Below are 57,671 nucleotides of genomic sequence, written 5' to 3'. Positions count from 1 at the left end.
ATGAGCTAGTTCCAGCATGTCCCCTCGTTTGTAGAGGACGCCCTGCTCTGCTGCCAGTCCTGTGCCTACCATGATAGCGGTCGGGGTGGCCAATCCCAGAGCACAAGGACAGGCGATGACCAGAACCGCAAGGGCGGTTGTTAGGGCAAAAGCAAAAGATTGCCCCATCACAACCCACCAAAAGAAACCAGTCAGCACGGCAAGGAGCATCACCACTGGAACAAAGAGACGTGACACTTGGTCAGCCAGTTTAGCAATGGGAGGCTTGCTGCTTTGCGCTTCCTCCACTAAGGTAATAATCTGTGAGAGGAGGGTCCCAGAACCGATTTTTTCTGCTCGGTAGCGTAGACTGCCTTGTCCATTGACACTACCTGCATAAACAGGAGAACCGATTGTCTTTTCAACAGGCAAGGATTCGCCGGTCAGCAGGCTTTCATCAATACTTGATTGTCCCCAGATGACTTGACCGTCGACGGCTACTTTTTCCCCAGCGGTTAATTCAAGCTCGTCCCCGATAACAATCTCTTCAATAGGAAGCCGATAAGCCTTACCGTTGCGAGTGACTGTTGCTTCCTTAGCAGATAACCGAAGAAGCTTTTTCAAGGCTTGGGAGGTTCGTCCTTTGGACAAGGTTTCAAGGTATTTGCCAAAGGTCATCAGTGTCAAAATAACCGCAACTGACTCAAAATAGAGGTGGTGCACATGGTGCACATGCCCCAGCAAGACATGATAAGCGTTGTAAAAACTGTAAATGAGCGCGGATAAGGTCGCCACCGCTACCAAGCTATCCATGTTAGGATGACCTGTCCTCAATGCCCTAAATCCTCGTTTAAAAAACAAGCGTGACACCCAGACAACAGGCAAGGTCAGGATGACATTGACCGCTAGATAAGCCAGAGGTGCCCGATTAGGTGCTAAAGCAGTTGGAACAGGCAAACCAATCATGCTACCCATGGTCAGATAAAACAGTGGCAGAGTGAAGAGGCTAGACCAAAACAGACGCTTTTTTAATTCGCTTAACTCGAGGTCTTCTCGCGCATCCTGAGAAAGACTGAGCTTGTCATCGTAAACCTGCCCTTGATAGCCAGCTTCAGCAATGGTCGCTAAAATCTTTTCTTCAGTTAAGCTGGTGTCTCGCGTGACCGTCAATTTTTCTGTTGCTAGATTGACCGTCGCTTCACTCACTCCTGCTAGCTTAGAGACCGCCTCTTCGATGGTTCCAGCACAGGATGTGCAGGTCATGCCAGAAATTAAAAATGTTTGTTTAACCATGTTGTACCTCCTTTTCGCAAGTGCATTGACTAGGCAGGCAGTTACATGGGACGATGTCAACCACCTGCTCTTTTTTGGAGCATAGCAGAGCCTCAACCGCTGCTATATCGCTTGCTGTCATGGGCAAATCTGTTAAGATCGATAGGAACAGAGGCAAATGCTTACGTTGGCAGATTTTGTCAAATGCTTGACGCACCTCCTCCTGATAGCTCGCCTCCTCTGCCAAAATGGGAGAATAGATATACTGGCGTCCGTGACGCTCCGTCTGTAGAGCTCCCTTATCCACCAAACGTCCCAATAACGTCTTGATGGTTGAAGGGGACCAGTTGAATTTATCTTGCAGGCTAGTGATGATGGCTGAGCTAGGTAAAGCCCCCTGAGCCCAGACCACACGCATGACCTGCCATTCAGATGCTGAAAGTGACATAAGGAACTCCTTTTTGTTTACGTTTGTAGATATATTTTAGCATAAGCGAAAGACGCTGTCAAATAAAAATTTACAAATGTAGATATATCTATCGGTAAAAAAAATAAAAATAGACGACCCTGAGTTGGTCATCAGAATCGTCTGTTTTTATTTTTCAGTGAATTAGAAGTCTGCGACGTTGTGATAAACCTTTTGCACATCGTCATCGTTTTCCAGAGCATCAATCAATTTCTCAAAAGTCGCTAAATCCTCATCGGATAGAGTTACTTCGCTTTGAGGAATCATCTCAAGCTCAGTCACTTGAAATTCGCTAATACCTGCTGTACGAAGGGCCTCCAGACCCTTATGAAGGTCAGTTGGAGCAGTGTAGACAGTAATCATACCATCCTCAGCTTCGACATCATCAACTTCCACATCAGCCTCTAACAGCGTTTCGAAGATGCTGTCTGCATCATCACCGTTAAAGACGATGACCCCCTTCTTATCAAACATGAACGACACAGAGCCTGCTGCTCCCATGTTCCCGCCATTTTTACCGAAGGCTGTCCGGACATTAGCAGCCGTCCGATTCACATTGCTGGTCAAGGTATCCACGATAATCATTGATCCATTTGGACCAAAGCCTTCATAACGCCCTTCAACGAAAGTCTCATCAGTCTTACCTTTGGCCTTGTCAATCGCACGGTCGATGATGTGTTTAGGTACTTGGGCCTGCTTAGCTCGCTCGAGCACAAACCGAAGCGCTGCATTACTCTCCGGGTCTGGCTCTCCCTTTTTCGCGGCAACATAGATTTCAACACCAAACTTGGCATAAACTTTTGAGTTAGCGCCGTCTTTGGCTGTCTTTTTAGCGACAATGTTCATCCACTTACGTCCCATGGTAAGTCTCCTTTTATCTTTTTTGGAAAATAGCAGAGCTGTCCATCAGCTGACTACTTTAATTGCTCTACCATTATAGCACACGATGTCCTCTTGGTAAAATGCTTTTGTAAACTCTTGACTAAAAAATGATCATCTAAGCAAATACAAAAACCTACCCTCAGAGTAAGTTTTTGTGTTTATTTTACTGACCACTAGCACTGGAGCTGGCTTCTGGTTGTGTTTGGCTCACAGTTGGAAGAGTGTCTGTTGTTGTCTCGGTGGTCGTTTGGGTCGATGTTGATGAGACGTCTGTCGATGAACTAGATGAGGAACTACTTGAGCTGTAGTTAAACCATTGTTGCTGTGGGTAGTAACCATCTTTGTAGAGGAAACCACCGCTACGGTAGATGCCGCTAGGCATTTCCCAATCAGCTCCCGAATAATCATCTAGGTAGGTCATCATGGCACGGTACACTCGTTGGGCAATTCGCAAATCATTGCCGTAAAGAGGCGTTAATCTGTTTTTGTAACCTGTCCAGACAGCCATTGAGTAACGTGGGGTATAGCCGACAAACATCTCATCGGGAGCCATCAAGCCAACGCTGTCAGGTGTGACACCATACTCACCTTCAATAATCGCATACTCTTCGTCAGTGTAGTTTGATGTCCCAGACTTACCTGCCTGAACGAGCCCTGGGATGTAAGCCGTTGTCCCTGTTCCGCCTGTGTAGAGTACTGTTTTTAGCATGTCTGTCATCATGTAAGCCGTCACTTCTGACATTGCTCTCGTTTCTTCTGGGGTGTAGTCGATAACGCGACCATCACTAAATTCGATTTTATTGACATACTGGGGTTTGATGTAGGTGCCTCCGTTGGCAAAGGCAGCATAAGCTGCAGCCATGTTTTCGCTACTTGCGCCGTATTGCTCGTCAACGACAGAAGTATTACTTGAAATGGCATTTGAATAATACAGCTCAGGGTAGTTGATGCCGATTTGACTGAGGAAGGTTTTGGCACGCTCAAGTCCGACAGCTTCTAAGGTTCGAACAGCAGGCACATTTCGTGACATCTGAATAGCACGTTGAACAGGCATCCAGCCATAGTGCAATTTGTCCCAGTTGTTGAGCTCGGTTGTGGTACCTGGCCAATTATAAACAGAGTCGTTTAGCTGATGAGCAGTTGTATGGTAAATATCGTACTCAAAAGCTGGTGCGTAGTCCGTAATTGGTTTCATGGTTGACCCCCAGTCGCGGTCAGTCATGACCGCTTGGTTAGTACCAAACGATGTGTTCGGGTCTTGGAGGCGGCTACCTAACTGGGCGATGACCTTACCATTTGTAACATCCATAAGGGTTGAGGCAACTTGGAAGTCGTTGTCTGGGAAATAGACGTATTCGTCAGTATTGTAGATATCCCACAAGTGTTGTTGAATCGCCTGATCGACATTAGTATGAACTTTTAATCCTGAAGTAAAAATATCACTGCCAGTTTTTTCTTGCACCTCCTCAATAACTTGCTTTAGGTAGTTATCGAGATATGGCGCATAGCTTGGTCGATCAGACAAGGGGAGTAGCCCATCTGCTATAGGGGTTGCAACTGCTTGGTCGTATTCCTCCTGGGTGATGTGCTCGTAGCGAAGCATTTGTCCCAAAACGATGTTGCGACGTTCTTGTGCAGCTTCAGGGTTGACATAAGGGTTGTATTGGCTCGGTGCTTGGGGAATACCAGCCAATAAGGCAACCTGCGCGGTGGTCAAGTCTTTTAAGTCTTTGCCAAAATAAGCTTTGGAAGCCGTCAGCATTCCATAGTTACCGTTACCCATGAAAACCTTATTGACATAAAAGGTCAAAATCTCTTGTTTGGTGTACTGTTTTTCCATCTGAAGAGATAGCCAGACTTCCTGGATTTTACGCTTTATGGTCTGGTCAGAGCTTTCGGTTGAGAAATAAGCTAACTTAATCAACTGCTGATCGAGCGTTGACCCCCCTTGCAAACTATCGTTGTTAAGGTTATGCCAGATAGAGCCTAAAATACGGTAAACATCGACACCGCGATGCTTGAAGAAACGATGATCTTCGATGGCAGTCACCGCATTGACCAAGTTTAAGGGGATATTATCCGCAGTAACACTTTCACGCTTTTCAGCACCCAAGTCAGCAATCAACTGCCCTTGGTTATCAAACACCAGACTGGAAGAAGTAACTTGTAAGTGTTCCTCGTCTAGTTTAGGTGCGGTACTGGCATAGTAAGCAAAGACTAGACTGCCCAGTATAGTACCTAGAATTGTCAATATCAGACCGATACCCGCGAGATATTTTAAAGATTTTATAAGTGTCGGTTTAATAGTCATCACCGCCTAACAAATTTTTTTTCTATAATGTCCAAATAGGGAATTTGAGGAAAGGCACCTTGCTCTATGGGATAGCCATGTTTTTTGATATAATCAAGGGGCATTGACTTTTGTCCCTTAACCTCTGTATAAAAGGCAATCAAACTCTTGGCAGGTAAGAGGAAGGTTTGCTGGCTTATTGAAAAATGAAGAAGGACAAAGCAGATGCCCTGCTGCTCAAGAACATGAGCCATGTGGTCAATCTGGTGTTGATGAAAGTTTTTGAGAGGAAAACTGTTCTTTTGCCTTGTTTCCTTGGCCTCAAAATCAATGTAGTACCCTCGATAGACACCGGAGTAGTCGGTTGTTGATGCATGCCTAAAATAAGCCTCCACAATCTTAGCTCGGCTACGGCGTGGGTAATCAACCTTGACAATCTGAACAGGCGTCGGTTTTTTATGAATAACAGCAAGACCTCTTGACAAATAATAGTCATTTGTGGCGTTGATTGCTGTTTCAAAGGACATGCCTCGATTGGCAAAATCAGTAACCTGGGTCTCCGTTTTGTTACTAATGAGGCGCCGGTTGAGTTTATTTGGGTAATTAACCATGAGCCTCCTCTTTCCTAAATTAGCTTTTGGACAATATAAAGCACTCTTATTATACCATAAAAATAAAAAGGAGAAAAATATATGACTGCATTTCTTGTTGTGGGCTACAAAACCATGGACCTAAACATTTTTTCGGACAAGGATCCTAAGGTCAACATCATCAAAAAAGCGATAAAAAAAGACCTGATTCAGCTCTTTGAAGATGGTGTGAATTGGCTGATTTTTCAAGGGAATTTAGGGTTTGAAAGCTGGTGTTTAGAGGTGGCTTTAGAGCTGAAACAAGAGTACGATGTGCAGTTGGCTTGCATTTTTTCTTTTGCCGATCACGGGCAATCTTGGTCAGAGAGCAATCAGATGATTTTAGCTAAATTTCGGCAGCTAGATTATGTTAACCATAGCTTTGCTAGCTATAGTCAGCCGAGCCAGCTTAGTCAACACCAAGATTTCCTCCTTAACAACAGCCAAGGGGTCTATCTGTTTTACGATTCAGAACATGAGACCAAGCTCCGCTATTTTGTTAAAGTAGTAAAAGAACGAGCAGGCTATGACATCAAACAGCTCGATTTTGAGCGCTTAAATGAACTTGCCCAAGAGGAGTCCTAAAAAATCCAGTGTTTTCCCTTGCTTTTTATGGGTAAATCCTGTAACATATAAACTGAGCTTTTAGCGATAAACAATAGTGTGGAGAGAGTAAATGGCAAGAATTATTTATAGTCCTAAGGATATTTTTGAGCAAGAGTTCAAAGTCACCATGCGGGGGTTTGATAAGGCCGAAGTTGATGAATTTTTAGACAATGTTATTAATGATTACGAGCTATTTTTAGCTGAAATTGACAGTTTGAAGAAAGAAAATACCCGCCTCAAGGCAAAATTAAAAGAGGTAATGGATCAACAAGAGGCTAATACTGCGCCTTACACACCACCATTAGTAACACCTGACCACCCTATGTACAGTGAACCTGAGACATTTACGCCAACTTCTGCCAGCAACTTTGATATTTTAAAACGCATTAGCCGTCTGGAAAGAGAAGTTTTTGGAAAACAAATCCAAGAATAGGCTCATGCTGTGCAATTTTTGGATAATCGCGTAGCAGAGATTGCTATGAGGAAAGTCCATGCTAGCACTGGCTGTGATGCCAGTAGTGTTTGTGCTAGACGAACCAATAAGTCTAGGGACGCAGCTTGCTGCGTTACGGCGGTTAAACAGGCTAAGTCCTCTAGGATATGCCTCAGTAGACCTGAAAAGTGCCACAGTGACGCAGTTTTCATGGAAACGTGAAAAATGGAACGCGGTAAACCCCTCAAGCTAGCAACCCAAATTTTGGTCGGGGCATGGGATGGCTGGAAACGAACGGACCATCTCAACTGTTGCTCAGCAACAGGAGACAGATGATTATACAGAGGAAGAATAACCTAGTTCTCCCTTGGACAAAACATGGCTTATAGAAAATTGCATAATAGGTAGGCTAGCGTTTGCTAGCTTTTGTTTTAGAAAGATGATGCTAATAATAGCAGGTAAATAAGTGTCTCACAGTTTTTTCTGTTTAATCGTCATTCAGAAAGGAAAATCATGAAACAGAACTTTAATTTAGTGGCAACAGCAGCTGCTGGACTAGAGGCCGTAGTAGGGAAAGAAATCAGGGCTCTAGGACTAGATTGTCAAGTGGAAAATGGTAAGGTAAAATTTCAAGGAAGCGTTCGCGACATCGCTCTAACCAACCTGTGGTTGCGAGCTGCTGACCGCATCAAGATTATCGTCGGAGAATTTCCCGCCAAAACCTTTGAAGAGCTCTTTCAGGGCGTCTTTGCCTTAGACTGGGAAAATTACCTGCCTCTGGGCTGTGCCTTTCCTGTCAGCAAGGCTAAATGCGTTAAGAGCCAGCTACATAACGAACCCAGTGTTCAGGCCATCACTAAAAAAGCCATTGTCAAAAAACTGCAGAAACACTACCATCGCCCTGAGGGTGTTCCGCTGATGGAGAATGGTCCAGAATTCAAGATTGAAATTTCCCTCTTGAAAGACCGCGCAACAGTGATGATTGATACCACAGGTTCTAGCCTCTTCAAACGTGGCTATCGGACTGAAAAAGGAGGAGCTCCAATCAAGGAAAACATGGCAGCAGCTATCATGATGCTGACAAACTGGTTTCCTGACAAACCGCTCGTTGACATCACCTGTGGATCGGGCACCTTTTGTATAGAGGCGGCAATGATTGGTTGCAATATTGCCCCAGGCTTTAACCGTGATTTTGCCTTCGAAGCCTGGCCTTGGGTTGATAAAACTATAGTGGCTGAGGTTCGGGCTGACGCCGATAGCAGAGCAAACTATGAGGCGCCGCTGGATATCTCAGGTTTCGATATTGACCAGCGTATGGTGGAGATTGCCAAGAAAAATGCCGCAGAAGCTGGGTTAGGTCATGTGATTACCTTCAAGCAGATGCGGTTGCAGGACTTCCGCACGGATAAAATCAATGGCGTAATCGTGTCAAACCCGCCTTATGGGGAGCGGTTGTTAGATGACAAAGCCATTCAGATTTTGTATAATGAAATGGGGCAAACCCTAGCACCACTCAAAACATGGAGTAAATTCATCCTAACCAGTGATGAACATTTTGAAAAGAGCTATGGCCAAACGGCTGACAAAAAGCGTAAACTCTACAACGGCACTCTCCGAGTAGATCTCTATCAGTTTTATGGTGAGCGTGTCAAAAGAGCAGATAACATCAGGAGGTCAAAAAACGATGTCTAAAGAAAATACCCCAAACCAACCTCTAAATGAACAAAATCTTGATTTTGAACAGGCAAGAGAGATGACTGTTGAAGAAGCCGTCCAAAAAGAAGCCGATTTGGCTGCTGGTGTGACAGCCGAGGACAGTGTCCTAGATAAGTACATCAAAAAAAATCGCGACAAAATTGGTGAGCAAAAATTTGCGAACAAGGATAACATGAAGAACTTGTCTGACATGGATACCTCGTCTCTTGATAATTTTATCGAAAAACAGCGTCAGGAACTGGAAACACAGGTGGGCTCTGAGGAAGTAGCCGCTTCAAAACAACCAGAAGGCTTTGATCAGATTATTGCGCCTGTGGCACCTGTGACTGACGATCTTAGTAAGGTTGCTGAGATTGAAACCTTTTACGGAGATGATTTTACAGCAACGCCTCATCGACCAAAACGTAAAGGATGGATTATCGGCAGCTTAGCTGCGCTTTTCCTGGGAATTATCGGTTTGGCTTATGGGCTTAACCAGTTCAATAAGCAGGCGACCACAAACATGTCGTCTAGCCAAACATCAACCAGCAAAAGTAGTTCTACAGCAACATCTTCTGCTAAGCCAGCAGACGTTAAGGCTTTTGACGACCTTTACAAAACATTTTTTGCCGATGACGCTCTTACAAAACCTAAAAACAGCGAGTTTGACAATATCACTGCTTTAGAGGATGCCTTGAAAACCTTGGAGGGAACGAGTGACTACGAGGCGGCCAAGGCAAAAGTTGACAGCTTGAAAAAAGCTATTACAGCGATTACCCCTGTGAACGAGCAGTTTGAAACGCCAGCTATTGTGAATGGTGAGAAAGTTGAAGCTAAAGTAAAAGAAGGAGCAAGCTTTGACCACTTGACCGCATCCGTTTTAAATACAGGAAAAGCTAATCTTGATACGCTCTTGCAAGGCGTTATCACTGAAGCAAAAGGCTTGGCGAACTCTGGCACAGCTCCGAGCACCACTGCCCAACAAGACAAGTCAACAACTCCTGACACAGCAATTCCAGATGTTAGTGATGCAAAAGCAAGCAAGTCGAGCGAACCAACTGTACCGCTTCAGCGAGAGCTCAGCCGTGTACCATACAACCAAGCAGTGATTGCTGATTCATCAAATCCTGCATGGGCATTTAACGATGGTGTGCTAGAAGAGATTCTCCGCGTCTCTCGTGAACGTGGCTACTTTACAGGGGATAATTATATCCTTGAACCTGTAAATATTATCAATGGCAATGGTTACTACAACCTCTTCAAATCAGACGGGACCTACCTCTTCTCTATCAATGCTAAGACAGGGTACTTCGTCGGAAATGGTGCAGGACATGCAGATGCTCTGGATTATTAGGGATTAAATAGTTTGAAAATAAAAACTCCCACCTGTATCAATTTTTTCAGATACAGGTGGGAATTTTATTTAGCTGATGTTCTTATTCATAAAAGATTAGATGCTTTAGAGATGGTTTTGGCAGTTAGCTATTCAGCAATGGACGGTGAGCGAGTCTTTATCAGTAATACTCCTGAATGGAAGACTTGGGTTCTGGACGTTGTCAGATCATGTGTCTTCTAAACTCTCTTTCAAAAAGTCATGTTGATGCTGTTTTTCTGCTGGGCGTCACGCCACACAGTAAGACAATAATTTACAGATACTTACTGGTTTCTTTAATGCTCAGTTTTGCCAATTGTTCTTGCTGGTCATTGATAAACTGTCTAACCCAATCGGGATTGGGTTTTGAGAAATCGCGTAATGCCCAACCAATGGTTTTATTGATAAAAAATTCTTCACTGCCTAAGTTATTCTGAATAATTGTTGCCAATTAATGTTGTATTGGTTTTTTCTTTACGCAAGAGTTGATGATCAATCGCTAGCCTACGTAACCACATATTGTCTGAAAGACTCCAATCAAGCAATGTTTTTTCGACTTCGGGATAGCGCAAAGCAATTGCACCTACAATGATATCCAAGCCATCAATCGTATCCCACCACGATTTATCGATAGCAAGATGCTTGATGTTCTCGACATCTGTGGGAGTGAGTTGGTGCTTCATCGTTGTCAGATAATCCATTGCGACATATTGCAATTCACGATAGGGAGACTGCCAGCAAGCCTTTATAAAATTCCAATCAACAGTCTGGTTTTTAGCGGTTTTGAAAAAGGATTGCTGTATCTTTTTTCGCTCAGGTGCAGGAACTCCCAGATACAAAAACTGATCACGCATATAGGCGCTCATTTTTTCAGCTTTCTTGGTGTCAGCAAGTTGTTTTAGTTCAGAATAGAGTTGGTTGAACACTGAGGAATTCTCCTTTTGGCAGTAAAAGTCAGGCTAACCAAGTGACGTCCAACGAATGACAGCATTTAAGCTTATCGTCCTGCTCTAGTTTGTGACAGGTTGTCGTTCAAAGGCATCGCTTGAAATGCCTTGCTCCAAAATCAATTTTGCCCATTCTTTAGCAGAATGAAGGCTATGGTCTTTGTAGTTGCCACAGGACTCGATCGTGGTGCCTGGGACGTCTTCCCAAGTTATCTGCTCTGCTATTTCTCTCAAACTATCGGTAATCACACGAGCAATCTCTTCAGCAGTCGGTTGCCCCCACATGATCATGTGGAAACCGGTTCGACAACCAAAAGGCGAGCAGTCAATCATACCATCAACTCGCTGGCGGATGAGTTTAGCCAGCAGGTGTTCAATCGTATGCAAACCTGCCGTGTCCATGGCATTGTGGTTGGGTTGAATGAGGCGGATATCAAAGTTGGTGATGACATCACCTTTTGGACCATATTCTTCCGAAATTAGGCGGACATAAGGCGCTTTTACGATGGTGTGGTCAAGTTCAAAGCTTTCTACAGTAACGTTTTTGGTCATGGTATTCTCCTTAGTTTTAGTGTTCTTCTATGATACCATATTTTGTCAGCGGTTTACATATAGGTGTCCTAAGTTTCCGAAACGTAAAAAATAGTTAAATATCAAGATTTAGAGAGTAGAGATTCTGCTCTCTTTTTCGTTGGTTAAAATTTTACAAGGAGGTCGCAGATGATACCGAAGAAGAGGTTATATGTACATTGTAATCGGAAATATTTGGGAGAATCCAGAGTTGGTGGAAGGCGTATGAAATCATTATTACGCTACCCAGGGAGTAAGTGGAATTTAGCTAGCAAGATTGTATCGCTATTACCAGAACACAAAAGCTATCTTGAGCCTTATTTTGGCTCTGGGGCGGTGCTATTTAACAAAAACGCATCAGCTATTGAAACAGTCAACGATCTCAACGATGATGTTGTCAATCTATTTGAGATTGTCCGTGACAGACCACAGGAGCTGATTGATCGGCTGTTTTGGACACCATATAGCAGAAAGGTCTATGACGAGGCCTTTGAGCGGTCGCCTGTTGATGAGGTGGACAAGGCTCTGCTGTTTATCATCAAGTCGGTGATGAGTCACGGTTTCAGAACGACAGAAAAAAGCGGTTGGAAAAACGATATTAACGGTAGGGAGAGAGCTTATGCGGTTAAGCATTGGAACGATTTGCCAGACGTTGTGCTGGCGATGACCTCTCGCCTGAAGCAGGTACAGATTGAGCGTCGGCCAGCTCTTGAGTTGATCAAGCGATTTGACAAGCCAGATGTTTGCATGTATGTTGATCCGCCTTATGTTCTTTCAACGAGGACACGGGAGCAGTACAGCTATGAGATGAGCGATAGCGACCACATAGAGTTGTTGGAGGTTCTCAATAAAATACAAGCGAAGGTGCTGCTGAGTGGCTACGATAGTCCGCTGTATAATGATAGGCTCAAGCACTGGCACCGCATGGAGTTCTCGGCTACTGCAGAGAAGGGTTTGCCTCGGACGGAGGTGCTCTGGTTGAATTTTCAACCTAGCGGGCAGATGGAGCTATTATGAAATTTCTAGATTTATTCGCTGGTATCGGAGGTTTTCGTCTTGGCATGGAAGTAGCAGGGCATGAATGTATTGGCTTCTGTGAGATAGATCCGTTTGCCAGAAAAAACTACAAAGCTATACACGACACGAGAGGGGAGGTGGAGTGGCATGACATTACAAGAGTATCAGATGACGCTGTTCGAGGAATCGGACATGTGGACATTATCTGTGGAGGATTTCCGTGCCAGACTTTCAGCATTGCTGGAAAGCGGCGAGGATTTGAAGATACTAGAGGGACTTTGTTCTTTGAGATTGCTCGGGTCGCCTCTATTCTCAGACCTAAATATCTATTCCTTGAAAACGTGCCAGGACTGCTCAGTCACAACAACGGTGATACCTTCGAAACCATCCTCGAAACGCTGGCAGAACTGGGGTATGATGCGGAGTGGCAATGTTTCAACAGCAAGAATTTTGGAGTCCCCCAAAACCGTGAACGGGTGTTCATTATTGGACATCTTAGAGGAGCAGGTGGACGAGCGATATTTCCTTTCGGAGGAAGTGACCAAAAAACTAATGAACAACCAGCGCAAGTGATTGGTCTTGGTAATATCAATCCGTCAGGAAAAGGAATGAACGGAGAAGTTTATCTATCTGACGGTCTAGCTCCTACGCTGACGACAAATAAAGGCGAGGGCATTAAGATTTTACAACGTTCTCATGGCTACAACAAAGGTGGAGAACATGATATAGCTCCTACGTTAACAAGCAACAGCTATCAGCACAACAATCATGTGATTGTGTATGATTTTTACAATAAATCGAAAAAGGATATTGTCGGCACTCTGACGGCAAGCGGTTATCAAAGCAATACTAGAGCGGGCACTTTTGGTATAGGTGTTGGTTCTCGTATTCGCAAGTTGACCCCTCGTGAATGTTGGAGGCTACAAGGCTTCCCCGATTGGGCTTTTGACAAAGCGCAAGCAGTTAATAGTAACAGTCAGCTCTATAAACAGGCTGGAAATTCGGTCACGGTCAACGTGATTGAGGTCATCGCAAAGAAATTGATTTGAAAAATAAACAGAGGAGTAGTCAGTATGACAGTTATTCAAATAGAACAGCGACGAACTAAAAATTTGGTCATTGATGAATTGATGGTCTTAACAGGTTGGTCACGAGAGCGAGTATCAAAAGCTCTTGGTTTGATGGAGCAAGAGAAAACAGTTTCGTTTACTCCTGAAGGTTTTTAAAGATTAGCGAGGTAGTTAAAGTGAGTATCGATCAATTTAATGCCATTACGATTGAGCAGATGGAGACATCAGAGATTTTTTATAGTATCCCAAAGGTACTGCTTGAAGATGAGCAATACAAGGAACTGAGATTGGATTCTAAGATGCTTTATGCCATTCTCAAGGATCGTCTTAAATTGTCTGCCAAAAACAGGTGGATTGATGAACAAGGTCGTGTTTATTTGGAGTATTCCAATAAAGAGCTTCAAGAGATATTTAACTGCTCTAAGAATACCATCATTAAAATTCGGTCTGACCTCACTAAGCATGGACTGATTTATGAGGAATCACAGTTCACCAAAGCTGATGGTCAGGTCTCTAATCGTATCTATGTCGGTAATGTGATTGACTACAATTCTGAGAAGTACCATTTAGAACGTCAGAAACGTCAAGAAGAAGCCTTCCAAAAGCGGCAGGCTGAAAAGTTGAACCACCCCGGTTCAAAAAATGAACGGGGGGCGTTCACATCTTGCACGGGGGCGGTTCAGGATTTGAACCCGAATAATATCGAATCTAGTGAGATTGATTCTAGTAAGAGTAACGATACTAGTCGATACAAGGGTGAGTTATCTTCAAAACCTTTATCAATCTCTGAGGCTTTCAAATTGAGGGAACATTCTTTCCTCACAGAACAAATTGTGATAGAGCTGGCAAGCTTTGGAGAACTAGCTCCGATTTTACAGGATAAAATCTTTCAAGCCAAAAGAGCTGTCGAAAAGCAATTTGATTATCAGCTCAAAGATAGATTTCCGCTTTTCTCAGACACGGAAAAACCTCGTTTATACGGCGAGTTCTTTGTCGATGAGCTTTATCGAGAAGTTACAAAACTACGATCTAAGGTGAGTATTGGTCAAGTCAATGGCAGACCTGTCCGGGATATTACAGGGTATTTTTACCGCATGTTGACCCTGTTTTGGAAGAAATGCTTGTGGCTTGTACTGCATTATGACTTTATCGCCTTAGAACAGAGAAAAAATGCAGGAGAAATACTCCTTGAGCTGGTAGATACATCTGTTAAGGATATTGATGACGAGCTCTACCTGTGGGTAGGTAAGGAGGTGATTTAATGTCTTATCCTAAGCGAGAGTATAAGGGGAGCTTATTGTGTCAAGAGATACTGTCAAAAGAACAAGAAGTTTTGCCTGTTATTGGCTGTTTGGGTCTATTATTCTGCTTGCTTGTCACCGCTTTCCTAGGATTTATTTTTGTCAATCCGAGATTACTATTTTAGAAAAAGGAGGTCATTTTATGGCGGTTATTATTTTGGCTGTAAACTTTGCTATGGTTTATTTTAGTTATGCGTTCTTATCGGGCTTACCCTTGGAAATTCGGGCGATTTTATCGGTTATTTTTACAGGTGTTTTACTAATTGTTAGCATATTGATTAAAGCAAGTAGAGAGATTATAGTTGAATTGAGGAGGATGAAATAAATGCTAAATAAAGTAATTCTTACAGGTCGTTTGACCAAGTCCTTGGAGCTTAAAAAGACACCCACTGGCAAGTCAGTGGCTAGTTTTACACTTGCTGTTGAGCGGCGACAAAAATCGAGTTCAGGTGAAAAAATCACTGATTTTTATGACTGTGTTATTTGGAACACCCCAGCTGAAAACTTAGCTGCTTGGACAGCTAAGGGGAGTTTGATTGGGGTAACAGGTCGCCTAGAAAAAAGAAGCTATCAGAACCAGCAAGGGCAACGTGTTGTTGTCACTGAGGTGATTGTTGAGGAGCTTACCCTCCTGGAGTACAAACGTCAAGCCAACACTCAGGAAGTAACTATTTCAGAAGCTCCAGCATCAGTACCTGCGGAACAAACTAGCTTTTTCCAAGGGCAGACAACTAATTTTGTAGATGATTAACTAAGATAAAACACAGATGAGAGGTGAGATGATGATACATGTGTTTTTAGGGAAAAATGTTGAGCACAATGTGAGGCTGATTAAGGAGCTGGAACGATTTGAGGTAGATTATACTCTTTTTGCCTATTCGGACATTGATCAACCAGTTCTGGATTTTTTGATGCTCCACTCAAAGGACTGTTTTGAGTTTTTGGCAGATAGGCTAAAGCCCTATCAGGTTAGAACTGATGTGAGCTATTCCGAACTCTGCCAAGAGGTACTAGCCGATACTGGGAGAAATATCAAGTTTCCACTGGTAGTTAAGGACGACCAGGTCTATGCTGGGTTAAGTACGTTGGAGATGATCAGTTTGATTTTCCCAAAACGGGTCAGGCTGCTACTGAGACGTCACTATTTGATCAAGTCTACTAGCATGTACAGGAGGGTCAGCTGATGAAAGACTTAACAGAATTATTGACCCCACCATACCCTAAGGGGATAATTGGAAGATTTGTCATAGGCTACTTGCTGATGCAAGGCAATAGCCTGCTAGCAGTTCTTGCGGTAGTCCTAGACTGGAGAGAATGGGCAATTCTTCCACTGCTAGGTTACCTGCTTGTTGTTCTTTATTTGATTTCAAGGGCTGGATTAAATCTCTCCTTCAAGTTCTCAGGACGATTATTGAGATTGCTCCTATTATCTCTTATGGGTATGCTGTTGGTCACGGTTTTTGTCCAGTGGATATCACAAGAACTATTGGGGCATGAGGTTATGACTAATCAAGCCAATGTTCTAAATCTGTTCAATAACCTTTCCCCAATAACTTTTGTTTGTTATTTATTGACAGCTTCGATACTAGAAGAAGTAGTCTATCGTGGCTTTCTCTTTGGCTTATCTGGTATTCCTTGGTTTGATGTGCTCTTGACAAGTGCCGCTTTTGCAGTATTGCATCAGCCAAGCTCACCGATTCTTTTTTTGCTTTACTTTAGTCTCGGCTTATTCTTGGGTAATTCTCGTCATAAGCAAGGACTAATTGCCGGTATTATACTACATGTTCTTTGGAACAATTTGGCAATAACCTTAGCTATGTTTCCATAACGAAAACGAGCTTTTTGAGCTCGTTTTTACTTATCTAAGGTTAGAAGTGGTTTGTCCTATGCCATTTTAGTATATTCTCCTGTAGGATCTGATATTGCCACTGAACCTGTTTCCAATAACAATAATCTGTACCTATCATAATCATAAGATTTTCCTTTATAAGGGTTAGGCTCAATGATGAAATGTTCTTGTTCTTTTTCAACTCGTTCTATCACTATTCTCTTTCCTCCTGTCGTAGATATATAATTACTTAAACGTCCTCGTACATCCGTTCCAGTAAAGCATTGAGAAATTTACTGCGGTTGGGGTAACCCGCCTCTTTAGTAGCTTTGTCGAGGTTTCTGAGGGCTTTCTGGCTAAAATAGATGGACTTTGATACATTCTTCTCTACAATAGGAGTTTCAATACCTAACAGCTTCATCAGTTGCTGGCTCTTGTTTTCTTCTAAATCCTCATCGACAAGTGCTGAAAAGGCATGAGTTGATGCTCGCTGTGTCTTTTCTGCTTTCTGTTTGGTCTTCATCATTTGGGCAAATTCATTCATATTTCAATTCTCCTTAATTTTTATCAATGGTTTGTTTGATGGTGTCAAATAGAGCAATCGTTCGCTCTATAAATTGCCTGTGGGAGCTGGTCTGGTATTTCTTTTCCCGACTAAGGTCGAAAATGGTAGTTCTTAAATTATTGGCCTCATTGAAAATTTCACGTTTTTCCAGATGACCTAGATAGTTCTCAAAGCCACTGATAGCCTCAATAAACTTCTTACTAGAAGCAGTGTTATGCTCGATTTTATTACCGATGAAATAAAGCTGAGCTGTCACCAAACTGTGACCCGTGTCAAAGTTGATAAAATCGTCTCTGAGATCGGAGATATAACTGTCTAAGGCTAGGAGACCAGAGACGCTGTCAAAGGATGGTGAGGCGATACCTATGATGGTATCTGCTGCTAGAAACATATTAGTTGTGACGTTACCTGTATCGTTATGGGTATCAATGACTACATAATCATAGTGGTTAGCAAGTTGATTTTTCTTTACCCAGGTTGAGAAAATCTGCTCTTTGTTGTTCTTTGTGTAAAGCTCCGCATTGACCTCTTTGAGGTCAGTAGACCCTGCAATCAGATCTATATTAGGGGCAACAGGGAGTGGAACAAGAGCTTGCTTTCGGAATATATTAGTTAGTTGATGTTTGGTTTCAACCTCTTCCACAAAACAATTGGTCGAATTTGCTTGCTCGTCGCTGTCAATCAAGAGTGTTTGACCAAACTGAGCTAGGTATTTAACAAAATTTTTGGAAAAGGTTGATTTTCCATCTCCCCCTTTTTTGTTATTGATGACAATGATTTTCATCGTGACTTACCTCTCTATCTATTTATACCCCTATTATAGTCGATGACTATAAAACTGTCAATGATTTTCGTTGAAAAACTGTCGGTTTTTATCAGTATAAATCAAGTATAAGAACTAATAAAGATTATGAGGATAGTTCTGTTAGAAATCCAAACAGAAAACAAATTAGAAAAAGACGGGCAAATCTCTTTGTTTACATGCTAATGATTAAAAAATCACTAGAATAGGAAGAGTAGAGTGCCCATTGACAATTTAATCCCCTCATCACTTGATTAGCGTGCCTGTGTAAGGAGAGTGATAGAGGTAAATTCCCAGAGATGGGCAACTGGCACAACACAAGAAGGAGGAAGTAACTTGTTACTCGTAGATTTACTATGTCAGTTAAGACTGGACTAGCCTTCCAGAGTTTGTCGTTACTGGACTAAAACGATGCAAAAAAATAAGGAGGAACATGCTCAATGAGTGATGTTATACTAAGTGATTTGAAAAGAATGGGTAGCCTTGGAGGTTATACCATTCGATTGAACCGGAAATTTCCATTCTCTTACACGGGTGGTTACTTGCGGCGGGATTATGTCGAGTTTACAAGACTAGGTATTATCAACGGTCAAAAGCAAGAGGTCTTTATTCGAGAACCATATAGTCGTGAACTGCTGGCAGTGATTGATAGCATTATGCTCAATAAGACACTGGTCGCTAGGCGGGTTAGCCAAACCAATCAGCTTCTTCTAACAGGAAAGGGGTATCGCCATGTCAACTGAACAGCAAGATCGTCAAGCCGCCCAATATATTGAGCGGAGCCTTGTTTTCACCGCTAGGCAGCTTTTTAAGCTTTTGGCTTTTACAGCTTCCAAGCTGGAAGGAGATAAAAACGCTTATAAGATTGGTCAACGAAAATTAGAGGAGTTACTCAACAGCCCTTATCAGATTAGCACGATTCAACTAGATGAGACCTTTTCTGAGTTAGGTCATACGGAGGTTGATATTGACAAATTTAATCAATTGATGGCAGAGCGTAACTTTCCCTTAGCTTATACTTGGGTAGGTAATACCCTATATTTCTACACCAAGGACAAGAGCGTTTTGGATGATCACCTCAACAAACTCTTAGAAGACTTGGCTAAAAATCCTGAGCTTTTCAAAGATTTGAGCAAGGACAAGACCTTGAATGAGGAGATTGCCAAAGCCAAGTCAGACGTGGTCTTTGAGCAGGGGGCTGTTAGGGATAAGGAGCTGGTGCGATGAAACATAGTCTAACTAAATTTATCTGGTTTACTGTTGTCGGTCTAGTAATGGGCTATATATGCCACCGCTTTAGGCTAGCTTATGATAGCCTTGACCATCTTCTCATCTTGGAGAGAATAAACACTATTGATATAAAAGGTCTTCTGGCAAACGAACCGTTCAATTTTAAGTTTACCCAGCAGTCAGCTTTAGCCTTTCTTATGGGTTTTGGAGCTGTGGAGCTTATCTACCTCTATCTCATCAGTAATGCTAAAACTTACCGTCACGGAGAGGAACACGGTAGTGCTCGTTTCGGGACACTTAAAGAGGCTAAGAAGTTTTGGAGTAAAAATCCACTGAACGATATTATCCTGTCAGAAACAGTGCGTTTAACTTTGACCGAAAAGAAGAGGCAGCGTTTTGACCGAAACAAAAACACGATTGTCTTTGGTGGTTCTGGTGCTGGTAAAACTTTTAGATTTGTTCTTAGTAGCCTTCTTCAAGCTATCTGCTCCTATGTGGTTGTTGATCCTAAAGATAAATTACCTGAAAAAACGGGTAAATTTTTCTTAGAACAAGGCTATCAAGTGAAAATCTTTGATTTAGTCAACATGACAAACTGCCACGGCTTCAATCCCTTTCGTTATGTTGATAACGAGAACGACCTTAACCGTCTTTTAACAGCTTATTTTAACAATACCAAGGGAACAGGGACAAAGAGCGACCCATTTTGGGACGAATCAACCATGATTCTTGTTCGAGCTATCGCATCTTACTTGGTTGATTTCTACCGACCGCCACGGACGCCAGCCGAGCAAGAGACTTTCAAGCGGTTGAGTAAGAAAGAAAAAGCTAAAAAATTGTCTGAAGAGAAGGATAAACTCGAAAAGGATAGGGAGCTAGGTCACTACCCCTCTTTCAAAGAGATTGGTCAGTTAATAAAGCTTTTAGCCAAGGAAGAAGGTCAGAAGAAAAGTGTGCTTGAGATTATGTTTGACCGCTATGCCAAGGTTTACGGAACAGATAACTTTACCATGCGGAACTGGTCAGACTTCCAAAACTATAAGGACAAGACTTTGGACAGTGTGATTGCGGTGGCAACAGCTAAATTCGCCTTGTTCAATATTCAGAGTGTTGTTGATATTACAGAGAAAGACAGCTTGGATATATTGAGTTGGGGAACACAGAAGACTATCGTCTATTTGATTATCCCTGATGATGATACAACCTTTTCTTTCTTAGCGGCTATGTTTTATAGCACGGTCTTTAGCGTATTAACGAGACAAGCTGGAGCAGTTTTCAAAGGAAAACTCCCCGTTCATGTACGCTTTCTCATGGATGAATTTGCCAACACAGGCACAGTTCAAGATTTCCAGCAAAAGATGACCACTGTTCGGTCAAGGAACATGTCTCTTGTGCCTATCTTACAGGATTTGCCACAAATCCAAGGTTTGTATAAGGAGAAAGAGGCTTGGAAGACCATTATCGGCAACTGCGACAGCCTTCTCTATCTTGGAGGTAACGAGAAAGATACCTTCAAGTACATGAGTGAGTTAACAGGTAAGCAGACTATTGATGTGATTAGTTCCAGTCGCTCTTACGGTGTTTCTGGTGGAGGGAGTGTCTCCCATCAAAAACAAGGTCGTGAACTGATGACGGTTGATGAGATTAAAAATATGCCTCGTGATACGTGTCTGGTATCTATTGCTAATGTCCCTATTTTCAAATCACAAAAATACGATCCGACCAAGCACCCAAATTGGAAGTATGTGGCGGATTCACCCGAACATCCGAACTGGTGGGACTATGACATCGACCAGTTGGAAAAAGAACACTTTAACCCGAACAACTATGAGGTTGGGGACTTGGATAACAAGCCCATTCAATCTCAAGTTGCCTAGCTAGAATTTTAAGGAGAAAATCATGCAAATTTTTAATGAAGTCATGCAACTATTGCAAAAAGGTGTTTCTGGAGTAAGTATTATTCTAATTGTTCTCGGTTTGATTGATATTGGTACAAACTGGGGCGAAAATGGAAGCAGTGCTGGTGTTACTGCTGGATTTAAAAAAGTTATCGGCGGAGCGATTGTTGGAGCTGCGGCAGCTTTCTTGTCTCAAATTCGATTTTAAGGCTAAGAAAAGGAGGTGACTGTTATGGTCATGTTACCATTTCTAGCTAATGAGAAAATCTCGGCTGAGACTTTGTTTGAGGGGTTTAACGTTGATCTGCAGTCTACCGCAGACCTCGTCAAAAATCTAGCCAATTACAATCCAACTGTTTGGAACTTCGTTTCCGCTATTACCAAGCAGGTCATGACCCCTCTGGCGATTGCCATCCTAACGGTTTTAGTGGTTCTTGAGTTTTCAAATGCGGCTCGAAAACTATCGGCAACAGATGGTGGAGCAACCTTTGAATTTTTTGCACCGCTAATTCTGAGGTTGATTATGGTTGTTATTCTGCTACCAAATGCTATGAATATCATTGAGGCTATCTTAGAAGTAGGCACTCATGTTATCTCTGGTGCAGCTCGGATCGTTTCTAAAGGTGGCATGAGTTACGACACTTTCTCTGGCTTCAAAGGTAAAGGAATTGTTGGCAATATGCTCATTGGTTTTATTGCTATCTTAATCTTTGTTTGCCGATTGATTAGTGTTGTCATTGTTAATGTGCTGATTACCATGCGTTTCATTCAGCTTTATCTAATGACCCCATTTACACCTTTGGCTATAGCAACTCTTATCCATGAGGAGCACCGCCATATTGGTATTGGCTTTTTCAAAAATGTCATTGCCTACGCTATACAAGGTGTTTTGATATTTTTGGTGGTAGCCTTTGTTTCGCTCTTTCAAAATGCAGCAAATGCTAATGCGACGGGTGTTGTCCAATTTATAGGAGCAGTTACGGGCTCTATTGTCCAAGCTATTCTACTCATTGTTGCCCTGATTGGGACACAACGGACAGCTCGGAATATTATGGGAATGTAGTGGGTGCCAAACTCACTACTTTCTTTTTAGAAAGGAATCTATGAACACACGAGTTTTTAAGGACGTGGGCAAGTACCAGCATAAGGCTTGGCTGGGCTTTACCACACGACAGGTTATTTTTGTGATTCCCAGTTTAGTTCTCACTGCCATTATCCTTGGAATCAATATCTTTTTATGGCAATTTGGTGACTGGTTTGTCTACACAGTCATTTTTAGTTTTACAGCTCCAATGCTTCTGCTGGGAGTCTATAAACCTCAACATCTCTTTTTTGAGACCTACATCAAATATCGTATGAATTGGGAAATGAGAACCCAAGTTCGTAAAATTAGTACAGGAGGATACCATGAAACATCTCTTTTCAAAGCGGCAAAACCAATCAAAGAGTGGAAAATTGAAGCCGAATGATACTGAAAAAAAGCGTGCTAAGAGGATAAAGGACGAACTTGCTCCGACAACAGGCAATACCTTTCTATACCAGGGGATTTTACCTAGTGGGCTCATGCAGGTTATGGATAATTATTTTTCACAGACCTACCGCCTAGGTGATGTCAACTATCAAACGGTTTCCCTCGACGACAAAGCGACGGTTATGGAGAAATATTCTGATTTAATCAACTCTTTGGATGAACAGACCAATTTCCAGCTGACCTTGTTTAACCGTCGTATCAATCTTGCAAAGTTCAAACAAGGTGTTCTCTACACTCATGAGAACGATGACTATAACCATTTTCGTGATGAGCTAAATGGGATGATGGAAGCTAATTTTCAAGCAGGGGAAAATAATTTTATCACTGAAAAGTACATTTCTTTTGGTCGTAAAGGAAGTAGCTCCAAGCAAGCTTTTCGTTCCTTATCGGAAATTGGAGAGCATTTCAAGAGTGGTTTTACAGAAATTGAGGCCAGTTTTGATCTGCTTAGTGGTCAAGATAGGGTTAATAGCTTAGCAGATATCTTGCGTGGCGATCATCATCTCCCTTTTAGCTACCGTGATCTCGAACTGACGGGTTTGACCACCCGTGACTTTATTGCTCCAGTTTCCTTGAGCTTCAAGGATAAAAATTGCATCGAAATTGATGACCGTTACCTTCAGATTGTCTACATCCGCGATTATGGAGCTGAGCTTGGTGACCGCTTTATGAGAGAGTTGATTCGGACAGATAGGGAGCTCTTGATTAGCTTGCATGCCCAAGCCCCTGAAAAAGCAGAATCAACCCAATCCATCAAAACAAAAAAAGGCTTAATAGAGACCCAAAAATCGCAAGTTTTAGAGACTAATGCTAAAAATGGTAATTTCTCTGGCAAAGCAGGATTGGGGATTGAAACTATGCTAGAGGAAGCAGATGATTTGATTAAAACGATGACCAAGACAGGTGATAAGCTCTTTAACACGACCTACCTTATCGGTATTTTTGCGGATAGTCAGGACGAGTTGAAAGAGGCCTTTGAGGAGGTCAAGCGTGTGGCAAGCTCGAATGATTTGGTCTTGGAAAAGCTGACCTACATGCAAGAGCCTGCTCTTAATGCCCTTTTGCCTTTTGGTCACAACTATCTTGGAGATGTTACTAGAAGTCTCTTAACCAGTAATATTGCGGTAAACTCCCCTTGGACATCCGTTGATTTACAGGATAGAGGAGGTAAGTATTACGGTATCAATCAGATTTCAAATAATATCATCACCCTGAACAGAAGTAGGCTTAACACACCGTCCGGTCTTATCTTGGGGACTTCTGGAGCTGGTAAAGGAATGGCAGTCAAATTTGAAGTTTCCTCGACTAAGCTGAAAAACAATGATGAGCAGACCGAAATCATTATTGTTGATCCAGAAAACGAGTACGGTATTATTGGTCAAGCCTTTAATGGTGAACGCATTGATATTGCCCCAGATTCTAAGACCTTTATCAATGTTTTAGATTTATCAGAAGCAACTGCGGATGATGACCCCATTCGAGTTAAATCAAGCTTTCTCTTGTCTTGGATTGGTAAGTTACTCAATAGGCAGATTAGTGCTCGAGAAAAATCAGTGATCGACCGTGTGACCCATCTCACTTATAGGGATTTTGAACAACCAACGCTAAAGCATTGGCTATTTGTCTTGAAAAATCAACCAGAACAAGAAGCGCATCAGCTTGCTTTTGATATGGAGTTATATGTTGATGGTTCTTTAGATATTTTTGCCCATGAGACAAATGTTGAGGTGACTAACAATTTCTTGATTTACAACCTTAAAAAATTGGACGAAGAATTAAAGCCTGTTGCACTCATGGTCATCTTTGACCAAATCTGGAACAGGGTGGTCAGAAATCAGCGGCTAGGCGTTAAAACTTGGATTTATTTTGATGAGATGCAGCTCTTGTTAGATGATCAGTATGCCAGTGACTTCTTTTTCAAACTTTGGTCTCGTGTCCGTAAATATGGTGGCGTTCCGACAGGCATTACTCAGAACGTTGAAACCCTGCTTTTAGACCCTAATGGTCGACGGATTATTGCTAATAGTGAATTTATGATTCTTCTCAAACAGGCTAAAAATGACCGTGAGGAATTGGTTCACATGTTAGGTCTGTCTGCAGAGCTTGAAAAGTACCTGAAAAATCCAGATAAAGGAGCAGGACTTATCAAGGCAGGCGGTACTGTTGTTCCATTCAAAAATAAAATTCCTGAGCACCTTAGTCTGTTCCAAATGATGAGTACAGAACCCAACAATATGTCTCAGTAGGGGGCGAGTATGGCAAATCTTAAAAGAGAGATGAGGTCAACTAGACAGAGATACAAAATTGCTAGGAGGGAGCAGAACAAGACCTTTAATCAGGCTAGGCAACAAGTGAAGCAGGTGTTTAAGCTTAGACAGAGCCAAGCAAACCAGCTGTTTGCTCATCGACCAGATCAGCTACAAGCGGTTAGTCAACAGCTCAAACTCAAACAGTCTAATGACCTTCAAAAGTTGAAATCAAGCCATCAGGAGGCTATGGCAGACCATAAACAGGCCTATGTAGACCATGTCTTGACAACCCCTTCTCAAGCTTTGACTGCTAGGGAATTGAAAAAGTACAAACTTCCTCATCTCAAACAAGATCATCAAGAAGCTAAAGAACGCTTTGTTGCTAGCAAGAAAGCCCTGCGACAGGAACAAAACAAGGCTTTTCTGAACTCAGTTTTTTCCTATGGTAGGAGTGAGAAACAGGAGACAAATTTTGGTAGCCGTCAGAGGAATTTTCAACCTTATCAAGACCAGCAATCAACCGTTTATGTCCATCGTTCGACAAGTGAGCGAGCTGTACGGATTTTTAGCCAAGCCAAGACCAAAACAGTTTCTTTCAAGCGTCAACCCGAGGAACAGGCGGATTCCTTAAACCAGCAGAAATCTCATCGTTTTAAGCGAACGGATTCAGTTGATAGTCATATCAAGCATAGCAAGTCAGGAAGGTTTTTTTACGATTCGGATACCCTAAAGGAGAAAAAGGCAGAGGTAACCAAAGCCAAAGCGGAGTTCAAATCCAGTCAGTCTCAGCTAAAGCAGTCTAAGCGTTCCTATCGTTACAAACGCCCACAAACAAAAGTTCTAAGGGCTGGTCGCTTTCTTACAAGAGAGCTGGTTTCAGAAGCAGATGATTTAGCCAGTATGCGTGACCTTGAACATACTGCTAGAAAAAGTCAGCAGTATGCTAAATTTAGCTATAAAGGGACGACAGGATCGGTTAAAACCATCAGAGGGACTTACCGCTTCGGTCGTCATCGAGTGACTAATCTAGCCGAACGCACTCGTAACTTTAAGGCTGGTAAGGGTTTTAAGCTGAATGACCCAAGCCGTCACCTCAATCAACGAGCCAGATCCTATCTTAGACACTGGAAAGAAAGGGTTGTCAAGTCTTATCAGAACTTGATTTCTACAATTAGGAGCCTACCTGAACTGATCACCAATGTATTTTTTAATCCCATGACTTGGTGGATTGCGGGTGGAGGCTTGTTCTTGATGATAATTATTTCAATGTTTATCTCTATCAATAACCAAGTTCTTATTCAGCAAGATGAGTTTGAGCTTAACAAAGCCTATACCCACATGACTTTACAGGATGCAGAAAACTCCATCTCAAATGAACGTGGGACGGTCTATTATACGAAGATAGATGATGTCATGGCCTACATGAACTATAAGTTCCAAGACTATGAATTAGCTGACAAGGTCGCTCAGCCAACGGCTGAACAGCTAGCTAACCTCAATTCAACCTCTAGTCTGACCAGCTCTACGTCTTCACAAATGACCTATCAAGATTACTTGACAGAGCTATGGGCAGACTTAAATGGTGGTGACAAGATTAAGTCAATGGCGGAACTCTACAAGGAAAACAAGTATGCCCTATCCAAGGAGGAGCAAGATGAGTTGCGAGAGTATCGAGATGAGGGAACCTATCTTGGCTTGTTTGAGCTAGACAATCCATTTCAGGGACAAGGCGACGATGATGTATTGACCATGCTTTACCGCTATGGTTATCATGCTGTCGATGGTAAACCTGAAAAGTCTAACCATATCATCTTACAGGCTGCACAGGGGCAGGCTGTTGTTGCTCCTATGGATGGCTTGGTTAAGCTAGACGGAAACGATGTCCTTATTGTCAGTGGTGAGGGTAAAATTGTAGAAGCTAGGTTGCGCCTGAAAGATATAGCTAACGGTAGTGTCCAAAATGGGCAGAAAGTTTATTCAGGAGAAGTTGTTGGAGCAGTTCAATCAGACCAAGGTTTGACAGTTCTTTACCAAAAATACAATGACAGTAATGAAAAAATGGTCTATGTTAACCCTGCTTTTTACTTTCCTCATGTGGCTCAAATGCAGACGACCATTATTGCCAGCATTGGTCAGTTCCAAGGTGATGAGGTTGGTCGTGCCAAGCAGGTTTACGATTATCTCAAGGCAGAGGGAGCAAGTAACCAATTTATTGCGGCTGTCTTAGGTAACTGGTCGGTTGAATCTGCCGTTACCGCTAAAAGAGCTGAAGGAGACTATCTTAATCCGCCTATAGGTGCAACGGACACCTCTTGGGATGATCCTAGCTGGTTGGCTCTGGGCGGATTTGCTATCTACAATGGAGGCTACTCCAATATCATCCACCGAGGTCTTGGACTAGGACAATGGACAGATACCGCAGACGGTGCCGTAAGGCACACTTTGCTTAGAACTTACGCAGACAGCAAAGGTAAGAAATGGTATGATTTAGAGCTTCAACTTGACTTCATGCTCCACGGTGACAGCCCGTACTACACTAACTGGGTGGCTCAACACATGAAAGATACTGGTAGCCCTGCGGCTCTCGCTCAGCTTTTCTTGATTTATTGGGAGGGAAATGCTGGTGATAAGCTCATTGAACGCCAAACACGAGCTATTGAATGGTTTTATCAGATTGAAAAAGGTTTTGCCCAAGCGGCAGCAGGGACGGCTAAGGTTGACCCTAAAACCCTTGATAGTATCCGAGGAGACCTCTATAATGGTGTGATTCCTGGTGATGGTAATGATATGGGCTATCCTTGGGGGCAATGTACTTGGTACACGGCCAAGCGGATCAACCAACTCGGCTTAACCTTGAAAGGTCGTGATGGTTCAAAAGTTCCTATTATCAGTGTGATGGGCAACGGCATGGACTGGGTAGGCACAGCGGCACGCTTAGGCGGTGAGACTGGCTCAACCCCTCGTGATGGAGCAATTGTCTCCTTCAACTTAGGCGATGCCTATGGTCATGTTGGTTTTGTCGAAAAAGTTTATTCAGACGGCTCATTCTTAGTTTCGGAAGCTAATTTTGACGGTTCGGCCTATAACCCAACAGGCAACATTACCTTCCGTAAATTGTCTGGAGTAGATGCGAGCATGAGCTTTGCTTATACAGTCAAATAAGTCTATCCAGAAGCTAGATTCCTGTGGTATAACAAAGAGGCAATGCGTATAACCCTAAGCAATTTTATTGCTAGAAGGGAGGTGTTGTATCATGGTCAGATTCCTAGACCACATTCTTGCTGTTGTGGCAGAAGTTGTTGCAGGTATCCTGCTCTACTTTATCTGTAAGTGGCTGAACAGTAAGAACAAGTAGCATTGTCAGCCCATCATCACCCGTTAATCTCTAGGAGAACGTCAAAAAAGCCCCCAACTACTGGCATGTTGGGGGCTTTGGTGTTGCCATGGGCAAATTCCTAGTATCCTAATCATAGCTCATTATTTAGCTGCTGTCAAATCAGAGCCATTATTTTTGACGATAGGCTTCTTTTCGGTCAGCTCGTTTGAGCTGGTCAAAGTTCTCAATATCTTTTGACCATTTCAGAACCTCATCAATCAAAGTTTTCATTTCATGCAGTTCGTCGATTTTAGCTGCATAAGTGATAAAGGATTTAGCACCAGAATAGTTTTTTTGATGATTACGCTTTTCTAGAAGTTCCTTGTCTTGCTTGATGTTGTTCTCGTACTTTCGAATAGCTTTAAGCATAGTTGGTGGCGTTTTATAGGAGACTTCTTTGGTTTTATTATCTTCTGCTAATTTTGCTTTGGGTTGCTCCTGTGTTCGCTCAGCTTGTCCTGTTTCTGAATGGTTTGGAATGCCAAAAATAGCTTCTGCCTCAGCCTCTACGTCTCTTTCCCAAGTAAGTAGCTGTTCTGGGGTCAGATTTCTTCTCTCTTCCTCGGTGAGAGCATGAATCCAATATGTTTCTTCTGTTGTCATGGTATCTTCCTTTTTATCATTCGATAGTCGCTGACTATTTTACGCTAATCCTCCTCAAAAGTCAACGGCTAAAATTTTTTAGATTTTTTTGGGTAAAAGACTTGACATTTATATAGTCATCGACTATTATAGAGTGGTAAAGATTATTTTATTAAGGAGAATGAGATGAAAAAAACTCTGACAAAACTATCTATCGTTGCGGCTGCTGGAGCTATTGCTAGTCCAGCGACAGCTCTAACTGCTCAAGCTGACACCCAAGAAATTCTTCAACAGTCTTCTGTGGTCAGTCAAACAAGCACTGCAAAAGAGCTGACCCTATCAGAAGCTCAGGAACAACTTTCTTTAGTTCAAATCAAGGCTGATGAAGCTGAAAAGGCTTATCAACCGCTTGAGGACAAGGCTACTGAACTAGAGAGCCAGCTTGAGAAAGAAAGAGGGCGAGTAGAGAGCCTTAACCAAGAGATTGTTCAGCTTGAAAAACAAGTTCAATCTATGGAAGAAGAGGTGCCACGAGCTGAGACAAATCTAAAAGAAGCTCAAGCAATTTATGAGACGGAGGCTACTAAAAATCCAGAACTGACTAAAGAGCTTGAGCAAGCTGTGGCTGACAATGATTTAGCCGTTCAAAAACAAACAGCTTTGGAAGAGAAGGTGGCAACTGCTCAGGAATCGATCAAAGCCAAGCAAGCTGATTTAGCAACTAAAGAAATGGACTTGGCTGCCGTTCAATCCGAGGTGGCTAGAACGCAAGCTAAGCTTCAAGAATCTGAAGCAGCTCTCCAAGTAGAGTTGTCAGCTGTAGAGACTGCACAAAATCAGTTGGCGGCAACTGAAACACAGGTGGCTACTAACATTGCCAAATTGGAAGAAGAGGTGCGACAAGCTGGTTCTGACACTGTTGTTTCAACCAGAACGCTGAGAGTGACGTCAGTTGATGGTAGCCAACAGGTTGAAAACAATAAGTCGCCAAAACATGAGCAAGTCATCTACGCTGGTACAAAAGCGATTGAAAAAGAATTAACACCAGACCAACTTAGAGAATACAAGTCCCAAGGCTACTTTACCTATCAACCTGATGTCAATTCAGTGAGCCAGTACATGGTGACCATGTTGAATGAACTCCGTGCCTTAAATGGGATTGACCTCCCTGTTCCAGAAGTATCCGCTGAAGCGATGGCTTATGCCAACCAACGTGCGGTAGAAATTAACAAAAACCAAGTGCTTAGCCATGACACCATTTTGGATACGACTGACCGCAATGGAGAAAATGCAGGCATCATGAACATCGCTATGGCATCTAATGCAGAAACACCGATTTTGTCTGACGAGCAGATGGCTTACCACCTCTTGAACCTTTACTTTGCGGACTATGAGAACCTCTACTCAGGTTATGGTCATCGTGTCACTCTTCTGACTGCCTCTGGAAATGGTCTGGGTAATGGCTTTTCAGGTCGCTACCATGTGATGGATTTTATTGATTCTGATAAGCTGACTGAAACGACTGACTTTTCGAGAAAATATTGGGAAGTGATGGGGGACTTCAGCTATGCGAATAATGTTGAAAACACTATGTTTTATAAAGGGAAACGACTGACTTTCCTACCACGGACGACCTTTACCTATGTAACCAAGATAACAGAAGCAAACCCCAATACCGCTAAAGCCGCTGCCAAAAAAGCCCTGGACGATTACCTCCTCCAAGCTCAGAACTTACTGGTTGAAGCTAGAAACGGAGTAGAGCAGACTCAAGAGGCTGTGGGAGCGAGACGAACAAGGTTAACTGATTTGACTAATCGATTATCTACCTTGACCGCAAGCCTCCCAGAGTTGGTACAAGCCGTTGATCAAGCAAAAGAAACGGTAACATCGGCTGAAGCTACCAAACTTGATTTAGATTCTGAGTTAGAGGCAGTAGTCGCAACAGCTACCAGCAAGAAAGCTCTGCTTGATAGCTTATCTCATAAAGCCCAGTCTTTGGTGCTCGCTAAGGAAAATTTGTACACAGCAACTAAAAAAGTCAGCGATTTGAAGCTTTCTTTGCTTGACCAAAATACTCGCTTGTCTAGCTTGACGACTGCTAGAGATAAGTCACAGAACCAAGTAATTCTTCTAAAAGGTCAATTGGAGGACATTTTGCCACAACGTGACCAAGCTAAGCGGACTTATGACCAAGCACAGGAGGAACTGAACACAGCGCAACAGCGCCTCTCTTACCTTGAAATAACCTCACTTTTGAAGACCGCGCCTGTTAAGTCTGGTGGAGGTGATGTTACCCCAACAATTCAAACTTCTAAAGCTAGCTCACAGGTTATCAAGAAAGAGAGTAGTCAAGCTACTCCTAGCTTGCCCGCAACAGGAGAAGCAAGTAGTCTGCTTCTAACAGGTCTTGGATTACTTATGTCAACGGTTGGCTTGACACGATTTAAGCGTGAAGATTAACGAATTAACCAGCTCTTTTTGAGTTGGTTTTTCTGTTAGAAAATCTGTTAGATTTTAACGTTCAAAAGCACAGCTATCTTCCTTTGACCATAGGCAGAAATTGATTCTTTTTGGTAAAGTTAGGGTAGTTCAGCCCCTTGACAACTGAAACCCTCCTGTCCAGATTAGCGTGCCTGTGTAAGTAAGGATAGAGAGTAATTCCCTGAAAGACGGGCTTCTGGCACAAGACGTAGATGAGGAAGTGTCTCTTTTGAGAACTCATAGGGTTACCTATGTCAGTTAAGACTGGACTAGCATCTCAGAGTTGACGGTTACTAGGCTAAAACCGTGCGAATGGTAGATATTTACAACTAAGAAAGGAAACAATATGACAACAAATAAAAATCAACAATTGTTCACTGTCAATGAACAAGAAAAATTCAAATTCCGTAAAAGTAAAAAATTCAAAAACCTCTGCTCTGTAGCAATCGGCATTCTATCCATTTCTAGATTAGGATTAGCAACAGCCCCAGTAAGTGCTGATGAAGCTGTGACACCAGCCGCCGCTGCATCAACCGTAGTCGCTCTTAATACGACATCGGAAGCCTTGCCAGATGCAACCGCCTCAAATATGGAGGCAACTGTCACTCCTGATACAGCAGTGGCTAGCCCTAGTGATGAGGTCGAAGAAGAAACTGGGACAATCCCTATTACGACGTCGCCTAGTTCTGTGACAGAAGCTGTTTTAACTGCCCAGCAGGAAGGTATTGTTGTGACGGAAGAAGCTGTCAAAGACTTTGGGACAACCACCTCTGTAGAGGAAACTCTTGAAAAGAAAGCCGAAATTGAAGCGGATTATGCCAAACAGGTAGAAACTATCAGCCAAGTTACAGAAGCCTATGCCAAGGAAAAAGAAGAGCATAAGGAAGCTACTTTGGCAGTCATCAACTTGAATCAGAATTTAAAAACTGAGTATGATGCTAAGATTGTAGCTTATAACAATGAAGTTGCTTTAGTGAATGCTCAAAATGAGGATATTGACCAAGCTTACGAGCAAGCTCGTCAAGCCTATGAGGCTGAGGTGGTCAATATTGATGCTTATAATGCTAATGCCAAATCACAGTATGAAGAAGCTTTCAAACGTTACCAAGCTGAAGTTCTGCGCATCACCCAGCAGAACGAATATAAAAAGCAGCAGTATCATACTGAACTATCAGAATTCAACAAACAGGTTGCCATTGTCAACGAGGACAATCAACAACTAGAAGCCGATTATCAAGCTGCTTACAAAAATTATCAGGCTGAGGTTGCTCGTATCAATCAGAGTAATTCTGAAGCAGAAAATGCCTATAATCAAGCACTAGCTACCTATCGTTCAGAGGTTGAGCGTATCAACCGTGAGAACGAAGCTAAGCGAGTAGCCTATGATGCTGCTCGAAAAACAAACGAAACAAATGCTGCCGCAACCGAAGCAGAGAATCAACTTATTCGTCAGCGAAATCAAAAAGCACAAGAAGCTTACGACCGTGCGATGGCTGTTTATCGTACGGAAAAAGAGCGACATGATCGAGCTGTAGCTGAGGCTCAAATAAATACAACTAGGGAGGGCTACCTTAGTTCGGTACAAGGACAACAATTAGTTCTGCCTAGTGAGCCAAATGCTAGAGCAACAATCACAAGTTCAACGGGCTTAAAATATGTGACTGAATCTGGTGCTCGAGAACTTGGTATTACAGATAGAGAAAAATTCCTATTCAATAACACTAGCAAGTATAATGATAACAACACAAGTTTAGATTATAATCAGGCTAAACGCTTGTTTGTGGACAGAGGAGAATATTCCTCTAATTATATTTTATTGGCAGCCAAAGAGGGAGATGTATTCTCTGTGGCTTATACTGGGTTACAAAATTCATATGTTGGGACAACTAAAATTGAAAAAATTGTCTATGACTATGAAGTTGTCTCCCTTTCTTCCTCTACACAAAAGGTCAACTTAGGTATTTATGATAATCCAGCAGTGACGATTGATTTATTGACTGAAAATGATAATAAATCAAAAGAAGTTCGAGTTAGAATTCGACCAAAATATTATGACGGTAACGGCAACCAGATTGATTTATCTCAATATGATTCTGTTTTTGGATTTGCTTCTTTATCTTCAGATTGGCATGCTGGCCAAAAAGAAGGTATTCATAATGCTCAAGGGTTAGAATTTATTAAAATCACAGGTTCAACAATTAGTAATAACAATGGCTCTTGGGAAAGTGATATTGATAATAACCACTGGTTGAGTGGGGGATCTAAATATGAAGTTGGGTCAGATGATTTGGGACAATATGCTTACTACCTTGCAGCAGCAGCTAAGGTCACTTCTAAGGATATTTCATTAGATTTTGTATCTAGGTCGTACAAAGAAGATACTTATGATACGAAGGGTTATTGGATGACTCTGAATTCAAACGTCAGAGCATCAGGTGGACTTATTCCAGCTCCGCCAAAAGAACCAACACTAAAATTGGAAGAAGAAAAAACTCCAACAACCATTCCAGTTGAAGTTCCGAACTACGAAAAATTACCTGAAGCTCCCACTGTATCTTATCTCTCTGCACCAGAAGCTCCTACCAAACCAACACCAAAACCATTGCCAAAAGAGCCTACAGTTCCAAGCTATGAGGGTCTGCCAGCAGCTCCAACAGTCACTTACAAAGAGACGCCGCGAGCTCCTCAGAAAGACCCAAGTGTTCCTCTGCCACCGAAACCAGAAATTCCTAACTATCAGGAATTACCACAGGCTCCTGTTGCTCCTAGAGTTAGCTATCATCAAGCTAGCTTGACCTATAAGCCATCAACCAAACCGACTAAAACCAATACGGATGTCTCGGGTGTGGTTATTGATGGTCAACCAGTTGTGGCTGAATCTGTCAACTATTACAAGATTACCTTGGACTACAGTCCATACAAGGGCATTGACGTTGCTCCACAGTTAATTGCTCAAGGTTTCTTTGGCTTAGATGACATTCCAGAGGAAGCACTAATCTTTGAAAATAGTGGTATCAAACTGGAAACTGCTGACAAGAAGGCTGTTAAGGGTATGACAACGACCGTTTACTCAGACCTGTCTAAAGCTCCAGAAACGGTTCAGAAAGCTATGGCTAAACGTGGATACACCCCTAAAGGACTGATTGCTGTTTTAGCTGCAGAAGACCCTAAAGCTTTCTATGAGACCTATGTTAGGACAGGCATGACCCTAACAGCTACTCTACCGATGACGGTTAAAGCAGATATGGCTAAAACAGGTGGGGAGTATGCGAACACCGCTTATCAGATTGATTTTGGTTCAGCCTATGTGACCGAAACCGTGGTTAACAACGTTATTCCAGTTGGTCGTGTACTTGTTAACTTCCTTGAAGAGGGGACTAGACAAGTCTTATCAAACCAGGTTATCGATGAAAACGATGTACTGGCAGGAACAGTTTACGATACGACTGATCGCAAACTGAACGAGATTGTGACCAAGGACGGTAAGACTTATGAGCTAATCCGTCATGAGGGTCAAGAACAAGGTAAAGTTGTTAAAGGTGATACAGTTATTGACTATATTTACAAGGAAGTCAAAGGCAATGTTTTAGTCAACTATAAGCTAGAGGATGGTACCGTTATTAAGCAACCAGTTATTGACACTGATGATGCTTCTACTGGGACATCATACGATACCACAGACCACAAACTGATTGAGATTGTCACAAAAGACGGAAAGACTTATAAGTTAATCCGCCATGAGGGTCAAGAACAAGGTAAAGTGGCTAAAGGTGATACAGTTATTGACTATATTTACAAGGAAGTTAAAGCTGATGTCATTGTGAACTACGTGGACGAAGAAGGAAATGTTATTAAACAACCTGTTAAGGATACGGAACAAGCCTCTACAGGTACATCTTACGATACGACTGATCACAAACTAGACTACATCACTGTTGACGGTGTTCGTTACAAGCTAATGCCTAAGAAAACGGTTGGTGTAGAAACAGGAACACTGACCAAAGATGGGGCAAGTGTTACCTATGTTTACCACAAGATTGTAACAAACTGGATAAAAGAGGAAGATAAAACCCCTCTGAAACCTCAAGAAGACGGTGAGAAAGACCGTGGAGAATTTATCGGTCGGACTTTCGTTGTAACGGAAATCGACCCAGAGACTGGTGATATTACTCACGTTTTCAAAAAGATTCCAGAACCTATACAAACAACACCACCAGCACCTCCTACTCAATCACCTCAGCCTGTAGCACAGTTACCAAAAACAGGTGAAGTGAGCTCAGCTGCCTTGTTTGTTCTAGGACTAGGAACAACGACTGTTGCAACTGGATTAGCAATTCAAAAACGCCGTAAAGAAGATTAATAAATCTCAAAAAATATCTACCATGAGCAAGTGTAGATTATTATGACGGCGGGCATTCCTAACTTAGGAGTGCCTTTTAAATTTACAAGCCTGTTAACAAATGTTATAATCTAGTATAGGTTATACGAGAACTGGGGGTTATACGCACCTCTACCCTTAGCTGAGGGGTCAGAAATATCAGTCATTAGAGAAGCGTGTTGGGGTTAGATTTTCCCCCAGACCTAGCATAGGTGCAGAGCTGACGTTCTAAAAATATGCGAAAAATCAAGGCATTCCTAAACTGGGAGTGCCTTTTTCTATTTTTGGAGGTAATCATGACAAATCATATACAAAAAATATTTGATTGGTATAAACAGTTTAATAAAAGCGATATCCTTATCAAGAGTAAATCGCTAGAATTTGAAATTGGACTAAACGAAAAGCAACTACCACATTTGCTAGGTCTCCACTATATTTCTAAAGAACATCTGAGGGGTTCAAAATTATATAGCCGTATTAGACGGTTATCTGATGAGGAGATTTTTTCACGCATTCAGGAAAATAATCCAAGTAAGATTACTATGGTTAAAGATAGGGTTAAAAACTTTCGGTTTTTTATGGAGAATTTGGAAAATGCCTATGCCTATGAACAGACCCATCCAGAAACAAAAATCACAAGCGACTATCTCTTGGTTGACACTCAAGACGGCAATTATCTCCAGTTAGGCATCGCTAATAATGGCATTGAGGATTATTTAGAGACTTTCATTGTCCGTAAAGATGATAGTTACTTTAAGGACTCACAAATAAAGGAACAGGTTGAGGGGCTTTATCGCCTTGATGAATCAATGATACCTGTTCCTTTTTCTTTTGATTTGGAAAAAAATCGGGTTCTTGAGGAGCAACGCCGACAACAAATGGAGCAGTTGATTTATCGTGATTCTGACTTAGACGGCTTATCGGATGGCTTGGAATATGCCCTGGGGACGAATCCTTTTTCAGTTGACACTGACGGTGACGGAATTAGTGATGGTGTTGAAGTTTGGGGTGGTACAAACCCAAAGATTGACGACCGCAAGCAGGAACTTCAGGAAACGATTGAACAGGCTAAAATTGAAGCAAGATCAGAGGGAAACCTTATTCACAGTAGAGAAAAATTAGAACAAAAGGAGCTATAAAATGAATCAAGAATTGACATTAGAACAATTTGCTCAACAGGATTACCCTAGCTTTGTAAAGCAGTTAATGATGATGGAGATGGATGTCTCTCCTGAACAAGCCGACATACTCTATGAGGAATACATTGACAACGATGATTTAACTCTCATCAATCCTGCTTTCTCAGACTTGCTGAATGATTTGGAAAAATACCGAATTGAGCAAGAAAGAGAAGAAGCTTCAAAGGGCTTGGATTTATAAGACAGAACACTAGGCAGGAGGTATCTTCTGCCTTTTCTATTTTGAGGACAGGATATGGAACAATTACAGGAAAGATTAAAAAGGAATGAACCTAATGATTTGCCCCTAAGAAAAAACATTCTAATTCACCAAGCCCAACACATTGACCTAAAGTGGGCTGATGTATTAGCCAGTTTCGCTAATGCTAATAGAATTGCTCCATTTATTGGTACACTTGATGAGGGTAAATTTGCTGAATTTATCAAAACACAAGAACAGATCACGGCTCAGGACTTGCCCTCCTACGTGTCCTTGTTTGGTCAAAATGGCTTACAAAAGATGAATACTCTCAATGAGTTCGAAAAGAGTATGGTCATAAATTTGGCTAAGTATTATCTAGGGGTTCATTATCAGCTTTTAGATGAACAGGGGAGCTATAGAGGTATCAAGATAGATCATTTTTTAGGTCCGATTGAAGGAAGGAATTTCATTAACATTACCAAGGTAGCCGCCAACTTGTCTAATCGTATCAGATTAGATTTTCAGGCTTACCTGGAGCAGGAGCGACAGCTGGGAGAGGCTACTGCCCAGCAAGATGAACCAGTGTCACCCATCTTGGAGCATTACGCTACTTCAGAACAAGGAGTTGAGTTCTACAAAGGAGAGGCGGGCTTTGAAGCTTATTTCAAAGGGCAACGAGTGGCTTTTTTGGCAACTGGTCAATCTGGTAAGTCAATCAGTTATGAAAATAGCTACCAACAGTTACCTTTCTTGGTTAAATATGACATCATCCAAGCGGTGAGTACCTATGTCTCCGAACAAGAGAGACAGGTTCGCTTGGCAGAACAACTTGCTGAGATCGATAAGTCAGTTGACCGAATTAACGATGAACTGGATAAGCTACGTGAGGAGTTTCCAGTAGGGTCTCGTTATTTGTTGGAAAAGGGAGGGTTTGCCCCGATTGTTAGTCATTACCGAACAGGGGAGATTGGCTATGACAGAGAAACCGAACAGTTCCAGTTGCCGATTTCAAGAGTTCGAGGAGCTATAACAGATAGTACAGTTGAAGTCTTTGATTCAGCTGAGGCTTTACGTCATAAGTTGAGATTGGACAATCTATCTCCGCATATGTTTACAGCAGTTCTGGAGGCGGCATACCACGTTGGGCAACCACGTTACCTTGGAACGACCCCGCCAGAGAGTTCTGAGCTAGCTTGGTCTCGTTTCTATGATTGGTTTGATCAATTTGGCAGTTTAGAGGCGGTCATCACACAAGCTGATGAGTACGGGTATTTGGATAAGACCTCAGAATTTTACGCTGAATATTTAGCAGACAAAGCATACGAACGTAAAAAACTAGATGAACAAAACGAGCAGAAACAGGAGCTTGTTACAGCAGTTGAAGAAGACCCTTTTTATGACTTAAAGTCGGTGACCTTTGAATTTTCTGAAGCGGGAGGTGAAGCTGGCAAAGTATTCATGAATTTCCAAGACCTTCAAAACTATCTGACGGGTCTTTTTGAACGTGATAAGAAGGCAGTTGACAGCTTTATCGAGCAATACTTGGAGACTGGAGAGAAACGCCATTGGTATGATAAAACTTGGCTGAATTTTAATTTTGAAAACAAACAAGGGGAAGAGTATGTTATTCGTACTCGTGTTGATATGGGGTTTGCTCAAGGCGACTTCAACCCCTACTTACAAAAGATTGAGCACTATGAGTTTCCTGGCATGGTTTTCCAAACTGAAGATGGTCGGTCAATGTCAATGTCTGAGTTTGGAGATTCACGTTTGTCTGAACATGATTTTTCACCAGATATCATAGCCTTACTGAAAGAAGCAATAGGCGATAATCAGCTAGAGACACATTTTGCTAATCTTCAATCTGCTTATGATTACGCCAGTCAGTTTGCCCGTTTCATCGAACGTTTTCCGATAATAGAGAGTTATGTTGGCTATGTGACGTCGCCTTATCCGTTATTGGAACAGGAAAAATTGATTGATGTAGCTCGAAAGGAGCTGTCCACTGGTCAGTACGTAACCGATTCGGTGACTTTGTCTGAACCAGATGACTTGCGTGGAGGCGTTATTCTGCCATCGTCTCCTGCTGAAACAGCTACTGAGTTTATAGAAAAAATTTTGGATGACCGTATAGTGACAATGACTGCCTTTGATAGCTATTACCTTTGGCATTGGGAAAGTCTGCAAGAGATGGGAGCTAGTCAAGAGATGATTGACGAGTTCCACAAGACCTTGCCAGATTTTTCTTTTAAGCTTGAGGGACTTTCTATTGAGGATAGCGACAACTCGGGGGCGAGTGGTTACCTAGCTTTAAATGGTGCTTCTATTGACGAGGATAGTATTAACCAATGGTTGGACGAACAGGCGGACGGTACGATGTCAGGACGCCTAGAAAAACTTGAGCAACTTGAAGCAGTTCTTAATTCCCAATGGCCAGTGATTGTAGAAGCTTATGACAAACATCTGGAGGCTGTTGTGGCTCGTTATGAATTGAGAGAAAACTTCTCAGAAGTTGTTGAACAGTTTCCCTTACCGAAGATTATTACACCATCGGTTCAGAGACAAGACTTCAGTTTCCCAGAGGATTTGACCGATTTTTACCCTAAAGGGACACGGGCTAAGGTGGAAGCTAACCTCGCAGCCATTCGTTTGCTGAAAGAATTAGAGGACGAAAGACGACAAGCCAACCCAGCAGAACAAGAAGTGTTAGCCAAGTATGTTGGCTGGGGAGGCCTGGCCAACAGTTTCTTTAATCCTTACGATACCAAGTTTGCGAGTGAGCGAGCGGAACTCAAAAATCTGATTAGCCCGTCAGAATACGATGCAATGAAAGAAAGTAGCCTAACAGCCTACTACACTGACCCAGCTATTATCAGAGAAATGTATCAGAAACTTGTTGCGGATGGTTTCAAGGGTGGACGTATTTTAGACCCATCAATGGGGACAGGAAATTTCTTTGCAGCCATGCCCAAGGAGATTCGAGAAAATTGTGAGTTTTACGGTGTTGAGCTTGATCCTATTACTGGTGCGATTGCTCAACAACTCCAACCCAGCGCTAAGATACAGGTCAAGGGATTTGAGGAAACCCAGTTTACTAGTGGGAGCTTTGACTTGATCATCTCAAATATTCCATTTGCTAATGTGCGGGTTGCAGATACTCGTTACGATAAGCCCTATGTTATCCACGATTATTTTGTTAAAAAGTCTATGGATTTACTGCGAGACGGTGGTCAGCTCTCTATCATCTCATCGACAGGAACAATGGATAAGAGGACAGGTAACGTTTTAAGGGATATTGAACCGACCACTCAATTTTTGGGAGGCGTCCGTTTGCCAGACACTGCTTTCAGGAAAATCGCAGGAACAAGTGTCACAACGGATATCCTCTATTTCCAAAAAGACGAGAGGAAACAGGTTCGACCAATTAGTCAGTTCAATGCCCTTGCCTTTGGTGGGTCAATGCAGTTACCAAACGATAATAGAGTATGGATTAACCCTTTCTTTGGGCGAGTTGACCCAGCAGACAATTCTTTTGTCCTAGGTGAGTTTGAGGTCAAAAACTTTAACGGCGGCACGCTAGCTGTTCGCCAAACGAGCGACGATTTTTTAGAAGATTTGAAGACTGCACTTAATCAAACTCTTCCAGCCTTTGATATTTTTGCTCCTTTAGCTACCTTGGAACAACCGATAGCCGTTAAGCAGGAGATTCCACAAGGTTTATCTGAAGACATGAGGCTCTATTCCTTTGCCTATGTTGGCGATACTGTCTATTACCGTGGCAATACCTCTATTCGTGTTGGAACGAGGGTTGAGGACATTTCCTACTATGTCGATGAAGAGGGAACTTTTCAGGATTGGGCAGACAATCCGTCAAAACGCCTTGTTGAGCAGTATCAGCAGTTGGGTATAACGGACGAGACTGCTCTGGATATTTACCAGTCCGACGAACCTGCCCAACGAGGGAAAAATAAAGGGTATTACAAAAAGACGGTGTTCTTTGAGACTCCTCTAACCGATAAGGAGGTTAGTCGTATCAAGGGGATGGTTGACCTGCGTGATACCTACCAAGCCTTGATTGACCTGCAACGACATTCTAACTACGATCAGTTTGATTTTGAGCAAATCTTAACCAAGCTAAACAAGGCCTACGATGACTTTGTTAAAAAGCATGGCTACCTGAACAGCACGGTAAACCGTAATCTTTTTGACAGTGATGACCGTTACTCTTTGCTGGCCAGTCTTGAAGACGAGTACATTGATGATATGAGCAAGAAAGTAGCTTACAAAAAGTCCCTAGCTTTTGAGAGACCACTCATTCGTCCAGAACGGATCTTTAATGAAGTGACAACAGCTAAGGATGCCTTAAACATCAGTGTGGCAGAAGGGCGAGGCGTTGATTTTGACTTTATGATGAGCCTCTATAAGGGTAAAACAGAACTAGACCTAATTGATGAATTAGGTGAGGAGATTATTCCTAATCCAAACCTCATCAACCAAAAACCTTTAGCCTATCTACCAAAAAACGCCTTTCTGTCTGGTGATGTGGTTACTCGTCTTGAGGAGGTTGAAGCTAAAATCCTTGAGGGTGATACATCGCATAACTGGTCACGGTATAAAGAGATGTTGGAGGAAATCCGTCCTGAGCGGATTGGATTGACAGACATTGACTACAAAATTGGTTCACGCTGGATTCCTGATAGGATTTATGCCTATTTTGCCCAGCAGACCTTTGTAAACAGACCGATAGAAAATTTTTCGGATACTCGCTTAGACCACGTTTTGAAGACCAACCCTATTGACCATAAAATGGAATACGTGTCAGGAGGATTGAGCTATTCATCTTCTCAAGATATTCAGCTAGGAGTAGCTGATAGCCGCCATAACCGAGGTCGTCACATCTTCTTAAACTTACTTAATGCTAATCAAGCTATTATTACCAAGAAAGTTGTTGAAGAGGGTAAAGAAAAACAGGTCATGGACGTTGAAAAGACAGCCGAGTTGCGAGCCAAGGAAGCAGAGCTTCAAGACCTTTTTAGAGCCTTTGTAGACAAGTCTCCAGAGATTCAGCAGGTCATGGAGGACGCTTACAATAACCTTTATAATCGGACGGTAACCAGAGAATATGATGGTAGTCATTTGGTTATTGATGGTTTAGCCCAAAACATTAGCTTACGCCCTCACCAGAAAAATGCTATTCAGCGGATTGTAGAAGAACGACGTGCTTTGTTGGCTCATGAGGTGGGTTCTGGTAAGACATTGACCATGCTTGGTGCGGGCTTCAAGATGAAAGAGCTGGGTATGGTCAATAAACCTCTGTATGTTGTACCGTCTAGTTTAACTGCCCAATTTGGTCAGGAAATCATGAAATTCTTCCCAACCAAAAATGTCTTTGTGACCACTAAAAAGGACTTCATCAAGTCAAACCGCAAGCAGTTCATCTCGAGGATTATTACTGGTGATTACGATGCTATTGTTATTGGTGATAGTCAGTTTGAAAAGATTCCAATGAGCAAGGAATTGCAACAAGCCTATATCTGTGACAAACTCAGTGAGCTGCGTGAAATTAAGGAGCGGAGTAAAGAACAGGGTGGCGATGGTCACACTGTCAAGCAGATTGAGACTTCTATCAAAGGTTTCAAAGAACAGCTCCAAAAGCTCCAAGAGATTGACCAAGATAGCTTTATTGAGTTTGAAAATCTGGGTATTGACTGTCTTTTTGTCGATGAAGCCCACCATTTTAAGAATATCCGCCCTGTGACAAACTTGGGCAATGTGGCAGGGATTACCAACAAGACCTCCAAGAAAAACATTGACATGGAGATGAAGGTTCGTCAAATTCAGTCTGAACATGACAATACAGGAATTATTTTTGCGACAGGGACACCTGTATCCAACTCCATTAGTGAGATGTACACCATGATGAACTATGTTCAACCTGATGTACTGGAACGTTACCAAGTTGATAACTTTGACGCTTGGGTTGGAGCATTTGGACAAATAGAGAACTCGATGGAATTGTCTCCTACAGGCGATAAATATCAGCCTAAGAAGCGTTTCAAGAAATTCACTAACCTGCCAGAATTGATGAAAATTTACAAGGAGACAACGGATATTCAAACCTCAGACATGCTCAATCTACCTGTCCCAGAAGCTCGAATTATCCCTGTTGAGAGTGAGCTAACGGAGAGTCAGAGGGACTATCTGGCTAATCTGGTTGAGCGGTCAGACGCTGTTAAATCTGGACAGGTTGAACCCACTGAGGACAACATGCTAAGGATCACCTCAGAAGCTCGAAAACTGGCTATTGATATGCGGTTGCTGGATGATAGCTATGACCTGTCCGACAATAACAAACTCCTGCAGGTGGTGGATAATGTGGAACGGATCTACTATGAGGGTGACGAGAGCAAGGTTACTCAAATGATTTTTTCAGACATTGGGACACCAAAGTCTAAAACGAACCTAGGTAACTTTGATGTCTATAATGAGCTGAGAAACCTCCTTATTGAACGAGGTATCCCAGCCCAAGAAATCGCCTTTGTTCATGATGCTAATACGGACGAGAAAAAGAATACCCTTTCTCGTAAGGTCAACGCTGGAGAAGTACGGGTCTTGTTAGCATCGACAGAAAAAGGGGGAACAGGTCTCAATGTACAGAGGAAGATGAAAGCTGTTCACCATTTAGATGTGCCTTGGCGACCGTCAGATTTGACCCAGCGAAATGGTCGTCTTATTCGTCAAGGAAACGAGAACAAGGAGGTAGACATCTACCACTACATCACAAAAGGCAGCTTTGATAACTTCCTCTGGGAAACCCAAGAAAAGAAACTCAAGTACATCACCCAAATCATGACTTCCAAAGACCCCGTGCGGTCTGCCGAGGATATCGATGAGCAGACGATGACAGCTTCTGATTTCAAGGCTCTAGCCACAGGTAACCCTTACTTGAGGCAAAAAATGGAGCTGGAGAATCAGCTCAACCTGCTGGAAAATCAAAAACGTGCCTTTAATCGCAATCAAGATAATGCAAGGGAGACGCTTAAGCAGGTGGACGACAAATTGCCAGCCTTGGAGCGGAAATTATCAGGTTTTGAGGTAGATAAGGTCAAGGCAGAAAACAGCAAGGGAGCTGACTTTACCATTACCCTTGATGGGCAGACCTTTGACAAAAAGAAAGAAGCAGGGCAGGCTCTTCATGAGTTACTCCTCAATAATCAATCTGATACAAAGGAGCTGAGAACTCTTGGAATCTATCGTGGCTTTGAGCTAAGGGCTTTGACCAATGATAATAAATCCGCCCTTTTTGACTTCTCAGAAACCCTTCTGAAGCCTACTTACATCCTTCAGGTAGTTGGGGCTAATCAATACCCTGTAACCTTGGATTTGGAATCAGCGGTGACTTCCATCCGTCGGATTGACAGTACTATTGATGGTATCGTCAAGGAGGAGGAGAAAGCTCATAAGATAATTGCCAACTACCAAACTCATGCTGCAGCAGCTAGAGAAACGCTAGAAAAGACTTTCCCAATGGAAGATTACCAGCGTGTGAAAGAGAAGTATGACTTGCTTGCTCCTTTGATTGAACAGGGCAAGCCTGTGGAAGTTATTGAAGAAGCCATTCAGAATTACGTAGACAGGCAACAGCCTAAAGATGTTAGTCATCAAATATCATTGGAGCTTTAATTAAAGAGGTCTTTCAGTACAAAGCTGAGAGATCTCTTATTTTTTTGAAAAATTTTTCTAAAGGTATTGACAGAATAATAGTCATCGACTATAATAGTCTTATATAAAGCTAAAAGGGGTAATGACAAATGACAATGGATAGTGTAAAATATCAGTTAGAAGAGTGGTTAGGAACAGGGTTTCGAGACCAGGAAGACCATCAAGCTTATCTTGCTCTAAAACAAGACTACGAAGAAGCAACTGGTGATATGCAGTTCTCTATACTAGAGTTACAGGGACGGTTAGATTACATCATTCACCAGGAAGACTATGACTGGGAATTCCCTGACCTCCCGTCTGATGTCTTTGAGGAGTATATGGTCAAGGTTGGGAAAACTTATCTCTTGGATAAGGAACAAGGGATTTCTTACCTCAAGTTTCTTAGGTTTGATAATTAAAGGGGTGATAAAATGAATGTGGTTATTGAGAATATTTTAGGTGGCTTCCTTATGGTAGCCTTTATGGGAGCTGTAACAGCAGTATTATTGACCGTATTATGGAAAGTTCTCCGTATAGCAGCTATCTCGTTTCTCATTGGTTGTGGGGTCTTTTATGCCGGTGCACTGTATATGATGATTTTCCAGTCAAGTTATTACTTGGGAGAGCTAGCTAAGGGCGATATAGAAGCCGTTGGTTTGACAGCTTATGTTATTTTTGTAACTCTGGGTGGCGTAGCTTACTGGTTCTGGTCAAACAGGGGGACAAGAATTACCAAACCGAATCAAGATAAGCAGAATACTCATTCAAACGATAGAAGTTATCAAGAAGAAGCGCAACAAGAACCACCACGCTTCCAACAACCAAGTGCCCTTCGCTTGCGGGATTTGGAACTCTTAGGCTTGGAACGTTCGGCTAGTGATGAGGAGATTAAGTCAGCTTATCGCCAACTGTCTAAGAAGTACCACCCAGATCTCAATCCAGACCCACATGCTACCATCATTTTTAAACAAATTCAGAAAGCCTATAATAATCTTATAGACAATCAACCATAAAGACTACTCGATTGAGTGGTCTTTTTTTTACTTCCCCAAAAGATGGGATAACCTGTTAGAAAATCTGTTATAAATACTATTTGTTTTTTCATTTCTACTTCTAGTTGCTGATTGGAGAAATGACAGACAATGGCTTTTTTTAATGATAAGCTGAGATTATCATACAGAAAACGAGGTAGATGGATGTATAACAAAGTTAAAATTCGCTTGATGGCTCTTTTAGGTGCTCTTATGTTAGTAGGATTTGTTGGTATGATTGGCTTTACGCTTGGTAACAAGATAACTCACCACCAAGCCGTCAAGGAGGCTGAAAAAAATGCCAGTCGTGTTTTGGAAGAAAAGGTTAAAGAAAACCAAGACAAGACCTTATCTGAGCAGAATATCAAGGACTTTCTGATTCAATACTACACCAAGAAAAAACTGGGAGAAAATAATCATCGCATCAAGTCCTTTATGACCGAATCCGCCTATAACAAGGAACTGACTGAGCAAGAAAAAGCAGTCAATCAAGTCAATAAAGAATTTGTTGTTGACTATGTTTTTGAAGAGGCAACTATCTTTATCAATCATCAAACCAATGAAGCTATCGTTGAGGTTAGTTACAGCCTCACTCACCTATCAGAGGTGACCGATGGTCAACAATTTAAGAACACTCACAGAGAGACCGATACACTTAAACTGAGCTATTCACTTGCTTCGGGAAAACTCTTGGTTAGTCAAATAACGCCATGGCAGCTTAACTTATCTGATTTGTCAGATGGAGGTGTGACCTATTTTGAGAACCAAGGGCTATCAGGTGGGAGTTCGTCCAGTCTCATTCCCAGCCTTGAGATAGGGCAAAAAACAGAATAAGCAAAGTAAGGTGGGGCGCTCTCACCTTAGCTATTTCCCCTAATAGGTTTTCCAGCTCTCCCCTCTCATCTCATCAGGGGAGCTGGTTCTGGTTCGAGTCCAGTTTAGGGGGTAGGAGGTACTTGATAATGAGTATTGAGGAACTAAAGAGAAAATCAATCCTAGATGTTGCTGCTGATTTGGGTGTACCTTTGAAAAGAATCAGCGGTTCTGTTTACGAACATAAAGACCATGATTCTTTACGTATTTTTGCGGATACCAATAGTTTCAAGTGGTTTTCAAGGGACATTCAGGGAGATGTCATCAACTTTGTCCAGTTGATAAAGGATGTCTCCCTTAATGAGGCACTCTTTTATCTTGGAAATGGAGAGTTTAAGCCGATTGAATTTAAAGAAGTTAAGCGAGAACCCTTTCGCTATCATCTCCAACCTTATGAGAATCCTAACATTTCAGAGGCTAGAATCTATTTGCGAGATGAACGCCTGCTGTCTGATGAGACCATCGACTTCTTTAAGCGGAATGGCGTTCTTGCAGAGGCTGTTAAAAAGACTAACGCCTACTATGAGCCTGTCATTGTTTTTAAGTTTTTGGATCGACTAGGGAAATTGGAAGGGGCTTCTCTCCAGGGAATTCGAGAGAATAAGAACCTTTACGACAGAGGGCGATTGAAGCAAACCATGATGAACTCCGATGGTACCTTAGGGATGAGTGTTGCTGTTGGTCAACCCAGACGTCTCGTCTTTTTTGAAGCCCCTATTGATTTGATGAGCTACTATGAGTTAAATCAATCTCAACTGTCTGACGTCCGTCTAGTAGCGATGGAGGGATTTTCAGAAAATCTCATTAGTCGCTATGCTTTGGAACTTATTGGGGAGATGAGAGGGCAAAAGGATTATCTTGACAGTGTTGAACGTTCCAAGTGGAAACAGACCCTATCAACTATTGCAAAAACAACCCCTTTTTTCAAGGAACACCCTGATTTTATCACGATTGCAGTTGACAACGATGAGGCAGGAAACAAATTTCTATCTAAGTTGCAAGAAAAAGGCTTGCCAGTAATGTCGGATTTGCCTCCCCTATTACCAGGTCAAACCAAATCCGACTGGAACGATATCTTAAAACAAGAAAAATCTGCTCAACTCTTTCATTCAAGTCATCGTGACTTGAATACTGTCATTGCTCAAGCCCAACAGGAGAGCAGACAAGAAGCAAGCCTTGATTTAGAGACAGTCTATGAGTATGCTGACAAAGCTTCTAAATTGTTTGAACAGCCTGATTTAGATAGGCAAAAGTTTGCTTTTTTATTAGCACACCATGATGACGGTGAGGTCTATAATCAGTATGCTGTCAGAAGTGACTTTGTCAACGAAATGATGGCTATTACTCGCCTGTACGTCGAGTATAAGGGTGACAAGGCTCAGATGATTGATGCCGCCAGTGCTCGAGGGTTGTTAGCAGATAAAGAAGAGTTTTTAAGACAGTATGCCAAGGATTTCATAAAACCAGCACTTAATCACTCATCGTCCTTAGAGGCGTAAGACTATTCCATTTTCTGTTAGAAATTATAGCAGAAAATAACTGATAGCCACGCATGGATTATCTATGCGTGGTTTTTGCTTGAGTTGGGGTTTCTTTGCCAATCATGATAGATTAAAGGTAAACCATAGAGAGGAGAGTTCAAATGGCAAAAACAGATGATTACAAAACTCTAGCGACGAAGATTGCTAAACAGCGGGAACTAATTGAAAAGGAAACCGCCAAGCTACATGAGATGGAGAACAACTATTATCGTGCTGTCCATGAGAGCCTGGCCGCAAAAGCCAAGCTGGCAGATATGAGCCTGAGCGACTACCTAGAAGCAATGAGTTAGGAGGTCAATGATGACTTATCAAATTGCTCTACTTCAATCGAGTAAGGTAGATGAGATTACCTTAGATACATTTTCTCAACTGGTCAGCCATGTCGAAAAAGAGCATTACCACCACATGAGAGCTGGTAGGACTGGTCAGATGTTAGAAATCAAGCAATACAATGACGGACAACTCATCCGTGAAAAAATCATTTCAGTAGGTTATACAGACTATACTGAAACCATCTTGGCAGAATTTGAGGTAAAGTCTCAAACCGTAGTCAATCGATTCAAGAAAAGGCTTCGCCAACTATTCAATCGCTTAAAACAGAAAGGAAGAAAACATAAAATGACTGATGGAAACAAAGTTTGGGAAGAGAAAAAATCAACAGAACCTCCCTTGACTCCAGACCAAGAACGTGCTCGAATTGCAACGGCAGTTTCTGTAGCGTCTAATGAAAAATCTGAGATTAACTATGGACAGGCTTATCAAGAAGCCCAGCAACCACAATCTTCTAGCGTAGTGTCACACACGCCGACTGACGAAGAGGTTGAGGCTGAGGCGGAAGCTGTTTTCGGTATTCCTGCAACCCAACAGAAGTCAGTTCAATCTACTCCAGTAGAGACAACACCAGCTGTTACCCAAGCCCCTAACTTGCTTGACCTTGTCAATCAGGAAAAACTCCTCAAGCATTTGGCAGTAATCGCTGATGAGCAAGCGCAAATTCGTCAAAAGATTTTGGATAACCAAGCCATTATTGATCAGGCTAAACGCCTAGAAATTGAAAATGAGAACCTTGAGCTTGAGTATCAAGCCCAAGAAGATACATTCCAAAAATTACAGCAGTTTAACGCTCTCTTTGAAGAATTGCGAGAGTATCTACAGTAAAAGGGCAGCTCTGCGGAGCTGTTTTTGCGTAAGGAGTAGAACATGATTAAGAAGAAATTAGTTGAGATTCCACCAGAAACCGATTGGAAAAAATTTCCTTACTTACGACTTCGACCCCTATTAGAAGAGTTGGTTGAAGCAGATGTTGAGAAGTTGGAGATCTATCTAAATAACTTAAAAGAGCGACAAGCACACTCCAAATCACCTCAAAAAACAAATCAACGGACTAAAGGACAGGTCTTGAAAGCCAAGCAAAAGGCTAAAAAACAGGAGAAAAAATTGGAAGATGAAATTCAAATTGCTAGAAGTCTTTTACTGGCAGAGAGTCTAACAAGAACAGGAGGCAGTTAACCATGAGAACCCTCATACTAGCAGAAAAACCAGATCAAGCTAAAAAGTATGCCCAAGCATTAGGGCAGGCGACTTGGAAAGATGATACTTGGCAATTTCACCATCCTAATCATGGTTTGGTTAGGGTAGTGAGTGCAGTAGGGCATATTGTCCAATTGGAAAATCCTCTCAAGCGACATGAGAATTGGCAGTTGAGCAATCTTCCCATTTTTCCAGAAGAGTTCACCTACCAAGTAGCAAAGGGCAAAAAAGATGTTTTTACCACTATCAAGCGTGAAGCCAGTCAAGCAGATGTCATCATCATTGGTACTGACCCAGGTCGAGAGGGTGAGGCTATTGCTTATCGAATTTTAGAAAAAATTCCCAAAGCTGTCTCTAAAATCAAATGGCGGCTGTGGTGTAAATCATTATCTAAGAAGAGCATTCAAAAAAGTTTTGAGCAACTTTTACCAGCCGACCAGACCGTCAATCTCTATCATGAAGCAGAAGCCAGAACGATTTCAGATTGGCTAGTTGGCTATAACCTCAGTCCCTTTACAACCATAAAAATGAAGAGCTACGGAGTTATTGCTCAACAAGATAAACCTATGTCGGTTGGTCGTGTTCAAACACCAATTGTTAATTTGGTGGTTGACAATGATGCTGCTATTGCAGGATTTCAACCGATTCCTTTTTTCAAGGTTCAACTTTTGGAGCAGGAAAATGAGCTAACCTTTACCACTCGTGAGATTTTTTCTAGTCAAAAAGAGGCAGAAAATTTTATCGCTCACTTAGCTAAACAGGGGCAGATTGTTGACATCATTTCTGAATTAGTTGAAAAATCAGCACCAGAATTATTTGATTTGTCTGACCTGCAAGCGCATATGAGTAAACTTTATCAATGGTCGGCAGATTATACGCTAGAGGTTGCCCAACGACTTTATCTGAAAGAAGTCACCTCTTATCCACGGACTGATTTCAAAACCATCACCAGCTTTGAATTTGAATATCTTAATCATAAGGATTATCTGGAGAGGCTGGCTATAGGGATTGATCTGGTTGGATTTGAAAAACATAAGGACAAGGTCTCAACTTTGTATGTTGATGATGACGCAAGTGGCGATCACCATGCTATTATTCCAACGGATATTTTTCTAAATCAGACCTCGCATACTTTTTCAGCGGAGGAAATTATTCTTTACAAAGAAATTGCCAAACGAACGCTCTTGATGTTTGAAGCGGATTATGCTTACCAAAAAACTAAGATTGTTTTAGATAATAAAGGTCACGAGTTTTCTACGACTGGTACAAAATTGGTTAGAATAGGTTGGCGAAAGTTTGTCCCAAGCAGAAAACAAGAGAAGCATTTGCCACAAGATTTATCTGTTGGTCAGTTCCTGTCTGTTAGAAAACTTTGTCTGTCAGATGAGACAAAACCACCTAAGCGATTAACGGAGGCAGAACTCTTATCAAATATTTTGAAGAAATATAATCTAGGAACTTCCGCTACACGAGCTGGTATTCTCAAGACCGTTTACGACAGGAAGTATTTGATCAAGGATAGAAAAACTGGACAGCTCTTTCCCCTTGAACGAGGACGACAGTTGATTACTTTCCTAAAACGGTTTGACATCATGTACACTAATGTGGAGACAACCAAAATTTGGGAAGACACTCTAGTTAGAATCGGTCGGGGAGAAATTAAGGCGGAACAATTTCTGTCTCAAGTTAAGCTAGCGATTGCTAAGCAGATTGAACAGGTTAATCGTCAAGAAAATCATCAAGGCTTAGATGAGAATGATAACAGCTCATAATTCAAGCTGAGATTTATCTGGGGGTTTGGGGGCGTAGCCACCAAGAATTTTTTAAGAGTTAGCAGAGGAAATGAACGGAGTTCGGACCTTTGCTGACTATTAAAAAACGGTTGTTGTCCTGACAACAACTCTGCTCGCAAAGCTCAAAAGAGAGACAAATGGCTGTCGCCATTTCTGTCCGACAACGTCGGACAGGGTATCTGTCGGACAATGTCTGACACCAAAACTGAAAGGAACTGAGACATGGATATCAAAAAAACATTTCGATTGAATTTAGAAGAGGAACAACAGCTACTACATGAAATGACTTTACAAGGTGAGACCAATTTCTCGAATTTTATCCGAAAAAAATTATTACATCAACCGCCTGCAACAGACTTGTCACTGCTGGCTGAGAATTTTTACAAAATTCACCAAGTTAGTCAGTTAGAGAACATCAATGAGCGTCTGTATCGGATTCAGGTCTTAGCTGAGGCAACTAATCAAGTTGATGCTTACAAAATGGAACAGGTGATGGCTTGTTTTCGTGATTTACTTCATGAGGCAGAACGAACTCTGCCACTAAGTGGAGATTTTAAGGAGAAATGGTTATGAGTGTAAATCGGAGCAGAAGTATCAAAAAAGAATTTTACATTGATGAGGGTGAGAATAATATTTTGAGAATGAATATGAGCAATTTTGGCATGAAAAAGTTCTCCACTTATGCTCGGAGAATGTTACTTTACCCTCAGCTACCTATTATAACTGTTGATACTTCTGATTATGATAGGGTGACAAAAGAGTTAAAAAGGATTGGCAATAACCTCAACCAAGTAGCTAAATTAGCTAATCAAAATAAGCAAGTTGATGCTCAAATGATTATTCAATTGGAGAGCTTTGTTCAAGAGTTAGCAAACGAAATGAGCAAAGATATTGCATTAAAAATTGAGGAGGTAAAAGCGAACTATGGTGGTCATTAAACATAAACCAATTCATGGTGTACACTATCGTACAAAGGCAATCAAATATATTCTCAATCCTGAGAAAACAAATAATCTAGAATTTTTGTCTGACTTTGGCATGCTGGGGCAGTTGGATTGGAAAATTTATGAGGACTATGTGGATTTGTATAAGTGGAATTTTGAGATAAATGATGAGCGTTACTTCCGACTAGATGATCGCTTGTTTGAAAAAAATAGACCCATACATGCTCATCACATTATTCAATCATTCTCGCCAGATGACAATCTGACACCAGAAGAAATCAATCGAATTGGTTGGGAGACTGCCAAAGAATTTACTGGTGGAAACTTTCGCTTTATCGTGACAACCCATATTGACCAAGATCACATTCACAATCACATTTTGATAAATGCTATTGACTTGCAGTCAGAGAAAAAGTTTGTTTGGAATCAGACACGTCATAGAGATTTACGGCAAATTTCTGATCGTTTATCCAAAATTGCAGGTGCAAAAATTATTGAACCGCAAAAATTTTCTTACACAGATTATCAGATGTATAAGAAAAATAGTCACAAGTATGAATTGAAACAAAGACTGAATTTTCTCTTGCGACATTCTAAAACCCTAGATGATTTTTTGAAAAATGCCATCGCATTGAACATTAAAATTGATTTTTCTGGCAAGCATACGACTTATTTGATGACAGATAGGGGCATGAAAAAAGTTATTCGTGCTGATAAAATTAACAAGAAGGAAGTTTATGATAAGGATTATTTCAAAATCTATTTTGCTAAAAAGGACGTCCAGAGACGGCTAGAATTTTTACTTAAGCACTCCAACAATTTTGAAGATTTGATAAAAAAAGCTAGTTTGCTTAAACTGTCCCTCAAGACAAAAACTAAAAAAATTGATTTTGTTTTGATGACAGGTGATGATTCGGTGACAATCAATTCTGAACAGCTCAGCAAAAAATTTTCTTATGACTTGGCTTACTTTGAAGACTATTTTTCCAAAGTTAATTCTCAAAATCAAACCTTATTGCCTCCTGAGGAACTGATTGATGCGTACAAAGAATTTGAAGCAATGGAAGATGTTAGTATTCCTGCTGAAGACATTTTTGAACAGTATGAGGAACAAAAGAGTGTGGATGAAGAACGAGATTTGTTTGAGGTTGAGCTAGAAGACTGGCAAATTGAACGTGAGGTGAAAGACGGTCTTTACATCAAGGTCTGGTTCGGTTTGGATTCGGAAGGTCTAGTGTTTATCCCAAGTACCCATCTTGAAATTGATATGACAGAGGATTTGGAGAAGCGGTATCGGATTTTTCTGGATGAGAAAAAATATTACTATCTCTATAATAGAGATAATTCAGAAGCTAATCGTTTTGTGATGGGTAAAACCATGATTAAGCAATTAAGCGGTGAACGACAAAAAGTTCCTCATCGAAAATATGTGACGGAGAAAACCCTTAAAGAAAAAATCCATCAGATAAATTTATTGATGAGATTGAATGTCAAGGAGAGGTCTTACACTCAAATTAAGTCTGACTTGATTGAGCAGATTGCTCAAAAAGAATTGAGGCTATCAGAAATCAATCAGAAGTTGGAAACCTTGAATAAAGTTTCTGAGCTATTAGCTGGTTGTGATAGTGATGATACGGATATTCAACGGCGTTCTCGTTTAGAGTTGAGTAAGATGAATGTGTCGGTTCATCTTACTTACGATCAGGTGGAGGAGCAACTCTTGGAATTGCAAATTGAACTTGAACAAGCTGTTAAGGATTACGAGAGCACCATTCATCAAATGGAGACCTTTATTGAACTTCTCAGGAAGTATAATGGAGAGGCTGACGTTAATCGTCAGACCGACAGAAACAAGGGGTTGGATCTATAAGCTGACAAATTTTTTATTTTTTGTGAAACAAAAATAAACTTGCGACGACTTTCTAAAATCTTTAGAATACCTAGTATGGTTAATAAGGTATTTGACGAAGCAAGTTTATTTTTAGATTTCCAAAAACAAACCGTGGAGCGATTTTTAGCACAGATTGCCCAGTATGATGAGGAGGCAAGGCAGAAATTGGTTCGACAAGGCTATAAGCTCAACAAGAAAGACAAACGGACGGTGCTGTTTACTTTTGGAGAAGTGACATTCTATCGTAATCGCTGGACGAAGAATGGGCAAACAGTTATCCCAGTAGATGAGTTTCTTGGTTTGGAAAAATACAGCCGTTATTCTAAACAGCTAGTCTATGAGGTGGCAAGGATTGCGACCTATACCTCCTATCGTAAGGTGGTGGACATTATGGCAACCACCTATAAGCTCACCATCACCAAGAGCTTGGTTTGTAAGGCACTGAAAGAGGCAGGGAAGCTGTTGGAAGAGCGAGATGCCTATCGGTTCTATGAGGAGGCTAATCAAGTTGAGAAAATCAAGGCGGACATTATCTACACTGAGGGGGATGGCGTTCTGGTTAAGGTTATTGACGAGAACACTCAAATGCCAGGGAACATGGAGTTGAGCCATTTCATGGTGCATACTGGCAGTAAGCAGGTATCAAAAGACCGTTTCGTTTTGGAAAATAAAAAGACCTTTGTGGGGGATAATAACCAAGAGGTCAGACAAACATTGCAAGATTACATTCACAATCACTTTGAGATTACTGAAGAGACCTTGTTGGTTTCGAACTCTGATCATGGTTCAGGCTATACGCCCTATATTTTCAAGGAATTAGCCAAAAGTCTAGGTATCAAGAAACATGAGCATTTCTGGGATAGATACCACCTTAACCTTCTGCTTGACCATTATTTCAAGACTTTCTCTGAAGACTTGAGAAATTTAGTTTATCAAGGTATCTCTCAGCATGATAAGTCAAGCGTCAGACTTGCCTTGAATACAGCAGAAAGTTTAATCGACGATGTCCTTAAACAGGAGGAGTTCGGAAAATTCGCTCAAAGATTGTTGCGAGACTTTTCCTACACCAAGCCACCTCATCTGAGAGGTTTACCTAAGTCAGGAATTGGTGTTATGGAAACCCAACACCGTAAATTGACCTATCGTATGAAGAAACAAGGAAAGTACTGGTCAGAAACAGGAGCGGTAACTATGAGTAAGCTTATCTTGCTAAACTACGAGAATCAGCTGAAAGAGCTATTTTTTGGTGATTGGCGTGAGGTTTTTGAGCCTTACCGAGAACTAGAGGCGCTTCCAGTCAGCTATTTTCTTAAAGATAAAACCTCATCAGATTATTACCTGAAGGGGAAGTATCATGGCAGAAAAAAATTATAAGTTATATTGGCAAAAAAATTATATTTTTAGGCTTTTTTAAGCATGTCCTGATTGCACTTTGTAAGGATTTTTGGTAGAATAGTTTTATCAAAATCAACGAAAAAAAAAAGGCGTGGAACTCTGACCCTCCACGCCACCGATTAAGACAATGAACGCTTGCCTTAGTCAGTCAAACAGTATTGTAACACAAGAAAAACAATATCGTCAAGACTGAAGCAAGCAAGTTTCAGTCTTTTTTGGTCAAAAATCCTCTAAATCTTGGATATTTTATTTTTTACTCCAGTTTCGGAACTCTGGGACACTGACGGTTTACATTTTTAGATTGAGAATTTTCAAGTTTTGTGCTATACTGGTAAATGGTTTCAGTAATGAAATCTAATTTTATGTTGAGGTGAAATAATGGAGACAATTATACCTGCCATTGTTGCTTCCCTCATCGGATTTGTGATTGGCTATGTTTTAATCAACGCCCGACTGAAGTCGGCTAAAGAAAAGGCAGAGCTAACTCTTTTGAATGCTGAGCAAGAAGCCGTAAATTTGCGTGGTCAAGCAGAACGTGATGCAGACCATATCAGACAAACAGCTGAGCGCGAAGGCAAGGCCAAGACCAAGGAACTCTTGATTGAGGCTAAAGAAGAGGCTAGACGATACCGTGAAGAAATTGTAGAAGAATTCAAATCAGACCGCCAAGAGTTGAAACAAATGGAAGCTCGATTGACCGATCGTGCTGTCACTCTTGACCGCAAAGACGAGAATCTTTCCAGTAAAGAACAGGCTTTAGATGCCAAAGAGCAGAGCCTGTCAGATCGTTCTAGACATATTGATGAGCGTGAGCAAAAAATTGGTGAATTAGAGGCGCAAAAAGCCCAAGAACTTGAAAAAATTGCTAATTTAACACAGGATGAAGCAAAAAGCATCATTTTAGCAGATACCGAAGCTGGATTGACCCATGACATTGCCACTCGTATTCGAGAGGCTGAGCGTGAGGTGCGTGATCGCGCAGACAAGATAGCCAAAGAATTGCTAGCGCAGGCGATGCAGCGCTTGGCTGGAGAGTTCGTGACGGAGCAGACCATCACGACGGTTCATCTGCCAGATGATAACATGAAGGGACGGATTATCGGTCGTGAGGGACGTAACATCAGAACGTTAGAGAGCTTGACGGGGATTGACATCATTATCGATGACACTCCTGAAGTCGTTGTCCTCTCTGGTTTTGACCCCATTCGTCGCGAAATTGCTCGGATTACACTGGAGCAGCTGATTAAGGACGGTCGTATTCATCCAGCTCGTATTGAGGAGTTGGTAGAAAAAAATCGTCAGGAACTCGATAACCGTATCCGCGAGTATGGTGAGGCAGCTGCTTACGAGATTGGAGCCCCTAACCTGCACCCTGATTTGATTAAGATTATGGGACGCTTGCATTTCCGTACCTCTTATGGGCAAAATGTCCTCCGTCATTCGATTGAGGTTGGTAAACTAGCAGGAATTCTCGCCAGCGAAATGGGTGAAAATGTCGCCCTTGCGCGTCGTGCAGGTTTCTTGCATGATATGGGCAAAGCCATTGACCGTGAGGTGGAAGGTAGCCACGTGGAAATCGGTACAGAATTTGCTCGCAAATACAAGGAACATCCTGTGGTTGTTAATACAATCGCCAGTCACCACGGCGATGTTGAGCCCGAGAGTGTCATTGCTGTGCTTGTTGCTGCAGCCGATGCCCTCAGTTCAGCCCGACCAGGTGCCCGCAATGAGTCTATCGAAAACTACATCAAGCGCCTCCGTGACTTGGAAGAGATTGCGTCTAGTTTTGATGGGGTACAGACAAGCTTCGCCCTTCAAGCAGGGCGTGAGATTCGGATCATGGTGCAGCCAAAGAAAGTATCTGATGATCAGGTAACGATTCTTGCCCACAAGGTTCGTCGCAAGATTGAGGACAATCTCGATTACCCAGGCAATATCAAAGTGACGGTTATTCGTGAATTGCGCGCCATTGATTACGCTAAATAGTCAAAAAAAGACCTCGTGAGGTCTTTTTTATCGGCTCTTTGTCAACTGTAGTGGGTTGACCAATTTAACACCGAGAGAGGACAGTTCTTGTCTTCTCTCGTTTTATGTTTATGGCAATGAAAATGCGAGTTTTGTCTTTTCAAAGTTTCTGAAACCA

The 57,671-nt window shown here is 41.9% G+C and carries 48 protein-coding genes, 1 other RNA gene and 1 pseudogene (1 of these 50 running past the window's edge); 39 read left to right on the top strand and 11 right to left on the bottom strand.

The features are described from left to right. The 5 genes from ACERC7_RS00250 to recU form a co-directional block, all read right to left on the bottom strand. Nucleotides 1-1,272: the 5' portion of a heavy metal translocating P-type ATPase gene (locus ACERC7_RS00250; RefSeq protein ID WP_373665801.1), read on the bottom strand. 957 nt of this gene lie to the left of the window's left edge; only the first 1,272 of its 2,229 coding nucleotides appear in the window; its start codon is at nucleotides 1,270-1,272; its stop codon lies beyond the left edge, outside the window. Next, nucleotides 1,265-1,699 carry a CopY/TcrY family copper transport repressor gene (locus ACERC7_RS00245; RefSeq protein ID WP_373665800.1) on the bottom strand — a complete coding sequence of 145 codons (435 nt, stop codon included), beginning with the start codon at nucleotides 1,697-1,699 and terminating at the stop codon, nucleotides 1,265-1,267. The genes ACERC7_RS00250 and ACERC7_RS00245 overlap by 8 nt, the downstream gene beginning before the upstream one ends. Before the next feature lie 162 nt (nucleotides 1,700-1,861). Continuing rightward, complete coding sequence (locus ACERC7_RS00240; protein WP_373659222.1) at nucleotides 1,862-2,578, bottom strand: YebC/PmpR family DNA-binding transcriptional regulator; 717 nt, start codon at nucleotides 2,576-2,578, stop codon at nucleotides 1,862-1,864. A 184-nt stretch (nucleotides 2,579-2,762) separates the two neighbouring features. Beyond that, nucleotides 2,763-4,913, bottom strand: coding sequence for a penicillin-binding protein PBP1A (gene pbp1a / locus ACERC7_RS00235; RefSeq protein WP_373659221.1), 2,151 nt, complete (start codon nucleotides 4,911-4,913; stop codon nucleotides 2,763-2,765). After that, a complete protein-coding gene (gene recU / locus ACERC7_RS00230; RefSeq protein ID WP_373665799.1) occupies nucleotides 4,910-5,500 on the bottom strand; it encodes a Holliday junction resolvase RecU in 591 nt (196 codons plus the stop codon). Before recU ends, pbp1a begins: the two co-directional genes overlap by 4 nt. An 81-nt stretch (nucleotides 5,501-5,581) precedes the next feature. Between recU and ACERC7_RS00225 the strand changes: the two genes are divergently transcribed. From ACERC7_RS00225 to ACERC7_RS00205, 5 genes are all read left to right on the top strand, one after another. Then, nucleotides 5,582-6,103 carry an SLOG family protein gene (locus ACERC7_RS00225; RefSeq protein ID WP_373659219.1) on the top strand — a complete coding sequence of 174 codons (522 nt, stop codon included), beginning with the start codon at nucleotides 5,582-5,584 and terminating at the stop codon, nucleotides 6,101-6,103. Nucleotides 6,104-6,194: 91 nt separating this feature from the next. Next, nucleotides 6,195-6,557 (top strand): cell division regulator GpsB, encoded by a 363-nt coding sequence (gene gpsB, locus ACERC7_RS00220; RefSeq protein WP_373659218.1) that lies wholly within the window; start codon nucleotides 6,195-6,197, stop codon nucleotides 6,555-6,557. A 14-nt stretch (nucleotides 6,558-6,571) separates the two neighbouring features. After that, nucleotides 6,572-6,948, top strand: an RNA gene (gene rnpB, locus ACERC7_RS00215) — RNase P RNA component class B. A 122-nt stretch (nucleotides 6,949-7,070) separates the two neighbouring features. After that, entirely contained in the window at nucleotides 7,071-8,249 is a 1,179-nt protein-coding gene (locus ACERC7_RS00210; RefSeq protein ID WP_373659217.1) for a class I SAM-dependent RNA methyltransferase, read from the top strand. Beyond that, nucleotides 8,242-9,606 (top strand): cell division site-positioning protein MapZ family protein, encoded by a 1,365-nt coding sequence (locus ACERC7_RS00205; protein ID WP_373665798.1) that lies wholly within the window; start codon nucleotides 8,242-8,244, stop codon nucleotides 9,604-9,606. Before ACERC7_RS00210 ends, ACERC7_RS00205 begins: the two co-directional genes overlap by 8 nt. A 292-nt stretch (nucleotides 9,607-9,898) precedes the next feature. Here ACERC7_RS00205 and ACERC7_RS00200 read toward each other — a convergent pair. Both ACERC7_RS00200 and ACERC7_RS00195 read right to left on the bottom strand, forming a co-directional pair. Next, nucleotides 9,899-10,490 (bottom strand): annotated as a pseudogene (locus ACERC7_RS00200) (DNA alkylation repair protein). 144 nt (nucleotides 10,491-10,634) lie between these two features. Further along, on the bottom strand, nucleotides 10,635-11,123 hold the full coding sequence (locus ACERC7_RS00195) for an S-ribosylhomocysteine lyase (protein WP_373659215.1): 489 nt from the start codon (nucleotides 11,121-11,123) through the stop codon (nucleotides 10,635-10,637). A gap of 243 nt (nucleotides 11,124-11,366) precedes the next feature. On the opposite strand from ACERC7_RS00195, the gene ACERC7_RS00190 reads away from it, so the two are divergent. The 8 genes from ACERC7_RS00190 to ACERC7_RS00155 all read left to right on the top strand — a co-directional run bounded on the left by ACERC7_RS00190 (nucleotide 11,367) and on the right by ACERC7_RS00155 (nucleotide 16,357). Further along, nucleotides 11,367-12,158, top strand: a complete 792-nt coding sequence (locus tag ACERC7_RS00190) for a DNA adenine methylase (protein ID WP_373665797.1) — start codon at nucleotides 11,367-11,369, stop codon at nucleotides 12,156-12,158. Further along, nucleotides 12,155-13,207 carry a DNA cytosine methyltransferase gene (locus ACERC7_RS00185; protein ID WP_373665796.1) on the top strand — a complete coding sequence of 351 codons (1,053 nt, stop codon included), beginning with the start codon at nucleotides 12,155-12,157 and terminating at the stop codon, nucleotides 13,205-13,207. The genes ACERC7_RS00190 and ACERC7_RS00185 overlap by 4 nt, the downstream gene beginning before the upstream one ends. 24 nt (nucleotides 13,208-13,231) lie before the next feature. Next, nucleotides 13,232-13,384: a hypothetical protein gene (locus ACERC7_RS00180; protein WP_373665795.1), complete on the top strand. Its 153-nt coding sequence runs from the start codon at nucleotides 13,232-13,234 to the stop codon at nucleotides 13,382-13,384. Between the two features lie 20 nt (nucleotides 13,385-13,404). Next, nucleotides 13,405-14,490, top strand: coding sequence for a replication initiator protein A (locus tag ACERC7_RS00175; protein WP_373665794.1), 1,086 nt, complete (start codon nucleotides 13,405-13,407; stop codon nucleotides 14,488-14,490). 181 nt (nucleotides 14,491-14,671) lie between these two features. Continuing rightward, nucleotides 14,672-14,854 carry a hypothetical protein gene (locus ACERC7_RS00170; protein ID WP_373665793.1) on the top strand — a complete coding sequence of 61 codons (183 nt, stop codon included), beginning with the start codon at nucleotides 14,672-14,674 and terminating at the stop codon, nucleotides 14,852-14,854. Further along, nucleotides 14,855-15,280, top strand: a complete 426-nt coding sequence (gene ssb, locus ACERC7_RS00165) for a single-stranded DNA-binding protein (protein ID WP_373665792.1) — start codon at nucleotides 14,855-14,857, stop codon at nucleotides 15,278-15,280. It abuts the gene before it with no gap. A gap of 28 nt (nucleotides 15,281-15,308) precedes the next feature. Beyond that, nucleotides 15,309-15,713 carry a hypothetical protein gene (locus ACERC7_RS00160; protein WP_373665791.1) on the top strand — a complete coding sequence of 135 codons (405 nt, stop codon included), beginning with the start codon at nucleotides 15,309-15,311 and terminating at the stop codon, nucleotides 15,711-15,713. Continuing rightward, complete coding sequence (locus ACERC7_RS00155) at nucleotides 15,713-16,357, top strand: lysostaphin resistance A-like protein (RefSeq protein ID WP_373665790.1); 645 nt, start codon at nucleotides 15,713-15,715, stop codon at nucleotides 16,355-16,357. Before ACERC7_RS00160 ends, ACERC7_RS00155 begins: the two co-directional genes overlap by 1 nt. Nucleotides 16,358-16,413: 56 nt before the next feature. Here ACERC7_RS00155 and ACERC7_RS00150 read toward each other — a convergent pair whose 3' ends face one another. The 3 genes from ACERC7_RS00150 to ACERC7_RS00140 are packed head-to-tail and all read right to left on the bottom strand — an operon-like array spanning nucleotide 16,414 to nucleotide 17,706. After that, nucleotides 16,414-16,572 (bottom strand): hypothetical protein, encoded by a 159-nt coding sequence (locus ACERC7_RS00150; RefSeq protein WP_373665789.1) that lies wholly within the window; start codon nucleotides 16,570-16,572, stop codon nucleotides 16,414-16,416. A gap of 35 nt (nucleotides 16,573-16,607) precedes the next feature. Then, complete coding sequence (locus ACERC7_RS00145) at nucleotides 16,608-16,901, bottom strand: hypothetical protein (RefSeq protein WP_373665788.1); 294 nt, start codon at nucleotides 16,899-16,901, stop codon at nucleotides 16,608-16,610. Nucleotides 16,902-16,914: 13 nt separating this feature from the next. Continuing rightward, a complete protein-coding gene (locus ACERC7_RS00140) occupies nucleotides 16,915-17,706 on the bottom strand; it encodes a ParA family protein (RefSeq protein ID WP_373665787.1) in 792 nt (263 codons plus the stop codon). Between the two features lie 458 nt (nucleotides 17,707-18,164). Between ACERC7_RS00140 and ACERC7_RS00135 the strand changes: the two genes are divergently transcribed. From ACERC7_RS00135 to ACERC7_RS00100, 8 genes are read left to right on the top strand one after another with little or no spacing between them, the layout of a single operon-like run. Next, the gene (locus ACERC7_RS00135) at nucleotides 18,165-18,467 is read left to right on the top strand and encodes a hypothetical protein (protein WP_373665786.1); all 303 of its coding nucleotides are present in this window, start codon (nucleotides 18,165-18,167) and stop codon (nucleotides 18,465-18,467) included. Then, nucleotides 18,457-18,951: a hypothetical protein gene (locus ACERC7_RS00130; RefSeq protein ID WP_373665785.1), complete on the top strand. Its 495-nt coding sequence runs from the start codon at nucleotides 18,457-18,459 to the stop codon at nucleotides 18,949-18,951. Before ACERC7_RS00135 ends, ACERC7_RS00130 begins: the two co-directional genes overlap by 11 nt. Beyond that, nucleotides 18,948-20,831 (top strand): VirD4-like conjugal transfer protein, CD1115 family, encoded by a 1,884-nt coding sequence (locus ACERC7_RS00125; RefSeq protein WP_373665784.1) that lies wholly within the window; start codon nucleotides 18,948-18,950, stop codon nucleotides 20,829-20,831. The genes ACERC7_RS00130 and ACERC7_RS00125 overlap by 4 nt, the downstream gene beginning before the upstream one ends. A gap of 22 nt (nucleotides 20,832-20,853) precedes the next feature. Beyond that, nucleotides 20,854-21,060 (top strand): hypothetical protein, encoded by a 207-nt coding sequence (locus ACERC7_RS00120; RefSeq protein WP_373665783.1) that lies wholly within the window; start codon nucleotides 20,854-20,856, stop codon nucleotides 21,058-21,060. Between the two features lie 24 nt (nucleotides 21,061-21,084). Next, a complete protein-coding gene (locus ACERC7_RS00115; protein WP_373665782.1) occupies nucleotides 21,085-21,915 on the top strand; it encodes a conjugal transfer protein TrbL in 831 nt (276 codons plus the stop codon). 40 nt (nucleotides 21,916-21,955) lie between these two features. Continuing rightward, nucleotides 21,956-22,321 carry a PrgI family protein gene (locus ACERC7_RS00110; RefSeq protein ID WP_373665781.1) on the top strand — a complete coding sequence of 122 codons (366 nt, stop codon included), beginning with the start codon at nucleotides 21,956-21,958 and terminating at the stop codon, nucleotides 22,319-22,321. Continuing rightward, nucleotides 22,260-24,629, top strand: coding sequence for a VirB4-like conjugal transfer ATPase, CD1110 family (locus tag ACERC7_RS00105; protein WP_373665780.1), 2,370 nt, complete (start codon nucleotides 22,260-22,262; stop codon nucleotides 24,627-24,629). Before ACERC7_RS00110 ends, ACERC7_RS00105 begins: the two co-directional genes overlap by 62 nt. A 9-nt stretch (nucleotides 24,630-24,638) precedes the next feature. Continuing rightward, entirely contained in the window at nucleotides 24,639-27,794 is a 3,156-nt protein-coding gene (locus tag ACERC7_RS00100) for a phage tail tip lysozyme (RefSeq protein WP_373665779.1), read from the top strand. Between the two features lie 343 nt (nucleotides 27,795-28,137). Here the strand turns inward: ACERC7_RS00100 and ACERC7_RS00095 are convergent, their stop codons facing one another. Further along, nucleotides 28,138-28,611 (bottom strand): hypothetical protein, encoded by a 474-nt coding sequence (locus ACERC7_RS00095; protein ID WP_373665778.1) that lies wholly within the window; start codon nucleotides 28,609-28,611, stop codon nucleotides 28,138-28,140. Nucleotides 28,612-28,776: 165 nt separating this feature from the next. On the opposite strand from ACERC7_RS00095, the gene ACERC7_RS00090 reads away from it, so the two are divergent. The 18 genes from ACERC7_RS00090 to ACERC7_RS00005 all read left to right on the top strand — a co-directional run bounded on the left by ACERC7_RS00090 (nucleotide 28,777) and on the right by ACERC7_RS00005 (nucleotide 57,514). Next, the gene (locus tag ACERC7_RS00090) at nucleotides 28,777-31,050 is read left to right on the top strand and encodes an LPXTG cell wall anchor domain-containing protein (protein WP_373665777.1); all 2,274 of its coding nucleotides are present in this window, start codon (nucleotides 28,777-28,779) and stop codon (nucleotides 31,048-31,050) included. 367 nt (nucleotides 31,051-31,417) lie between these two features. After that, on the top strand, nucleotides 31,418-35,431 hold the full coding sequence (locus tag ACERC7_RS00085; protein ID WP_373665776.1) for an SspB-related isopeptide-forming adhesin: 4,014 nt from the start codon (nucleotides 31,418-31,420) through the stop codon (nucleotides 35,429-35,431). Between the two features lie 314 nt (nucleotides 35,432-35,745). Continuing rightward, nucleotides 35,746-36,588, top strand: a complete 843-nt coding sequence (locus ACERC7_RS00080) for a PBECR4 domain-containing protein (RefSeq protein WP_373665775.1) — start codon at nucleotides 35,746-35,748, stop codon at nucleotides 36,586-36,588. Between the two features lies 1 nt (nucleotide 36,589). Continuing rightward, complete coding sequence (locus ACERC7_RS00075; RefSeq protein ID WP_373665774.1) at nucleotides 36,590-36,829, top strand: hypothetical protein; 240 nt, start codon at nucleotides 36,590-36,592, stop codon at nucleotides 36,827-36,829. A gap of 54 nt (nucleotides 36,830-36,883) precedes the next feature. After that, nucleotides 36,884-44,512: a DEAD/DEAH box helicase family protein gene (locus ACERC7_RS00070; protein ID WP_373665773.1), complete on the top strand. Its 7,629-nt coding sequence runs from the start codon at nucleotides 36,884-36,886 to the stop codon at nucleotides 44,510-44,512. Nucleotides 44,513-44,646: 134 nt separating this feature from the next. After that, a complete protein-coding gene (locus ACERC7_RS00065; RefSeq protein ID WP_373665772.1) occupies nucleotides 44,647-44,949 on the top strand; it encodes a DUF5962 family protein in 303 nt (100 codons plus the stop codon). A 12-nt stretch (nucleotides 44,950-44,961) separates the two neighbouring features. Next, nucleotides 44,962-45,543, top strand: coding sequence for a J domain-containing protein (locus ACERC7_RS00060; protein ID WP_373665771.1), 582 nt, complete (start codon nucleotides 44,962-44,964; stop codon nucleotides 45,541-45,543). 183 nt (nucleotides 45,544-45,726) lie between these two features. Beyond that, nucleotides 45,727-46,395, top strand: a complete 669-nt coding sequence (locus ACERC7_RS00055; protein WP_373665770.1) for a peptidylprolyl isomerase — start codon at nucleotides 45,727-45,729, stop codon at nucleotides 46,393-46,395. Between the two features lie 128 nt (nucleotides 46,396-46,523). Next, complete coding sequence (locus ACERC7_RS00050) at nucleotides 46,524-47,933, top strand: DNA primase (protein WP_373665769.1); 1,410 nt, start codon at nucleotides 46,524-46,526, stop codon at nucleotides 47,931-47,933. 143 nt (nucleotides 47,934-48,076) lie between these two features. Then, on the top strand, nucleotides 48,077-48,265 hold the full coding sequence (locus tag ACERC7_RS00045) for a hypothetical protein (RefSeq protein ID WP_373665768.1): 189 nt from the start codon (nucleotides 48,077-48,079) through the stop codon (nucleotides 48,263-48,265). 10 nt (nucleotides 48,266-48,275) lie between these two features. After that, nucleotides 48,276-49,133: a hypothetical protein gene (locus tag ACERC7_RS00040; RefSeq protein ID WP_373665767.1), complete on the top strand. Its 858-nt coding sequence runs from the start codon at nucleotides 48,276-48,278 to the stop codon at nucleotides 49,131-49,133. Between the two features lie 42 nt (nucleotides 49,134-49,175). Further along, nucleotides 49,176-49,484, top strand: a complete 309-nt coding sequence (locus tag ACERC7_RS00035) for a hypothetical protein (RefSeq protein ID WP_373665766.1) — start codon at nucleotides 49,176-49,178, stop codon at nucleotides 49,482-49,484. 2 nt (nucleotides 49,485-49,486) lie between these two features. Continuing rightward, nucleotides 49,487-51,277 (top strand): type IA DNA topoisomerase, encoded by a 1,791-nt coding sequence (locus tag ACERC7_RS00030; RefSeq protein WP_373665765.1) that lies wholly within the window; start codon nucleotides 49,487-49,489, stop codon nucleotides 51,275-51,277. A gap of 243 nt (nucleotides 51,278-51,520) precedes the next feature. After that, nucleotides 51,521-51,871, top strand: a complete 351-nt coding sequence (locus ACERC7_RS00025; protein WP_373665764.1) for a hypothetical protein — start codon at nucleotides 51,521-51,523, stop codon at nucleotides 51,869-51,871. Then, nucleotides 51,868-52,236: a plasmid mobilization relaxosome protein MobC gene (gene mobC, locus ACERC7_RS00020; RefSeq protein WP_373665763.1), complete on the top strand. Its 369-nt coding sequence runs from the start codon at nucleotides 51,868-51,870 to the stop codon at nucleotides 52,234-52,236. Before ACERC7_RS00025 ends, mobC begins: the two co-directional genes overlap by 4 nt. Next, nucleotides 52,223-54,112 carry an SAG1250 family conjugative relaxase gene (locus ACERC7_RS00015; RefSeq protein WP_373665762.1) on the top strand — a complete coding sequence of 630 codons (1,890 nt, stop codon included), beginning with the start codon at nucleotides 52,223-52,225 and terminating at the stop codon, nucleotides 54,110-54,112. The genes mobC and ACERC7_RS00015 overlap by 14 nt, the downstream gene beginning before the upstream one ends. A gap of 75 nt (nucleotides 54,113-54,187) precedes the next feature. Beyond that, entirely contained in the window at nucleotides 54,188-55,507 is a 1,320-nt protein-coding gene (locus tag ACERC7_RS00010) for an ISLre2 family transposase (protein ID WP_373665761.1), read from the top strand. A gap of 399 nt (nucleotides 55,508-55,906) precedes the next feature. Beyond that, entirely contained in the window at nucleotides 55,907-57,514 is a 1,608-nt protein-coding gene (locus tag ACERC7_RS00005) for a ribonuclease Y (protein WP_373665760.1), read from the top strand. The last annotated feature ends 157 nt before the right edge of the window (nucleotides 57,515-57,671 follow it).

The sequence above is a fragment of the Streptococcus sp. E17BB genome (genome assembly GCF_041807725.1).
Lineage (GTDB): Bacteria > Bacillota > Bacilli > Lactobacillales > Streptococcaceae > Streptococcus > Streptococcus entericus.
Note: the sequence above shows the minus strand (reverse complement) of the source record. Positions and strands in the feature narration are given on the sequence as shown.

Coding starts and splice junctions, on each gene's coding strand:
- ACERC7_RS00055 (WP_373665770.1), top strand. CDS start 45,727: ATGTATAACAAAGTTAAAATTCGCTTGATGGCTCTTTTAGGTGCTCTT.
- ACERC7_RS00125 (WP_373665784.1), top strand. CDS start 18,948: ATGAAACATAGTCTAACTAAATTTATCTGGTTTACTGTTGTCGGTCTA.
- ACERC7_RS00190 (WP_373665797.1), top strand. CDS start 11,367: ATGAAATCATTATTACGCTACCCAGGGAGTAAGTGGAATTTAGCTAGC.
- ACERC7_RS00130 (WP_373665785.1), top strand. CDS start 18,457: ATGTCAACTGAACAGCAAGATCGTCAAGCCGCCCAATATATTGAGCGG.
- ACERC7_RS00240 (WP_373659222.1), bottom strand. CDS start 2,578: ATGGGACGTAAGTGGATGAACATTGTCGCTAAAAAGACAGCCAAAGAC.
- ACERC7_RS00040 (WP_373665767.1), top strand. CDS start 48,276: ATGACTTATCAAATTGCTCTACTTCAATCGAGTAAGGTAGATGAGATT.
- ACERC7_RS00065 (WP_373665772.1), top strand. CDS start 44,647: ATGGATAGTGTAAAATATCAGTTAGAAGAGTGGTTAGGAACAGGGTTT.
- ACERC7_RS00135 (WP_373665786.1), top strand. CDS start 18,165: ATGAGTGATGTTATACTAAGTGATTTGAAAAGAATGGGTAGCCTTGGA.
- ACERC7_RS00185 (WP_373665796.1), top strand. CDS start 12,155: ATGAAATTTCTAGATTTATTCGCTGGTATCGGAGGTTTTCGTCTTGGC.
- ACERC7_RS00120 (WP_373665783.1), top strand. CDS start 20,854: ATGCAAATTTTTAATGAAGTCATGCAACTATTGCAAAAAGGTGTTTCT.
- ACERC7_RS00145 (WP_373665788.1), bottom strand. CDS start 16,901: ATGAATGAATTTGCCCAAATGATGAAGACCAAACAGAAAGCAGAAAAG.
- ACERC7_RS00010 (WP_373665761.1), top strand. CDS start 54,188: ATGGTTAATAAGGTATTTGACGAAGCAAGTTTATTTTTAGATTTCCAA.
- ACERC7_RS00060 (WP_373665771.1), top strand. CDS start 44,962: ATGAATGTGGTTATTGAGAATATTTTAGGTGGCTTCCTTATGGTAGCC.
- ACERC7_RS00070 (WP_373665773.1), top strand. CDS start 36,884: ATGGAACAATTACAGGAAAGATTAAAAAGGAATGAACCTAATGATTTG.
- ACERC7_RS00095 (WP_373665778.1), bottom strand. CDS start 28,611: ATGACAACAGAAGAAACATATTGGATTCATGCTCTCACCGAGGAAGAG.
- ACERC7_RS00100 (WP_373665779.1), top strand. CDS start 24,639: ATGGCAAATCTTAAAAGAGAGATGAGGTCAACTAGACAGAGATACAAA.
- ACERC7_RS00115 (WP_373665782.1), top strand. CDS start 21,085: ATGGTCATGTTACCATTTCTAGCTAATGAGAAAATCTCGGCTGAGACT.
- ACERC7_RS00170 (WP_373665793.1), top strand. CDS start 14,672: ATGGCGGTTATTATTTTGGCTGTAAACTTTGCTATGGTTTATTTTAGT.
- ACERC7_RS00090 (WP_373665777.1), top strand. CDS start 28,777: ATGAAAAAAACTCTGACAAAACTATCTATCGTTGCGGCTGCTGGAGCT.
- ACERC7_RS00085 (WP_373665776.1), top strand. CDS start 31,418: ATGACAACAAATAAAAATCAACAATTGTTCACTGTCAATGAACAAGAA.
- ACERC7_RS00140 (WP_373665787.1), bottom strand. CDS start 17,706: ATGAAAATCATTGTCATCAATAACAAAAAAGGGGGAGATGGAAAATCA.
- ACERC7_RS00035 (WP_373665766.1), top strand. CDS start 49,176: ATGATTAAGAAGAAATTAGTTGAGATTCCACCAGAAACCGATTGGAAA.
- ACERC7_RS00075 (WP_373665774.1), top strand. CDS start 36,590: ATGAATCAAGAATTGACATTAGAACAATTTGCTCAACAGGATTACCCT.
- ACERC7_RS00210 (WP_373659217.1), top strand. CDS start 7,071: ATGAAACAGAACTTTAATTTAGTGGCAACAGCAGCTGCTGGACTAGAG.
- ACERC7_RS00025 (WP_373665764.1), top strand. CDS start 51,521: ATGGATATCAAAAAAACATTTCGATTGAATTTAGAAGAGGAACAACAG.
- ACERC7_RS00045 (WP_373665768.1), top strand. CDS start 48,077: ATGGCAAAAACAGATGATTACAAAACTCTAGCGACGAAGATTGCTAAA.
- ACERC7_RS00105 (WP_373665780.1), top strand. CDS start 22,260: ATGAAACATCTCTTTTCAAAGCGGCAAAACCAATCAAAGAGTGGAAAA.
- ACERC7_RS00180 (WP_373665795.1), top strand. CDS start 13,232: ATGACAGTTATTCAAATAGAACAGCGACGAACTAAAAATTTGGTCATT.
- ACERC7_RS00160 (WP_373665791.1), top strand. CDS start 15,309: ATGATGATACATGTGTTTTTAGGGAAAAATGTTGAGCACAATGTGAGG.
- ssb (WP_373665792.1), top strand. CDS start 14,855: ATGCTAAATAAAGTAATTCTTACAGGTCGTTTGACCAAGTCCTTGGAG.
- ACERC7_RS00245 (WP_373665800.1), bottom strand. CDS start 1,699: ATGTCACTTTCAGCATCTGAATGGCAGGTCATGCGTGTGGTCTGGGCT.
- ACERC7_RS00005 (WP_373665760.1), top strand. CDS start 55,907: ATGGAGACAATTATACCTGCCATTGTTGCTTCCCTCATCGGATTTGTG.
- ACERC7_RS00030 (WP_373665765.1), top strand. CDS start 49,487: ATGAGAACCCTCATACTAGCAGAAAAACCAGATCAAGCTAAAAAGTAT.
- mobC (WP_373665763.1), top strand. CDS start 51,868: ATGAGTGTAAATCGGAGCAGAAGTATCAAAAAAGAATTTTACATTGAT.
- recU (WP_373665799.1), bottom strand. CDS start 5,500: ATGGTTAATTACCCAAATAAACTCAACCGGCGCCTCATTAGTAACAAA.
- ACERC7_RS00015 (WP_373665762.1), top strand. CDS start 52,223: ATGGTGGTCATTAAACATAAACCAATTCATGGTGTACACTATCGTACA.
- ACERC7_RS00050 (WP_373665769.1), top strand. CDS start 46,524: ATGAGTATTGAGGAACTAAAGAGAAAATCAATCCTAGATGTTGCTGCT.
- ACERC7_RS00205 (WP_373665798.1), top strand. CDS start 8,242: ATGTCTAAAGAAAATACCCCAAACCAACCTCTAAATGAACAAAATCTT.
- gpsB (WP_373659218.1), top strand. CDS start 6,195: ATGGCAAGAATTATTTATAGTCCTAAGGATATTTTTGAGCAAGAGTTC.
- ACERC7_RS00155 (WP_373665790.1), top strand. CDS start 15,713: ATGAAAGACTTAACAGAATTATTGACCCCACCATACCCTAAGGGGATA.
- ACERC7_RS00225 (WP_373659219.1), top strand. CDS start 5,582: ATGACTGCATTTCTTGTTGTGGGCTACAAAACCATGGACCTAAACATT.
- ACERC7_RS00080 (WP_373665775.1), top strand. CDS start 35,746: ATGACAAATCATATACAAAAAATATTTGATTGGTATAAACAGTTTAAT.
- ACERC7_RS00195 (WP_373659215.1), bottom strand. CDS start 11,123: ATGACCAAAAACGTTACTGTAGAAAGCTTTGAACTTGACCACACCATC.
- ACERC7_RS00110 (WP_373665781.1), top strand. CDS start 21,956: ATGAACACACGAGTTTTTAAGGACGTGGGCAAGTACCAGCATAAGGCT.